At 38.7% G+C, this 41254-nt stretch carries 39 protein-coding genes and 6 pseudogenes; 21 read left to right on the top strand and 24 right to left on the bottom strand.

Translation table 11 applies throughout. The features are described 5' to 3' along the window. Positions 1-70: 70 nt before the first annotated feature. The 4 genes from H1P_RS06800 to H1P_RS06790 form a co-directional block, all read right to left on the bottom strand. Entirely contained in the window at positions 71-850 is a 780-nt protein-coding gene (locus H1P_RS06800; protein ID WP_246141500.1) for an RNA-guided endonuclease InsQ/TnpB family protein, read from the bottom strand. Positions 851-1119: 269 nt separating this feature from the next. Continuing rightward, positions 1120-1734: a hypothetical protein gene (locus tag H1P_RS06795; protein WP_144865411.1), complete on the bottom strand. Its 615-nt coding sequence runs from the start codon at positions 1732-1734 to the stop codon at positions 1120-1122. Between the two features lie 578 nt (positions 1735-2312). Beyond that, positions 2313-2435: a hypothetical protein gene (locus H1P_RS38815; RefSeq protein WP_281291106.1), complete on the bottom strand. Its 123-nt coding sequence runs from the start codon at positions 2433-2435 to the stop codon at positions 2313-2315. A gap of 73 nt (positions 2436-2508) precedes the next feature. Next, positions 2509-2769 carry a hypothetical protein gene (locus H1P_RS06790; protein ID WP_144865409.1) on the bottom strand — a complete coding sequence of 87 codons (261 nt, stop codon included), beginning with the start codon at positions 2767-2769 and terminating at the stop codon, positions 2509-2511. 86 nt (positions 2770-2855) lie between these two features. On the opposite strand from H1P_RS06790, the gene H1P_RS35825 reads away from it, so the two are divergent. Next, positions 2856-2993: a hypothetical protein gene (locus H1P_RS35825; protein WP_186375869.1), complete on the top strand. Its 138-nt coding sequence runs from the start codon at positions 2856-2858 to the stop codon at positions 2991-2993. 272 nt (positions 2994-3265) lie between these two features. Here the strand turns inward: H1P_RS35825 and H1P_RS06785 are convergent, their stop codons facing one another. From H1P_RS06785 to H1P_RS06775, 3 genes are all read right to left on the bottom strand, one after another. Next, positions 3266-5608 carry a tetratricopeptide repeat protein gene (locus tag H1P_RS06785; RefSeq protein ID WP_144865407.1) on the bottom strand — a complete coding sequence of 781 codons (2343 nt, stop codon included), beginning with the start codon at positions 5606-5608 and terminating at the stop codon, positions 3266-3268. 71 nt (positions 5609-5679) lie between these two features. Beyond that, positions 5680-6069, bottom strand: coding sequence for a hypothetical protein (locus H1P_RS06780; RefSeq protein WP_144865405.1), 390 nt, complete (start codon positions 6067-6069; stop codon positions 5680-5682). A 132-nt stretch (positions 6070-6201) separates the two neighbouring features. Further along, on the bottom strand, positions 6202-6459 hold the full coding sequence (locus H1P_RS06775; RefSeq protein WP_144865403.1) for an HU family DNA-binding protein: 258 nt from the start codon (positions 6457-6459) through the stop codon (positions 6202-6204). 118 nt (positions 6460-6577) lie between these two features. Between H1P_RS06775 and H1P_RS06770 the strand changes: the two genes are divergently transcribed. Then, on the top strand, positions 6578-6802 hold the full coding sequence (locus tag H1P_RS06770) for a hypothetical protein (RefSeq protein WP_144865401.1): 225 nt from the start codon (positions 6578-6580) through the stop codon (positions 6800-6802). A gap of 50 nt (positions 6803-6852) precedes the next feature. Here the strand turns inward: H1P_RS06770 and H1P_RS06765 are convergent, their stop codons facing one another. After that, on the bottom strand, positions 6853-8280 hold the full coding sequence (locus H1P_RS06765; protein WP_144865399.1) for a protein adenylyltransferase SelO: 1428 nt from the start codon (positions 8278-8280) through the stop codon (positions 6853-6855). Between the two features lie 25 nt (positions 8281-8305). Here H1P_RS06765 and H1P_RS06760 point away from each other — a divergent pair, with 25 nt between their 5' ends. After that, entirely contained in the window at positions 8306-8827 is a 522-nt protein-coding gene (locus tag H1P_RS06760) for a GNAT family N-acetyltransferase (protein WP_144865397.1), read from the top strand. 48 nt (positions 8828-8875) lie between these two features. On the opposite strand, the gene H1P_RS06755 is transcribed toward H1P_RS06760, so the two are convergent. The 5 genes from H1P_RS06755 to H1P_RS06735 all read right to left on the bottom strand — a co-directional run bounded on the left by H1P_RS06755 (position 8876) and on the right by H1P_RS06735 (position 12156). Continuing rightward, on the bottom strand, positions 8876-9499 hold the full coding sequence (locus H1P_RS06755; RefSeq protein WP_144865395.1) for a cysteine dioxygenase family protein: 624 nt from the start codon (positions 9497-9499) through the stop codon (positions 8876-8878). 84 nt (positions 9500-9583) lie between these two features. After that, entirely contained in the window at positions 9584-9892 is a 309-nt protein-coding gene (locus H1P_RS06750) for a hypothetical protein (RefSeq protein ID WP_144865393.1), read from the bottom strand. A gap of 56 nt (positions 9893-9948) precedes the next feature. After that, on the bottom strand, positions 9949-10281 hold the full coding sequence (locus tag H1P_RS06745; protein WP_144865391.1) for a hypothetical protein: 333 nt from the start codon (positions 10279-10281) through the stop codon (positions 9949-9951). Between the two features lie 169 nt (positions 10282-10450). Next, positions 10451-10669, bottom strand: a complete 219-nt coding sequence (locus H1P_RS06740) for a tautomerase family protein (RefSeq protein ID WP_144865389.1) — start codon at positions 10667-10669, stop codon at positions 10451-10453. A gap of 374 nt (positions 10670-11043) precedes the next feature. Further along, positions 11044-12156, bottom strand: a complete 1113-nt coding sequence (locus tag H1P_RS06735; protein WP_144865387.1) for an AbrB family transcriptional regulator — start codon at positions 12154-12156, stop codon at positions 11044-11046. A 735-nt stretch (positions 12157-12891) separates the two neighbouring features. Between H1P_RS06735 and H1P_RS06730 the strand changes: the two genes are divergently transcribed. The 9 genes from H1P_RS06730 to H1P_RS06690 all read left to right on the top strand — a co-directional run bounded on the left by H1P_RS06730 (position 12892) and on the right by H1P_RS06690 (position 19394). After that, a complete protein-coding gene (locus H1P_RS06730) occupies positions 12892-14064 on the top strand; it encodes a Re/Si-specific NAD(P)(+) transhydrogenase subunit alpha (RefSeq protein WP_144865385.1) in 1173 nt (390 codons plus the stop codon). A 94-nt stretch (positions 14065-14158) separates the two neighbouring features. Further along, the gene (locus H1P_RS06725) at positions 14159-14452 is read left to right on the top strand and encodes an NAD(P) transhydrogenase subunit alpha part 2 (protein ID WP_144865383.1); all 294 of its coding nucleotides are present in this window, start codon (positions 14159-14161) and stop codon (positions 14450-14452) included. After that, positions 14449-15852 (top strand): NAD(P)(+) transhydrogenase (Re/Si-specific) subunit beta, encoded by a 1404-nt coding sequence (locus H1P_RS06720; RefSeq protein ID WP_144865381.1) that lies wholly within the window; start codon positions 14449-14451, stop codon positions 15850-15852. The genes H1P_RS06725 and H1P_RS06720 overlap by 4 nt, the downstream gene beginning before the upstream one ends. Positions 15853-16114: 262 nt before the next feature. Next, positions 16115-16567 carry a hypothetical protein gene (locus H1P_RS06715; RefSeq protein WP_144865379.1) on the top strand — a complete coding sequence of 151 codons (453 nt, stop codon included), beginning with the start codon at positions 16115-16117 and terminating at the stop codon, positions 16565-16567. A gap of 368 nt (positions 16568-16935) precedes the next feature. Beyond that, positions 16936-17211, top strand: coding sequence for a hypothetical protein (locus tag H1P_RS06710; RefSeq protein ID WP_144865377.1), 276 nt, complete (start codon positions 16936-16938; stop codon positions 17209-17211). Further along, on the top strand, positions 17208-17579 hold the full coding sequence (locus H1P_RS06705; protein WP_144865375.1) for a clan AA aspartic protease: 372 nt from the start codon (positions 17208-17210) through the stop codon (positions 17577-17579). The genes H1P_RS06710 and H1P_RS06705 overlap by 4 nt, the downstream gene beginning before the upstream one ends. A 265-nt stretch (positions 17580-17844) precedes the next feature. Next, positions 17845-18486, top strand: a complete 642-nt coding sequence (gene tmpT / locus H1P_RS06700; protein WP_144865373.1) for a thiopurine S-methyltransferase — start codon at positions 17845-17847, stop codon at positions 18484-18486. 329 nt (positions 18487-18815) lie between these two features. Beyond that, complete coding sequence (locus H1P_RS06695) at positions 18816-19031, top strand: DUF433 domain-containing protein (RefSeq protein WP_222426962.1); 216 nt, start codon at positions 18816-18818, stop codon at positions 19029-19031. A gap of 30 nt (positions 19032-19061) precedes the next feature. Then, entirely contained in the window at positions 19062-19394 is a 333-nt protein-coding gene (locus H1P_RS06690) for a DUF5615 family PIN-like protein (protein ID WP_144865371.1), read from the top strand. A 373-nt stretch (positions 19395-19767) separates the two neighbouring features. Here the strand turns inward: H1P_RS06690 and blaOXA are convergent, their stop codons facing one another. Next, positions 19768-20610, bottom strand: a complete 843-nt coding sequence (gene blaOXA / locus H1P_RS06685) for a class D beta-lactamase (protein WP_144865369.1) — start codon at positions 20608-20610, stop codon at positions 19768-19770. Between the two features lie 155 nt (positions 20611-20765). On the opposite strand from blaOXA, the gene H1P_RS06680 reads away from it, so the two are divergent. The 5 genes from H1P_RS06680 (at position 20766) to H1P_RS06665 (ending at position 23594) form a co-directional block, all read left to right on the top strand. Continuing rightward, on the top strand, positions 20766-21503 hold the full coding sequence (locus tag H1P_RS06680) for a dinitrogenase iron-molybdenum cofactor biosynthesis protein (RefSeq protein ID WP_144865368.1): 738 nt from the start codon (positions 20766-20768) through the stop codon (positions 21501-21503). 110 nt (positions 21504-21613) lie between these two features. Then, positions 21614-21958: a hypothetical protein gene (locus tag H1P_RS06675; RefSeq protein WP_144865366.1), complete on the top strand. Its 345-nt coding sequence runs from the start codon at positions 21614-21616 to the stop codon at positions 21956-21958. A gap of 38 nt (positions 21959-21996) precedes the next feature. Then, positions 21997-22158: a hypothetical protein gene (locus H1P_RS35820; protein ID WP_186375868.1), complete on the top strand. Its 162-nt coding sequence runs from the start codon at positions 21997-21999 to the stop codon at positions 22156-22158. 19 nt (positions 22159-22177) lie between these two features. Then, on the top strand, positions 22178-22819 hold the full coding sequence (locus H1P_RS06670) for a hypothetical protein (RefSeq protein ID WP_144865364.1): 642 nt from the start codon (positions 22178-22180) through the stop codon (positions 22817-22819). Positions 22820-23267: 448 nt separating this feature from the next. Then, positions 23268-23594, top strand: coding sequence for a hypothetical protein (locus H1P_RS06665; protein ID WP_144865362.1), 327 nt, complete (start codon positions 23268-23270; stop codon positions 23592-23594). Positions 23595-24542: 948 nt separating this feature from the next. On the opposite strand, the pseudogene H1P_RS06660 reads toward H1P_RS06665, so the two are convergent. Beyond that, positions 24543-25016, bottom strand: a pseudogene (locus H1P_RS06660) (transposase); the annotation flags it as partial. 171 nt (positions 25017-25187) lie between these two features. On the opposite strand from H1P_RS06660, the pseudogene H1P_RS06655 reads away from it, so the two are divergent. Together H1P_RS06655 and H1P_RS39795 are read left to right on the top strand one after the other, a co-directional pair. Continuing rightward, a pseudogene (locus tag H1P_RS06655) lies at positions 25188-25553 on the top strand (DUF4277 domain-containing protein); the annotation flags it as partial. Positions 25554-25575: 22 nt separating this feature from the next. After that, positions 25576-25764 (top strand): annotated as a pseudogene (locus H1P_RS39795) (IS1634 family transposase); the annotation flags it as partial. A gap of 285 nt (positions 25765-26049) precedes the next feature. Here H1P_RS39795 and H1P_RS38120 read toward each other — a convergent pair. The 9 genes and pseudogenes from H1P_RS38120 to rpsT form a co-directional block, all read right to left on the bottom strand. Next, a pseudogene (locus H1P_RS38120) lies at positions 26050-26536 on the bottom strand (transposase); the annotation flags it as partial. A gap of 128 nt (positions 26537-26664) precedes the next feature. Beyond that, positions 26665-26943, bottom strand: a pseudogene (locus H1P_RS06645) (transposase domain-containing protein); the annotation flags it as partial. A gap of 64 nt (positions 26944-27007) precedes the next feature. Further along, a pseudogene (locus H1P_RS06640) lies at positions 27008-27529 on the bottom strand (RNA-guided endonuclease InsQ/TnpB family protein); the annotation flags it as partial. 2 nt (positions 27530-27531) lie between these two features. After that, complete coding sequence (locus H1P_RS06635) at positions 27532-28140, bottom strand: IS607 family transposase (RefSeq protein ID WP_144865356.1); 609 nt, start codon at positions 28138-28140, stop codon at positions 27532-27534. Positions 28141-28414: 274 nt separating this feature from the next. Continuing rightward, complete coding sequence (locus H1P_RS06630) at positions 28415-32395, bottom strand: DNA-directed RNA polymerase subunit beta' (protein WP_144865354.1); 3981 nt, start codon at positions 32393-32395, stop codon at positions 28415-28417. A gap of 49 nt (positions 32396-32444) precedes the next feature. Then, positions 32445-34319, bottom strand: a complete 1875-nt coding sequence (locus tag H1P_RS06625; RefSeq protein WP_144865352.1) for a DNA-directed RNA polymerase subunit gamma — start codon at positions 34317-34319, stop codon at positions 32445-32447. A gap of 263 nt (positions 34320-34582) precedes the next feature. Further along, positions 34583-37900 carry a DNA-directed RNA polymerase subunit beta gene (gene rpoB / locus H1P_RS06620; RefSeq protein WP_144865349.1) on the bottom strand — a complete coding sequence of 1106 codons (3318 nt, stop codon included), beginning with the start codon at positions 37898-37900 and terminating at the stop codon, positions 34583-34585. A 215-nt stretch (positions 37901-38115) separates the two neighbouring features. Beyond that, complete coding sequence (locus H1P_RS06615; protein ID WP_144865347.1) at positions 38116-38907, bottom strand: TatD family hydrolase; 792 nt, start codon at positions 38905-38907, stop codon at positions 38116-38118. 120 nt (positions 38908-39027) lie between these two features. Beyond that, positions 39028-39318 (bottom strand): 30S ribosomal protein S20, encoded by a 291-nt coding sequence (rpsT, locus tag H1P_RS06610; RefSeq protein ID WP_144865345.1) that lies wholly within the window; start codon positions 39316-39318, stop codon positions 39028-39030. A 290-nt stretch (positions 39319-39608) separates the two neighbouring features. On the opposite strand from rpsT, the gene hisD reads away from it, so the two are divergent. Further along, on the top strand, positions 39609-40901 hold the full coding sequence (hisD, locus tag H1P_RS06605; protein WP_144865343.1) for a histidinol dehydrogenase: 1293 nt from the start codon (positions 39609-39611) through the stop codon (positions 40899-40901). A gap of 6 nt (positions 40902-40907) precedes the next feature. Further along, positions 40908-41042 (top strand): hypothetical protein, encoded by a 135-nt coding sequence (locus H1P_RS38810; protein ID WP_281291103.1) that lies wholly within the window; start codon positions 40908-40910, stop codon positions 41040-41042. Positions 41043-41254: the final 212 nt, after the last annotated feature.

Raw genomic sequence — 41254 nt, 5'->3', positions numbered from 1 at the left:
AGAAGAAAACTAGCAAATATCTTAGCTGAATTTACTCAAGCAGATATCGCTTCCATTACGGGATTTGATTTCATTCTCGATGCATTATCTGTAGCTGGACTTTAGGAAATTGGTATAACTTATGCCAGCCTTTTGAACCAATAGTTTTATTTCTAAGTTTTCTTTGCAGTAATTCAATCTTGCGCTGAACTTTGTCTAAAAACTTTGGTCTAGCAATAGTTAACCCATCAGAAGTTGCTAACATACTTTTAATTCCTACATCTATTCCTATAGTATGACCATGAGGCATATCCGTTGGCACGTCAACATCAAGTTCAATCATCAAATTAACATAGTAACCACTAGCTTTTTTAATGATTTGTACTTGGCATATTTTAAACCCATCTGGGATATCTCTAGATTTTCTTAGCTTAATATTTTTAAGCAAAGGCATCTTTAAATAACTACCATTTAACTCAATAGTTTGACTAATTAAGTTAAAAGATTTCATCTTCTTTTTATAACGAGGAAATCCCATGCCTTTAGACTTCATATTATTAAAAGCTCTATCCAACTTACGCAATGTTTGCTGCATAGCTTGAGCATTACCAGACTTGAGAAAAGGATTAGTCTTCTTAGCTTGTGTTAATTCAGAAGATTGAAAATGGTAGTTAGGATAATCAAATGGCTCAACAATGTATTCCTGAAATAGAGAACATTTATTAATCTCACAACTACGAGAGTTATACCAAAGCTTTCTGATATAGAGAGCATAATTCCAAACAGATTTGCATACATTCAGATTATGCTTGATAACCTCTATCTGTTTTGATGTTGGTTGTAACTTGTAATTGTACGTGAGATTAAGCATTACGACCTTTATGCTTGATGTTAATATCTACACTATACTACAACTAAACTAAGCACTTTAGTGTGGAAATGACAGAGATTTATTAGCACTTTGTCGATATTATTTTAATTCTTCTTTTCTCTATACTCTATACTCTGACTCGATTTTAATCATCATAGCCAATATCTATCCGAGGAAAAAAACCGAAGCAAGATCGGCAAGAGAAATACTTGCCGAATTATAAAAAGCGAGATCGCCTGAAAAGATAAATAATTTAAAAATACAAGCGATTAAACTTTAGAGATATTAACATCTGCTTGAGCCACCAACCAGGTATCACGATTTTGGGGACTGATTGCTTCACTTAACACTACTAAATAGCGATCGCCTTTTTCTTCAGAAGAAAGCAAATAATAAGTTTGCTTTTCGTCTACTTGATACCAAGCTGTGCCATTTCCTTCAGGATCTTGTTCTTTTAGAGTAGCTATTTCCTCGTCATTAACCATGAAGATCGCACCATCGGCATTACTAACCTGTAATTTTTCCTTGATATTCCAAAGTTTGGCAAAGTCATCTTTTAGATTTTGAGGAATTGCTTCGTGGATAAAAACTAGAGCATCCTCTTGATGGGAATCTATTGTATTTGAGCCTTTATAGGAATGAGGTAAATTTTTTAATTCAATCGGTGATTCTTGAGAATTTATGCCTGGCTGCCATCCTTTACGCCATTTACCTGTAAACTTTTCCATGATTGCCTTTCCATCATCGAGTTCTGATTCAATCTGGCTTTGCAGCCATTGTAAAGCATACTGTTGGAGTTCCTGTTGTTTCGGAGTATTGTATTTGGAATAAGATGTAAATGCATCTCTTAAAAAGCTCGGATTTAATGCTTTTGAAGTAGCCATAAAAAACTCTCCTCGGATTTATCTTAAAGGTTGACAACTCAAATGCTGCTAATAAAAATTAGCAACAAGTAGATAGCATTTTTACCTTTCTAAATTTGAAGCTAAACTTTATCCAACAATCGAGATTTTTGGCACGATTTGTCAGATAAAAGAAAGAGAAAAGAGCATAAAAAAAGAGCTTAATGTTATTGAAATTAAGCCCTTAATAACCTAAATTTTTTAAGTTATAAAAAACAATCTTTCTATGTTAATCTCAGGTCACAGCTTAAGAGATTTGAAATCCTGCAAGAGATTGCACAAATTAATTATAGAGAAGCTTTTTTTTCTAAAATCTCGTCTAGTCCTTTACACCATAAGCATTACTGCATTGCCTAGGAGTAAGAAATATCAACTTTTTAGCGATGTATTATTGCATTACATATATCACGATACCAATAATCTAGAAATAAAACAGCTAATTACAATACAAAACAAAAACATAGTCAATATTATTTTTTTGCTCGAACAAGTTCAATAAAGATGGTTTGTCCGAAAAAAGCGATCGCACTTTAGCAATATTTATTTTTATTTTTAGATATTTATGTTTCAATTTCTTCCCAGATTATTTCTACAACAGCAAAATTACCATCAATTTTTTTAGTTTCTGCTTCAGGGCGAGTGTAGTACAAAGGAGCGTAATAAACTTGCTGGCGTTTTAACAAATACCTAGGAACAATTGAACTTCATTTTCCCTAAAATCTTAAATTATCTATGGCTTTTACGCAGATGGGGCGATCACGCAGTGCCAGCGAAGCTGATCGCTTTACTAATTATTTCTCTAGTTTGCTCGATAGTTAGTTTTGGTTCAGTCCAAACCACTTCCCATTGACTTCCAGAACCTAGTAACTGAAGATCGTTATCAATTCCTGGCTTTCCTAAAGTATCAATTATAAGTCTTGATAATATACAAGAACTGTTAACTTGATTGAGGGTTACTCTAGTCAAAATCATCTCAGTACCTTCAATCAACTCTTGCTCGATAGATTTGATTTGCATAGATTTAATAACTGATTTCTTAAATCTTAAACTTACTAATTCGATAGAATAGTACCCTTTGTTACTGTTGCTTAATTGAAGCAGTTTTGTTTATTTCTTGGCGCGATCGCTTTATCATATTTTCACGATCGCTATCAACTCCACTGCGAGATTTATTTACTTTTTGGAACTCTTGGGAATGCGATCGCGTACCCGCGCCACTTCGTGATCGCAGATGTGATTAGTGGTTCTTCTCTACTGGCGTTATATTTTATAAAAATGATTATTAATTTCAAACCTTTACTACTAGCGCGTCTAGGTTAAAATGCTGGGTTAGTATTTTCTTGTTCCCCCAAGGTTGGGGGTTAGGGGGCTGAAATCAATTTTCAATACCCAACAAATTAATCTGGATGCACTACTACACAAATAATTGCTTGATGGAAGAAACCTATAACTTCAGAAGCTTGAAAACAATAGTCGATCGCATTTGTAAAATTTTAGATTAACGAATTACCTGCTAATCGAGATCGTTATTGACTAAATCTTGAATTGCCTGGTCGCATTTCTCTACTTTTTTATCTAATCCCATCTCTTGATATAGTTCTCTGGAATTTTCATAAGCTGTTTTAGCTTCAGATTTTTGCTGTAAGTTTTTCCGAGTATCTCCTAAATTAAACCAAGATTTAGCTTCAAGATCGAGAGTGCCTATTTCTTGAAAAATCTCTAAGGACTGTTCAAGGTAATCAATTGCCCGTGGATATTCTTCTTGGGAATAGTAAGTATTGCCTAAATTACATAAAGACTTAGCTTCTCCATGGCGAGCGCCTATTTCTTGAAAAATCTTTAATGACTTTTGATAGTAATCAATTGCCCGTGGATATTCTTCTGGGGAACGGTAAACATTACCTAAATTACATAAAGAATTAGCTTCTTCATGGCGAGCGCCTATTTCTTGAAAAATCTTTAATGACTGTTGGAGGTAATTTTTTGCCCGTGGATATTTTCCTTGGGAATAGTAAGCATTGCCTAAATTATTTAAAGAATTAGCTTCTTCATGGCGAGCGCCTATTTCTTGAAAAATCTTTAATGACTGTTGGAGGTAATTTTTTGCCCGTGGATATTTTCCTTGGGAATAGTAAGCATTGCCTAAATTATTTAAAGAATTAGCTTCTTCATAGCGATTGCCTATTTTTTGTGCAATCTCTAATGACTGTTGATAGATTTCTATTGCCCGTTGATATTTTCCCCAGGAATTGTAAGCATTGCCTAAACCTATTAAAGAAACAGCTACTTGATAGCGATTGCCTATTTTTTGTGCAATCTTTAATGACTGTTGATAGAATTCTATTGCCCGTGGATATTTTCCCTGGGAAGTGCAAGCACTGCCTAAACCTATTAAAGAATTAGCTACTTGATAGCGATTGCCTATTTTTTGTGCAATCTTTAATGACTGTTGATAGAATTCTATTGCCCGTGGATATTTTCCCCAAGAATTGTAAGCACTACCCAAATTATTTAAAGAAACAGCATAATCTGATTTATCTTCTGGTTGCAGTTTTAATCGCCATCCTGGAACTAATTTTTCATATATTTCTACCGAAACCCCATAGTAACCCCGCAGATTCAAAAAACCATAACAGGAATTTAAAAACTTATTAGCTGAAGCATACTGCCCTAATTCACATTGGTGATCGACAATTTCTAAATATTCGCTGACATCTTCTAGCACTTGCCAAGATTTTGGTTCTTTTAAATTAGCTTTATAATATTCAATAGCTTGCTGATGGGCATTAGTTAAAGTATTTGCTTGCTGTAAAACGTATTTCTGTACTAAAGATTCAAACTGATATTTATTATCTTTAGTTTTAGTTAACAAAGAGCGATTACATAATTCTTGTAGAGGTTCTCTAACATCTATTTGGTTATTTATTTCTTGAGTTTCAACTTTTTTTCTTAAAGAAAATAATTTGTTCAATAATTTGTTCAATAAATTTGGTTCAGGAATTTGCTTCCTTGCTGCTTTAAGGTTAAACGGTAGCCGATATACACTCAAATTAGTTATAAATTGTTTTTGTTCTCTACTTAACCTCTTTAAATGCTGTTTAATAATCCAATCTAAACAGGCATCTTGATTATCGCGATGTAAGCCGTCGACTTTTTCGACTTTTTTGTCATCGAAATCGAATTGATTTAACTGACAATCACAATATTCTCTTAAATATCCTGCTACCAATTTTATAGTTAGAGGATGCCCATTTACCTTTTCAACAAAATCTTTCAATTCTGCTTCTGTTCCTTGTATTGCTAACTTATTTAATAAAGCAATTCCTTCCTCAATCTTCATCCCTCCCAAAGTATGCCAATAGTCTAAACCTTGGAATAACTTGGGTTTCTCTTGAGTAGTTATCAATAAAGTACTATTTGTACCTTGTTGTAGCCAACGACGAAAAAATTCTTGATAAGATTCATCTTGACATTTTCTTTCTCGATCGAGCAGAGTTTCTAAGTTATCTACTACCAACAGACAGCGTCGCTGACTAAGTAGCAACAGTAAATTATTAATTAACTCCGTAATATCGATACGTTGAGGAGGCTTTCCACCCAAAGCCAGAATTATTTTTTCCGCAAATACTGTAAAATCAGGTTTTGCACTAACATCTGCCCAGAATTTCTTTTCAAAATTAAGAGATTTAAATTCAGATTCAGGATCATCATAAAAATAAGCAGCTAAAGTAGATTTTCCTACACCGCCCAAGCCTTTAATTCCCAAAGTCTTAGCTTGATTAATCCCTACAGTGCTAACTTGCGGATTATTCAGCCATGCTTCTATAACTTCTATTTCTTCTTTTCTCTTTACCAAGTTTTCGAGCTTTGGCGGTAAGATTTCGAGGTTGGTAGAAGTAGGAACAGCAGCGTATTCAATTGTATTAATTACTTTACCGAGGAATTATTAATGTTAATTCCACCTTCATTTTTACCAACTAAAATCCCACCTTCTTTTGCTACGGGATTATTCATGTTCAAGGCATCTCCACTACTCACATTAGCTACCTCTTTTGCTAACTTAGTGATTTCTTGAGCAAAATCTCTATCTTCTTGCATTTCTTGTTCTAGATAGGGTTGTAGTCGTTTTAATTTTTCCTCAGTGGGATTTTGTTCTAATTCAACTATGATATCTGCTTCAATAACAGGCTGATTTTGTAACAAGCGATTCTTGATTGTCTGCCATAATCTTGTTGTACCTTCAGTAGCAGCATTCCCAACAATTGCACTTAAAGCGATCTCTAGCAGCTTTCCTGCGGTAAATAATTCTATACTCATCTAAAATTCAGGTAATTCCAATTGTGTTTAAGACAATCACTTAAATACTAGCTAATTCTAGTAGTTAATTTGCTATTAAGTAAATATTAATTTTTGTTAGTCATGATGCCAAGCAAAATGTAAATAATTGCCTTAAATATTACCCTTGTAAGTAGATGACCAACCAAACATCATTCGTAGCTTTTGCGAAGGATTGAACTTAAAAGCAACCGAATCTCGATGTTGCTTGACGTAAAAAGTACCAAAGTTACGGATGTTGACGCTTTCCCTTTGCTTTAAAGATTGATAAATCTCCTCCAAAGTAGCATCGATAATTTCTTCAACGTCTTTCTGTTTACTATCTACTTTTTGAGTAACTCGTTTAACTAAGTCTTTTTTACCGATTGACATCTTATTAAACTAGAATTTTGCCGACAAATATTGTTCCTCAAGTTTAGTTTTAATCTGCCAGGGAATATCACTCTGATTAAATTTTAGTAATAAGTCTTGAGGTAATTTGCTATCCAATTTGTTTAAAGAATCTAAAAGACTAACGATTAAATCTAATTCTTCTAGTTTGCTACTTTTAAGGCGATCGCATATTGGTTCTATAGCAGATTTAATTCCTACCTTTGCTAAATGTTGTGCAGCTAAAATTGCAGATTCTCCATCATTTGTAACAGCATTCAGAAGAAAAGGTTTCTGTCCTGTTACTCTAACTCTATTTTTTAAGAAAGCATCTTTTTCAGAATAAAGATTAATCCGAACCGTTACAAAACAGTACTATTTGTTACTGCTGATTGATTAAACCCGAACCAGTTGAATAAAGTCAATAAACGGTTGCCAGTTATCATCTTCTCTAATAGCTTGCCAAATATTCTCGATTGCCGATTTTGACAAGATAACTGTAGGATTTACTCTTTGCAGACATTGAGCAGTTATATCAATTTCTGTTGGCGATCGCATAATTAATAATTGATGATAAAGCCAGCACCAACGTTTTAAAATAGCTACTTCTTCCCCAGATACCAAAAACTCTAAGTCTTGCAAAATAGAGTTAGCATCTTCGCGCCATTGCCGAGAAAATTTTTGTTTCAGTTCGCAGAAAAACTGATGATAGTTGACTTTAGTTAAAAACAACAGTTGTAGAGTCAAATCGATTAATTCTTCAGTTTCCCAAACAGACAAGCGATCGAATCCCAACTTACGAAGCATTTGCTGATGATAATATCGAGTGTAAGACTCAGAGAAAGTATCTAAAGCTGCTGCCATTTCTGAAACAGGGATTACTGCTGATAGCGGACGCTGCAACATTTCTAGATTCCAACGACAAGCACCTGGCTGATTGCGATAACTATATCTTCCCTGGCGATCAAAAGCAGCAGCAGTAAAATATGGATTATAAGTATCGATAAAAGCATAAGGGCCATAGTCAAAGCTTTCTCCCGTAATCGACATATTGTCAGTATTGAGAACACCATGACAAAAACCCACTGCCATCCATTGCCCCACTAATTGAGCGATACGCTCTACCAATTCAGTATAAAAGCGAATGTAGCAGTCTTGTTGCTGCCATAAATGAGGATAATAATATTGAATTACATGATCTAATAGCTGCTGAATTAGATCGGGGCGATCGTAATATTCTAAGCGTTCAAAAGTACCAAAGCGCAGATGAGAACGGCTAAAACGCACCATAACCGCCCCTTTTTCAGTCTCACCATCTCTGGTAAAGGCTTCAGTTTCAACTAAACTCAAACAGCGAGATGTCCTAACCCCCGAATAGTGTAACGCCTCCGCAGCCAGAACTTCTCGCACCCCACCTTTGAGAGTTAAGCGACCATCTCTAGACTGGGAATGGGGAGTTTGTCCCGATCCTTTAGTACCAAAATCGTATAGTTGACCGTCAATTCCTCGAATTTGACCGTAGAGAAACCCCCGCCCATCTCCTAAATAGGGATTGTATTGACCAAACTGATAACCGTGATAGCGTAATGCCAAACAGGATTGTTTTCCCTGAAAATGTCCGCCAAAATCTAGGAAATGCCGATCGGTAACTCTATTAGAATCTAAACCGAGAATAGACAGCAGATTATCATTACGAAAACGCAGAGTATGCTCAGAGAAATTAACAGGTTGTACGCGATCAAAAAAGTCATTACCCAAAGACTCTAAAGCTGATTCGTAATTAAGATCGAAAAAGGGATTGCTGTTTGATTGTCGATCGTTCAATGTAATTTTTATTAATTTAAGACAAATGTTAATTGAAACAGAACGTTTAATTCTACGAATGTTCCGCGAATCAGACTTTGAGGACTACTTGCAAATCTTTTCCGACCCAGAAGTCACGCGCTACATCGGTAATGGAAAAGCTATGGCGCGACCAGAAGCCTGGATGAGTATGGCTGCTATCTTTGGACATTGGCAATTACGGGGCTATGGTATTTTGGCAGTTGAAGAACGCTCTAGTAAAGTAGTTGTGGGTAGAATTGGGTTTCTCAATCCTGAAGGATGGCCTGGATTTGAGCTTTGTTGGATTTTAAATCGTAATTACTGGGGACAAGGTTATGCTACTGAAGGAGCAAAAGCATTACTCGACTATGGTTTTAGAGAGTTGAAACGAGAGCATATAGTAAGTCTAATTCATCCTGGTAATACTAGATCGATTCGAGTAGCCGAAAAATTGGGAGAACAACTTCAAGACAAAACAGAAGTGTATGGTAAAGAAGTTTTAGTTTACGGGATCGATCGATCCGCTTTCGACATGACTAACAATTAACTACTGTAGGGGCGATTCCCTAAAGGACTCGCGACCCATCGCGCGAATCTAAAAATGCTTAGCAGTCTGTTTATCAAAATCGAACTGAAATCTTTTACTACCATGAGTTTCCCCATATAAATTAAAGGTTATTGTTGGTTCATCTCCCACCGCTTCTGTGCTATGAATAGCCTCGGTAGTGAAGCTGATGATATCTCCTGGTTCGATAACTCTCTCGCCAACGCGATCAATTTTGTCAGGAAATTCTGGAGTAGGATTACGTTGCCAAAAAGTATTTTTCTGTTTGCCCTGTAATACTGTTACTATTCCCCAAGTACCGTGATTGTGAATGGATGAAGTTATTCCTGGTAAATTCATTTCTGTTTGGATAGACATGGGAAATCCCAATTCATCGTACAGCATGACCACTGAAACTCCTGTTTTCTGGTTTGGTTCGGGTAAACGAGTTTTAATCGTATAACAGTTAAGAAGTAGTTTTCTGACCAACATTCGCAGTCCCGATAGAGAAGTTTCTTCGTCTCTTTCTTCAACAGCAGCTAATCTAGTAATATCTTCTACTTCCGTTAAAAACCGATACAGTCGATATTCTTCAGCTAATAAATCCCACTCCCGCACTGATTTACATAGACAGCAAATACCATCTTCTTTGACCAACCAATCTGCTGTTTTCATTATCTTTGTCCTTCGTCTTCCGTCATTAATTTTTCCTATAACAACTAACGACTAATAACTGTCAGGGCGGTTTACAAACCACCCCTACCTATGCTTCCTTTCCGCGATTAATACTTGGGCGATCCAATCTGGTAAATCTTCTAGATCGCTGTTGGTTTCAGAATCTCTAATAGGTGAGTTGAATTCATAATAAGGCTCACACTTGCCATTATCATATACTTCTATAATCCAGCGATCGGGAAAACCATCTATCCCAATTTCCACATCATAGCCATCTTCTCCTAGAGTACGAGAAGCCATTACTGTAAACCAATCTCGATCTTCTGATGGTACATTCCATTCATGAGTTAAAAATGTAAAGGCTAATTTTTCAGCTTCAGTTGAATTAATCATTTACTTTATTCTTTGTCTAACAACTAACCACTGTAGGGGCGAACAAAAGTTTGCTCCTACCCATTAACAAACACCTCTTTACTCTTACGTTCCGCTTGCAATATTTTGGCAATACTTTCGGGCATTTCTTCTAATCCTGTCTCACTTTCTGAGGCTTTAATCGGCGAGACAAAGGTAAAACAAGGATCGCAATCTTTGGTTTCGTCGTAAACTTGAATCACCCACTTATCGGGCAATCCTTCTACGCCAATTTCTACTACATACCAGCGATCTTCAACCACGTGAGAATCAAGGGAAACAAAAAAATCGCGATCGTCTTCGGGAATTTCCCAATCCTCTAGAAAAAAATCCAACGCTAATTGTTCGGCATCTGTTGATGTTAATTCCATGATTACTATTCCTTCTTTTTTAACTGAATTTTTGACTCATTTAAATAGTAGAGAGAAATCAAAACAACCAAGGTAAAAAGGTTGAGATCGATTACCACTAATAACTAACAATCTCAACCAATTAACCAATGGTCAGGGATTATCTCTGACTTAATTTGTGTTTTTCTTACTAATTCACAACTTTTTCTCTATGTCTACCAGAGTGCTTGTCAATGTGTAACTCGCCACCAACTGCCCAATTTTCGCGATTAAATTCGTCAATATGAATTGTTACCCATTCTGGTTTTGTTCCCAAACTAGAAACTATAGTATCGGTCACTGCTTTTGCTAGTTCTCGTTTTTTTTCTACGGAGTGTCCTTGGGCAATTTGAATAGTTACAAATGGCATTTGATTTCTCCTTAATTATTGATGCTGTGGATAGGAACGAAATTTTAACCCTTTGCAGTCACCACCTAGAGTTACTAGCTGCATTGGAGTTAAATCTTTAAATTGCCACTAAATTGAAATCTTACTGAAATAGCGATCGCCCGTAAGTTAATTTCATAACTCAAAAATAAAAATCCCTTAAGGCGATCGCTAAAAATATTATTTGCTAAGGAAGTTGATTGCTCTTCATTAAAAACTTAGCTTTTTGCTATCTAGATTTTTAGTAAGATTTGCTACCAATTAGTCAAATTAGTTTCAATATTTAGAATTAATTAATCTTTGAAATATAGCAATATTCAGTAGAGGTCAATTAATGAATGTAGTGTCCTAAGCCATTAATGACTAACTGTCTGCTTTTCCCAATAGCGGAACAAAAATAGCCATAGTGGTAAAGATAAATTAAGAGCCATCAAGCGCACAGAATGAGCCACGGTAACAATTTCTGGATTATGGTCTAGAGTCAGGGCAACTAAAATCATTTCTGTCGAACCTCCTGGTGCTGTTACTAGCATACAGGTTAGCCAATCCCAAGGAGTTAGTTGGCTGGCAATAGTGGCAGCAATAAAGCCACTGGCAATGGTCATTGCCACAGAAATAAAAGCATAAGTGATACTTTTTCCCGTTATATCTACGCGGTTACTCCAAGCTTCACCAACAGTAATTCCTAATAATATTTGACCAATTACACTAACGGATTCAGGCGGTACAAAATCAACATTAGCAACAAAAGGAAGATAGCCAATGGCATTATTAAAAACTATTCCGACAACTAAAGTTCCAAAAAAAGAAGCAGCAGGAATACGTAATTTACTCGCTAGTTTTACTCCTAACCAAGCCGAAATAATTGCTAATATTAACCAGCATAAATAAATAGGATCGCTCTTTACTACATAGTCTCCTAGAGAAAAAGTGGTTTGGCTAACATCACGATCGGATATTCCAGCTATGAGAGGAATAATCAAAACTACGCTAGTGATACGAAGCGTTTGCACCATTGCCACTAAAGAGACATTGCGATTGTATTCCGCAGCAATACTCGACATGGTTGCCACTCCACCAGGTACGGTAGCTAACATGGCGTTGAGTAAGTTGGTGTGGCTGATACGAGAATAAAAATAACCGATACCACTGCCACAAAGCAGCATAAATAAAGTGAGAAAGATAAACAGTGGCAAACGAGAAGAAGCAGCCCACAAGTTACTATCAGCGATCGCAAATCCGATAGATAAACCGACCATTGCCTGTCCGATTTTTCTGCCAGCTTTATTAGGTTTAAGAGTTTTTTGAAAAATAGTTTGATAACTTCTCATAACTATTACTCCTGCACCCATTCCCCCAAAAATCCAGGCGACACCTCCTAAACCGAAATGTGCGATCGCTATACCTAAAAATAAAGCCAGAATTATCTCTAAAAAAGCGATTAAAACTCTAGTATTGGAATTAGTCATTAAATTACGGCAGGGTACTTCAAGAAAGCCATTTTTAGAACCATCACCATCTAAAATAGAGATAGTAATCTCTGACTTAAATTTTTATTGCTTAACATTTCTTTAAGTATAAACTGAAAAGTTAATCTTAGTTAGATTTACTCACAAGTAAAGAATCGAGTACGAGTACAAAATCATCACTTTCAGAATTAGACCAAATCAAACAAACTATTGAACCTCTCATAAGACTAGGTTTGCCTAGCAATTCTCGCTATCACCGTCAACCCACCGAGAGGCACAAGTGCTAGAAGCCTAGCTGAAGCAAGGCGAGGAGGTCAAAAATTGATATTAGTACTGGATAATCACCAATCCCTCATTCTTCATTCTTCATTCTTCATTCTTCATTCCTCATTCCTCATTCCTCATTCCTTTAAAACTCTTGCCCTAATCTAAATTGCTTTGCGTTCACCAAACCTACTCAAAATACCCGTACTTCTGGGTCAAAATACTCGTACCTTACCCCAAGAGAAATTTATTTATCCCACTATAGCTAGGTTTCACCCCCACAAGTACAACCTTAACCAATCTAATCTGAGTTCAAAATTATCTCTTCCAAATAATTAGCTGGTATAAGTTGTTTAAGCTAGGTCGTTTGTCCTTTGTTCTTCATTCTTTGTCCTTGGTATAAAGCCACTAATTAAACCAATGACCGATGACCAATGACCAATAATTATTAATTGAATTTAGGAGAATTATATGAAAATAGCCGTTGCTAGAGAAAACGAGCTAGGAGAACTTCGCGTAGCCCAAGTTCCCGATACCGTATCCCGCTTGGTCAAACAAGGTTTTGAAGTTTGGGTAGAGGCGGGTGCTGGTGTGGGTGCGGGTTATGAAGATTCTGCTTACGAAGCAGTAGGAGCAAAGATAATTGCAGATCCCGCTTTACTCTGGGGAGAAGCAGACATCCTGCTGAAAGTTAATCCTCCAGGATCGCGAGATGGTTGGTCAGAAATTGACTGGCTCAAACCAGAAGCAACTTTGATTAGTTTCCTCAATCCTTTGGGCGATCCCCAAGTTACTCAAGAGCTTGCACAGCGACAAGTTACAGCTTTTAGCATGGAGCTAATTCCCCGCTCTACCCGCGCTCAAAGCATGGATGCATTATCTTCTCAAGCCAACATTGCAGGTTATAAATCAGTGTTGCTAGCAGCAGCTAGTTTACCGCGAATTTTTCCGATGATGACTACCGCAGCAGGAACGATCCCCCCAGCCAAAGTATTGGTTTTGGGTGCAGGCGTGGCAGGATTACAGGCGATCGCTACAGCCCGTAGATTGGGCGCAGTAGTAGATGGGTTTGATATTCGTCCCACTGTTAAAGAACAAGTTCAAAGTGTCGGTGGTAATTTTATTGAAATCGATCTCGAAGAAAAAACCGAAGCCGAGGGAGGCTACGCTAAACAAGTTGGGAGCGATACTCAAGAACTGATTCGTCAGGGTTTAAGTCCCTATGTTGCCAAAGCAGATGTCGTTATTACAACCGCTCAAGTGCCAGGTAAGCCAGCACCACTATTAATTACAGAAGAGACAGTGGCACAAATGAAGCCAGGATCGGTAATTGTCGATCTCGCAGCAGAAAGTGGTGGTAACTGCGCCTGTAGCGAAGCTGGTAAAAATATTAACTCTCATAACGTAACTGTAATTGGTTCGACAAATCTTCCTGCGACTGTACCTGTTAACACTAGCCAGATGTATGCCAAAAATCTCTTAAATCTGGTGAAATATTTAGCCAAGGATGGAAATGTCGAGGCGAATCGCGATTCGCTGCTACTAGATTTTGACGATGAGATTACCAGCAGTGCTTGCGTTACCCATGCTGGAGAAATTCGCAATGAACGTATTAAAGAAGCTTTATTAGTTATTAGTAGGTAACGATATTATCCCGCTTGATATTATCCCATGAAGATGGGACGGGACTAACTACCAAATACCAACTACTAACCCATAAAAAATAGGAGTCGAACTCATGACAGAAGGATTATTAACAGGCTTAGTCGTTTTCGTTCTGGCATCATTTGTCGGATTTGAGGTAATTAATAAAGTTCCCCCAACATTGCACACCCCCTTAATGTCTGGTGCTAATGCCATCTCTGGTATTGCTGTAGTAGGTGCATTATTAATTGCTGGAGCGCAGGAATGGAACGTCACTACCATCTTGGGCTTAATTGCCGTGGTGCTAGCTACCGTTAACGTCGTTGGCGGTTTTTTAGTAACAGACAGAATGCTGCAAATGTTTAAGAAGAAGGAGACAACAACATGAATACATATTTGAATACAGGAATCGAACTAGCTTATTTAACTGCTGCTGCATTGTTTATTTTAGGCTTAAAAAAATTAGGTTCCCCCGCTACAGCCCGTAACGGGAATTTTCTCGCAGCAGTGGGAATGTTAATTGCTATTATTGCAACTTTATTAAATCAGTCCGTACTCGATTATGAGTGGATTTTAGTAGGTATTATTGCTGGTTCTTTGATTGGTGCGATCGCAGCTCAAAAGGTAGCCATGACCGATATGCCTCAAATGGTGGGTATCTTCAACGGTGTTGGTGGTGCTGCTTCGTCTTTAGTGGCAGTGGGTGAATTTTGGCGATTACTTGACGCTAATGGTACTGTTCCCCTTGATGCTACGTTTATTGCCATATTAGGTGTCTTAATTGGTGGTGTAACTCTGACAGGAAGTCTACTAGCCTTTGCCAAACTACAAGGCTTAATTACAGGTTCTCCCGTTACTTTTCCTTTTCAACAACCCTTTAATTTTTTACTGTTAGCTAGCTTTTTAGCTGGTAGCGTTTATTTATTAATTCAGCCAGCAAACCCCGCAATTTTTCTGACTTTAACCACTATCTCTTTACTTTTTGGGGCTTTATTTGTGCTACCTATTGGTGGTGGGGATATGCCCGTAGTAGTTTCTCTATTAAACTCTTTTTCGGGTTTGGCTGCTAGTGCTGTGGGCTTTATTTTATATAACAATATGCTCATTGTCGCAGGGGCGTTAGTTGGAGCTTCAGGGTTAATTTTGACCCAAATTATGTGTAAAGCGATGAATCGACCTCTTACCAACGTGCTATTTGGTGCTTTTGGTGGAGATAGCGTTGCCGTTGGTGGCGCAGGTGGTGCGGAAATTGATAAAACCTACCGTTCCATCGACAGTGAAGAAGGAGCAATGATGTTAGGTTATGCTCGTTCTGTGGTTATAGTTCCTGGATACGGTATGGCAGTAGCCCAAGCGCAACATGGTGTTAGAGAATTGGCTGCTCAACTAGAAAAAATGGGAGTCGATGTTAAGTATGCCATCCATCCCGTTGCAGGTAGAATGCCAGGTCACATGAATGTATTACTGGCTGAGGCAAACGTTGCATACGATCGCCTGTATGATATGGATGATATCAATACTGAATTCGAGCGCGTTGATGTAGCTCTAGTGATCGGTGCAAACGATGTAGTCAATCCCGCAGCCCGTAATGATAATAGCAGCCCTATTTATGGGATGCCCATTATTGATGTGGATAAAGCTCAACACGCCATTGTAATTAAACGCAGCATGAGAACAGGTTTTGCAGGAGTGGATAACGAACTATTTTACAAAGACAAAACCACCATGCTATTCGGTAGCGCACAAGATGTAGTATCCAAGTTAGTAGGGGAAGTAAAACAACTGTAATTGTTGTAGGGGCGAATCGCGATTCGCCCTTTATTGGTTGTTGGTTTTTGGGGTAGAGCGATCGCTTTTAACCTGCTATATAATTTAAAGTATGAGCGATCTTTACTATCAAAAAGATTGTTAGTTAAATACTGATAATTATAGTATTGGATTTAACTAAGGTCTTTTATATAGAGAGTTCAATTGTTTACGGCAGGGATTGGTTGTGAGCATATTTAAATACATAAGGCTGTTTAACTTCAGAGGCAACCACAAAGTAGAGGTGGAAGTTTACAGAGAGATTGAAAAGCTGCACCAGCTAGTTACCAATCATCAGATGCTACTTAATCAGGAAGCTCCCTGGCTATTTCTGGCAATTATTGCCTGCTGGGGAATTCCAATCCCATTTTTAAGCCTGCGACTTCTGGCAGCTGGGTTTGTGCTTAATATATTTTTCTATTGCAAAATAGGACACAGGAAAGACGGTAGAAAAGAAAACTTTCTCAAAACCGCAGATAGAATAGAAGCGACAATAAAGTCGTCAAGCTTCGACAAGAAGACACAGGAGTCAATGTTCTTCAAGCTTCAAAATTTAAGGGAATGTATAAAAGGAATCTCTGCTTATAAAAATACATGGATATTCTCAACCTGCATGTTTTTCTATGGTTTATCCTTTGCAATTTTCGCGGATTCAATTATTGTTTCAATACGTGACAGAATTTTGGCGTTGTTATAGTAAGCGTTGGGTAGAGCATATCTTTGAACTCAATTAACCTGTCTATATTTGAGACGCGATATAAACTCAAAAAAATACTCGCATTTCAATCCAAATCTAATCCTTTGAAGATGGGATTGTTGTAATCAAAGCCTTAAAGTAGAGCAAGACGTTAATAAGTCTATTTAATATTGAGTACAAGCAATAATAAATCAAAAATCATCAAATCAGATCGGCGATAACCTTTAACTTGTCTCTATTTGAAGTGCGATCGCACTTCACTCTAATAACCAGCCAAATAATTCTCCTAAAGTTATAGGTCGTGGTGTCATCTGCTATAAACCTCCAGGTTAAAATGAAAAGATAACCAACGAAACGAGGTCAAGCCTATGACAGTGAGACAACCACGATACAGCAAAGAAGAATTTGCTCGACGTGGTAATGAGATTTATGAATCTCAGGTGCGTCAACAAGTAGAAGAAGGTAATGATGGCAAGATAGTAGCGATTGATATTGAAACAGGTGCTTTTGAAGTAGCCGATACACCAATTGCAGCAGTCGATCGACTCTACGAACGATATCCAGATGCTCAACCTTGGGTAATTCGGATTGGACATCGGGCAGTTTACCGTTTTGGTTCTCGTAGCCTAAAGAATTCACCATGATGCAAGGTTTCGTTAATCAAAATTGCGAAGCCATTATCCAAGTTGCAGTAGGTCATGCTAGTAAACGAAAGCAAATGGTTAAAGCTCTAATTGACACTGGTTTTACAGGTTTTCTTTCCCTACCACAATCCATTATTGCCTCTCTTGGATTACCTTGGCATTTCCGTGATGTTGGCACGTTAGGCGATGGAAGCGAGGTAATCTTTGAAATGTATAAGGCGAGTGTAATTTGGGATGGACAAGATCGGGTTATTGATGTTGCAGCTTCCGAAGCAGATCCGCTAATTGGAATGAGTTTACTGTATGGGTTTAAGGTTGAGATTGAAGCAGTTGAAGGTGGGATTGTTGCAATCAAAGCCTTAAAGTAGAGCAAGACGTTAATGAGTCTATTTAAATTGAGTACAAGCAATAATAAATCAAAAATTATCAACCCAGATCGGCGATAACCTTTAACCTGTCTCTATTTGAAAGGCGATCGCTCTATCTCTGAAAAGATTGTTATCATATCCAAGTTGTAATCTAAACAACATTAATATATGAAAAAATTCTTTAATTTATCCCATGCATGGTGTATATCCAGAAAGTTGACCCATAATAAATAGTTATGTGCCGTAAACTTTGGAAAGAGTAACCATGGATTCAAGTTTTTGGCTTCAGAAGTGGGAAAAAAATGACATTGGTTTCCACAAAAGTGAAGCTAACCCAGTGCTGGCGAAATATTTTGAAGAGCTTTCTCTATCGAAAGGCAGCCGTCTATTTGTGCCATTATGTGGCAAAACTCTCGATATCGCTTGGCTGCTTCTTGAGGGCTATCGTGTTACTGGTGCTGAATTGGTTGAAATGGCAGTCGAGCAGCTATTTGATGAGCTTGGTATGAAGCCCAAAATATCAAGAGTCGGAGAAGCAAGCCTCTATAGTGCAAAAGATATCAACATCTTTGTCGGCAATATCCTTGATGTATCTGGCGAAATCCTCGGCTCAGTAGATGCAATCTATGACAGAGCAGCTTTGGTAGCCCTGCCAGAAGAAATGCGTAATCGATATACAGCGCACCTAGCTGAGATTACGGGTAAAGCACCGCAGTTGCTAGTTACCTATGAGTACGATCAAAACCTGATGGAAGGTCCTCCATTTTCAATTAGTAACGAAGAAGTAGAGCGACACTATAGCGATAGTTATGATTTATCTCTTATTGTAAGCACTGATGTTGCTGGTGGATTGAAAGGAAAATGTGCAGCAAAAGAGAACGTTTGGCTGCTTCAGAAACACCAGTGAATGTTCTCTCAAGTACAAATATCACAGATAATAAATAGTTAGCGGTCTAAGAATGGTACAAAACAGGAAGCAGCAAGACGTTAATGAGTCTATTTAAATTGAGTACAAGGAATAGCCCATCAAGAATCATTAACTCAGATCGGCGTTAACCTTTAACCTGTCTATATTTTAGACGCGATCGCTCTTTACTTCAGTAACCAACTAGCCTAAAGTTAACCCAAAAGCCATAGTAAAATCGGGTACGGGTATAACATCCTTTGCTACTTCTTGCCTCTATTTTTTAGTATTATTAAAGGGTAATCAAAGTTCAGAATAACTCAATAGCGGATATGGATTATCGAGATATAATCACGATTGAGCCTGGAAAGCGGAGTGGTAAACCTTGTATCCGTGGGATGAGGATTACTGTCAGCGATATTCTAGAATATCTTGCAGGTGGCATGACAGAATCAGAAATTCTTGAAGACTTTTCAGAACTAACATCCCAGGATATTAAAGCTTGCCTTGCTTTTGCAGCTGATCAGGCGAAGCCTGGCACTGCGTGATCGCGAGAAAAAGTTATTTATCGTGTCCCTGTGAAACTGCTCTTAGATGAAAACCTATCAGATCGAATTATCCACAGAATTGTCGATTTGTATCCCAATTCCGAGCATGTTAAGACTCTAGGGCTGATAAATACGGATGACGCAATTATCTGGGAATATGCAAAAACCAATGGTTTTGCGATCGTTTCTAAAGATTCTGATTTTTATCAGCGCAGTTTGCTTTATGGTCATCCGCCCAAATTTATTTACCTTCGTATTGGTAACAGTCCAACCTCAAAAATTGTTCAAATTTTGAGAGATAATTTCGATACGATCTCTGAGTTTGAAGTTCGAGAATCGGAAAGTATTTTAGTGTTGGCATAGTGTGAAATCATAGCCTAATCATCTGGTTACTTTTTAAATTAATGCGAGCACTGTTCACTCTAAATTGAGTACAAGCAATAACAAATCGAAAATTATCAACTCAGATCGGCGATAACCTTTAACCTGTCTATATTTGAGGCGCGATCGCCTTTAGGGTTAAATAGCTACTTAAATATATCCGTACTAACTCAAAAAAATACTCGTATCTCGATCCCAATCCAATCGTTCAAGACTTTCAAATACAGGGCTGAGGATTTTGAGTACACGTTTAATTATATTAATGCAAACGCCTCAAATCCTTATTTTTCAAGCAGTCTGATATAAATTGAGTTTAAGGTGAACAATAGCAAATGACAAATGACAAATGACAAAACTATAACAATCCCAAATCCTGTAAACATAGTCTAGTAACTTCTAATCTTGCTGGGAGAGCGTTTTCCGAATCCATATCTAGATTGGTAGCAAAGAAATAAACATTGTCGTTTTGCTCTAGGTAACCCACATACCAACCGATGCTAGGTGTGGTAGAAGCAGCCCATCCCGTTTTTGCCCGAAGCACATAATCAGGTGTTTGTTCGGCGATCATAATGTCTTTCACCAGATCCATAGTTCGTTGGTCAAAAGGTAAGTCATTTTGATAAAAACGGCGTAGAAAATCAATTTGCTCTTGAGGTGTAATTCTTAATTCTCCTGAGAGCCAAAACTTGTCAATATCTTCTTTTGCACCAATATTTTGATTGCCATATTGAATTTTATTCACGAAATCCTGCATCCTTTGATGACCAATTCTACGAGCCAACACCTGATAAAACCAAACGGCGGAATACTTGAAAGCAAGACTAATGTTTAAATCTTGATTCCATTCTTTGATGGGAGAATCAGGCAAACCTCTTTCAATTCCATCCCAAGTAAGAACAGCGACATCATCTTTAATTACTTCAGTTTCTAAAGCAATTAAAGAATTAGGAATTTTATAGGTTGAAGCAGGGAGAAAAGCAGTGCTATTACGACTGGGATTATGTTCATAGAAGCTATCTCGATCGCGATCGTAAATGATAATCGAGCCATTAACCCCTAAATCATCAAAATGCTGCTTAAAATCAACTGTTTGCTCTATTTCTGGTGTATTTTGTGAATAAACTCGATGTTCTTGAACAAACCAACTACCAACTACAGCCAAAACCAATAGCAATAACAGATTGAGCAGTTTTTTCATAATTACACTTGTAACAAAAGCGATTTTAAATTTACCAGGTTATCTGTTTTTTACCAACAACTAATAACTATTCCCACTCGCGATGCTAATAACTGTAAGGGCGAACTACGGTTCGCCCCTACCAACCCCAACAAATCAAATTCAGAAATAAAACAATGACGACTCAACCCATTTCCAACGAAGTAGCCCTCAGAATTGCCTTAGCAGCCAAGGTATTACCTAACGTATCTGTCGGAGATTTAATTGAGGCTTTGCAAACCAATCTCGACGATGAAGAAATTACCGAGAAATCCCTCAGTAAACTTACAGTCACCCAATTTAAAAAATCCTTTGGCAAGATGTACGAAATTGACGGTGAAGAAGAAGGAGAAAATGTTGATAACAGTGACATGGAAGCTTTTAAAGAAGCGGTACGAATCCTCTGGGGTGAAACAGGTTATTTCGAGCAATCTTCACCCATCGAACCATATGAAGAGGGTGATATGCCCAACTCCATTAGAATTGCCGTCGCTTCCAACACCGCAGAACAATTAGACGGACACTTTGGTTCTTGCCATCGTTACTTAATCTATCAGCTATCGGCAGACGAACTTAAATTAATCGATGTTCGCTCAGCAATAGAAGCCGATCTTGCGGAAGAAAAAAATACTTACCGAGTCAATTTAATTAGAGATTGTCCCGTACTCTATATTATGTCCATCGGTGGTCCTGCTGCTGCTAAAGTTATTCAAGCTTATATTTATCCCATGAAAGTATCTCAGGGTGGTTCGGCAAGAGAAATCTTAGCAGACTTACAAAAAGCGATCGCAACTTCTCCTCCACCTTGGTTAGCCAAAATTTTAGGCATTGGGACAGGTGAAAGGGTGAAAAATTATAAAGCTGTTAGTGGATAGGGGCAAACCAACCTTCGCCTGTACAGTAGTTAGTCATCGATCATTGGTCATTAATGTTTACATGAATAACGAAGAACAAAAGATAAAAGACAAACTCAGAAGGATAAATTATGAACATACAAAAAAATAAACAGCGTATTCGAGAAATTCAACAGATAACGGGATTAAGACCAACCCACTTTGCCGATTTGATTCGAGTGGCTCAATTAATTTACGATCCCAGTGGCGGTGTATCGGGTAAAATCGTCGAGGTTGACTGGTTAACTTTTGGTATTCCTAGAGGAGTTGCTGGCAATTTGCGATCGCTAGGACAACAATATCAATACGAATCTCCCCATGTTTCTCCTGACTTAGTTTGGGATGAATTGACTCCAGAAACTCGCAGTTGGTTTATCGCTCACAAGAGTATTTTATGGGAAATTGAAGAGTCGTTTCCCGCTTTGGATGAAGACTAGAACGATTAACCATATTATCCCGCTTGACGAGCGCGGGGATGGGGGGACTTCAACAAACCACAGTTAACTGTGAGAGACAAAACAGAAAACCAGAAAAGTCCCCCCTATCCACCCCTGCCGAGGCTTCCTCGGCAAAGGAACGCCCTAAAGGACTTCCTTCGGTCGCGCGAGTGTTGACGGGACTAACCACTAACAATTAACCACTAACCACTAACCATTATGCAAGTTTTAGGAGCATTTAATAAATTCGAGCAGTGCGTTCTCAATATGGCTCTGATTAATATCTGCGATAGCGAGAGTTATGTTGGTCAAGAAATGCGGGGACAATATAATGCTTGGAAACGAACGACTGATGAAACAGTATACAATCCCTGGCTAGATATCCATAAGTTTACGATTTATCTACCCCATCCCGATCAAGAGTACGAAGATGTCACCTTAGAAGAAGGACTGACCAAAGGGTATAACATTGAAGTTGAACCAGTTAAAGACCCCAGTAAGCTGGTTTATAACATCCCCGAAGGAGGACATTTTGTAGTCGTTCTCAAACAGAGACTAGTTAATGGGAATTTTGAGATCGCTGCTACTGGTATTTTTGTTCGCTCATTGGGCATTCTCAGTCTTGATGTTATTGTCGATCCCGACGAAGGGGAATATCAATCGCTGATGGTTAAACATCCCATAATTAGAGACTATCCCCAAGACTGGGAAACCAAATTGAAAATGTTTTTACAAGGTGAAATCAGAGGAGAAGAATTGTCTCGCGTGGTGGGATATGTAGATCGCGGTTTGAATCGAGATTTTAGACCCCCTTCTTGGAATGAGGTTTACTTAGGAGCAAGTGGCTTTGCAGGGTTTTAAAATCGCGCTAGCGATTAGCTGTAAGCTTTCTTGCTATTAGCTATTAGCAAGACTTGCATAGTGGGGGAATCAAACCTGGCTTATAAGTAGGTCGGGGGAATTAAACTCAACTATATTTAGTTTTGTAAAGTAAGTCTAATCGTTTAATTAATATCAAGCCGAAGGAATTTTACATTTTGTTACATAGTTTAGATTATTTATGTCTGCCTACTTAGCTGGTTAAATTGACTAAAAATAATACCAATTCCTCTTCACTAAAATTATCCCCTTGTACTAATTCTTAAATTAGGTAGCGAATCGCAAATAACTCCCATGGAGAGAGTCCTGAGAGGGTGTTTCCTCTCGCGCAATTTTAGGTGAAAACCTGCTTTCTCAGACTATTTTCAGAAACTACTTTCATAATGATATCTATCACAAGAATCACAAGAATAGATATCACGATACCATTATGAAATTTTCTCTCTGGGCGACTGCTACTTTTATGGCATTAGGACTCTTTATTCCTTCTAAGGTTCATAGTTTTGAAAGGACGACCCTTATGGAGGAGCAAGCATCAACTAGTTCTCTTGTCAGTCACCATCAAGCATCAACTGGTTTTCTTGTTAGTCACCATCATCATCGACGGGGTTCTTTCAGACATAGAAGACATAGAAGACATCGTTTTCACCGAGGAAGCTCATTTCGAGGATACTCTCCACGTCACCGAAATTTTAGGCGATCTTCTCGCCGTCGTTTTCGTAGAAGACCATCTTTAGGTGTTTTTATTCGCATTTAGCTCTCGAAAAAACTGTTACTTGAGTCTTGAATTCTAAAAAGCTGCAATCTAGGGGTTAGAGCTAGCTCCTATTTTTCAATGAGGTATTGTTTGCCATCATGTAAAACTGATACCAGTTCTCAAAAATAGCTAGATAGATAGAAAATTATTTCTAATTGACGAAAAAACACTCAAACTACTGTTTACACTAACTCCTGACTCGGTGACGGGCGTGACTCCTAGCTTTAAACCTTCATCTGAATCGATAAATAATAGAATCGGTAGAAGAACTAAAGTTGCTGATGAAGCAACAAAAGACTGGATTAGGGTGTGCCAAGGTACAAAGTCTTTATCTGCTGAAAATTAAAGTAGTAGAAAATATTAACTATTGCGATCGCTCTGGTTCATCAATCTAGATGATGTTAGAGAAAAAGTTGCTAATACCTTAAATTCCTTAGAGCAGGAAGTTATTATTTCTTTAGCGAACTGGAAATTTTTGGCTGATGCCTTATCTCTCTAGGGGGCTTTCCTCTTGGTTTGTCTTCGGTTCAAGACTATTTGCTTGTTGATTCGACCCACCACTTCCCGATTCAACCTTTTGCGGAAATGTACCAACATTGAGGCTTCAATTGACATACTCACACGACCAAGCTGACGCTATGGTCGCAGAATCTCTAAGGTAGAGAAATCTACGAACACACCAATTACGGTGTCATGCTGGCACTGTCAAGGCGACCCCAATACTTCTCGGTTAAGCATTAAGCGGAATTAAAAATCGCAAAAGTAAGTTGTTTTGGTGGAATGGATTTCTCTTGATGAAGAGGTTTTTTGGAAGGGAATTTGGAACGAGTTTTCTTGCTCCGTCCTATACGCGCTCGGAGACCTCAGCGCGGGCGGTGCGCTTTTTGACTACTCTGGTATTCTGCCTGCCTTGTCTTGGAGGAATTTGTTCGGCTAGGATGTCTTGGATTAACCGTGAGAAAAAAAGGGCAGTTGCTCATCTTTCAAGTCTTGAAAATTAGGAATGGCTCGACGAATAACCTTGAGAGTACCAGTAAAACCGAGACGCAAAGGAGAAATATTAGCTTGTTGGGAAGCTTGAAACATCAAAGAACGAATTGCATAGTGACCTAAGAGCCAACCATAAATTTCTTGAACAACTTCACGAGGTTTGAGGGAACGAATGGGAGTTTTACGTCCCAAAAGGTGAGTTTTGAGTTCATCAATGGTATTTTCGCACCTCCCATCGCTGATGATATTGTTGCGCCAAAACAGGGCAGGAAACAGAGTCAAATTCATTAAGCTAGTAATTAAACGATAAGTTTTAAGATCTCCATTAGTTTCAATAGTATATTCAATAACTCGAACTTGTATTTTGCTTAAACCCTTTTTTTTCGACTTGCGATCGGGATTAATCCAACTCAAATAAGAACCATCATCTAATTCTCATTACGCACGTCTAGACGTAATACATAGAGCTATAAGATTATAGCGATCGCATATCTCAGAGAGATGACCAAAGCCGAGATTTTTTAAGTATTTTAAATAGTTTCCAGGGAGCTAAAACTCAGATAAAATAACTCTAATAAAAGTAATTGTTAAAGTTTGATTTTAATGAGTCAATTAGCCAATATTGAAGTTCAAACAATTAATCATTTAGGAATAATAGCTGGTCTAATAGATGAAATAGGGATAGTAGAAATAATCAATGAACAGTTAGGGATTAAAGCTCAAGAAAAGTTAAATAGTGGAATAATTGTTAAAAGTATAATTTTAAATGCTATGGGGTTTGTCTCAAGACCCTTATCTTTATTCCCTCAGTTTTTTAATGATAAGGCGACAGAACATCTCTTCGGAGCGGGAATATGTCCCGAATATTTTAATGATGATAAAATTGGTAGAGTTATGGATAAACTCTACAAAATTGGCTTGAATAAAATATTTTTGGCAATTGCTTTGAGAGCTTGTAAAAGAATAGGTCGTCAATCATCAATATTCCCCTTTATTAGTTTATACTATCGGGCAAAGACAACTTAGAGCCAACCTAAAACAGAACAATACAGGGGTTAAAAATCAATTAGGTTCATTAACAGATAAACCCACTCTACGTTGGATATTTCAAGGCTTTCAGGGCATTCATTTAGTTGTTTTCAATGGAGTAAAACAAATTGTAAATCTGACTGATTCTTGAATTAAAACTATTAATTATTTTTCCAAGCATTGTCAAAAATATGATATTTTATCTGGCTAGTAATCAGATTTTTATTTAATATTTTAAACCTAAAAAGAGTGAAAAATAATATTCTCTTGCACAGTTATTCTCAATAACTATCGATTAATGATAATAAGTTGAAATCAAAGTATTTTGTCGCGCTTCGATCGCCTGTTCCTGGTTGCCGAGCCAGCATTAAAAGTATTAAAAGTGCATTCAGACTCATACTTTTTACCAACTACAAACTGAAGTGCGTAATGAGAAATCTAAAACTTGATGAGCAGGGAATTTAACGTTAGCTGGTACTCTTCCTAAATACTGACATTTTTGGGTTAATGTACAACTAACCATTTGATAAGAATGAAATCCTCTGTCCCACATTAACAGCATGGATTCACTCACCGAACGTAGTAATTTTATAGCTCTGACTCTTTCTCCAATTCGATAAGGACATAAAAGTGCATCTGTAATTAAATGTGTTCGGAGCTTCAATAAGTAAAACTACGCGAACTTTTGGAAAAGCTGCCCTTGTTCCTTTTCGACTCCCAGGATAACCAAACACTTTGGCATTAGCTTTACTATCAGGGACATCTAATACCGTTCCATCTATCGCCATTACTCTTAGTTCCCCCAGAAATGCACCAATCGTTGTCGGATTTGCCAAGGGTCGCACCATTGAGTTAAATAACTGACTCATTACCTGACAACCTAATCTTTGCCTCGTCTCACTTATTGAAGAACTAGTCGCAATACCGTTCGGTTAAGCCCCCCAGCCCCCAACTTTGAGGGAGTTATATTTGTGAAAGTCCCCCAGGATTGGGGGATTTAGGGGGCGGACAAAATAACTTGAGATACTAACCGAACAGTATTGGAACTAGTCGGAGTTTTCCAAGATTGTCCCAATTTTGTCCATTGTCTACTCAATCCGTTGACTAAATTTTTTAGAACTGTCGTCATTGAATCAGATGACCAGTAGCTCATCGCAATGACTAAGCACACTACCAAGCTTGAGGTTAGCTTTCTTTTTCGTGATTCAAAGCTATTGCTTCTCTCTAAGGCTTGCTCAATCATTTTTGGTGTAATGACTGTTTCTATCGCTTGAAATACTTCTGAAGCTTTTAGCTTAGGATTAATCAAAGAAAATTCTTTAAGTTGCAAATTTTATCCTCAAATTCTATTAGTGCTTAATCTCGATTAGTTTAAACGATTTTTGGCTTAACCGAGAAGTATTGGGAGTTGATTCTATTTTAAAACTAATAAACCATTTGTTGGCTCTTTTACTAATAGTTACAGATTTTGGGTTAGTGCCTTGAGGTAATCTTTCATAAGTCTTTAACCATCCAATTCTAGGGACTTTAATTCTGTTAGGTTCTACATTGATTGAGCCATCTAACGTAAAACTATCCGACTTACCTTTTTTCTTGAAGCGTGGTGGTAATTTAGTTTTCTTAAAACAATCATCCCAAGCTCTTCTTAAATGCCTTAAAGCATATTGTGGCGCACATTTTGAGACTTCATAATACCAAGAATATTCTGGTTTTACTAGAGCTACTAACCATTTGTGTAAATCAATAGAGGTCGGAAATTTAATTTTTGCTTCTGGATTATTTTTATTATTATCTAGAATATTCTTGGTTAAACTTAATCCCCAATTCCACGCGTGTCTGGCTACTCCTGCGTGTTTAGCTAAGAGAATTTTTTGTGTATTATTCACTTTTAATTCTGTCTTAAACCCTAACAGCATTTTTAAAAGATCTTATCAGCTACTTCTCTTAACTCTTTAACTAATGCCTTGTTTTTATAACTTCTGCTTCCATATAATCTAGCACTAAATACGGTAATTATTTCTAGTACGTCTTGAGCTAAATCTTCCTCAAATGTTGAATCTTCTGAACGATTAATAATTACTACCTCCGTGCCATATATTTCACAAAGCATAAATATTAGTTCGCTACCAAATCTTAAGAGACGGTCTTTATGACTTAAAACTAATCTTTCCACTTGATATGTGCAGATTAATTTGATCAATCTAATCAAACCTTTTTTCTTGTAGTTCATTCCCGAACCCAAGTCTTTAATTAGTTCAAATGACCAACCTTGTTTGGCACAGTAAGCTTCAAGTACCATTGCTTGACGCTCCAAATCTTTTTTTTGGTCTATTGAACTGACTCTAGCATAAACTACAGTAAGACTTGCATCGGATTTGTTACCTAATAATTGACTAACATCGAATCTTCTATGACCTCCTTCTGTTCTAGTCGAACGGATTTTGCCCGACTCTTCCCATCTACGAATGGTTTTAGTCGATACACCTAGTAACTCTGCTGCTTCTTTTACTCCAATCAAGTTAGACATGAACATATAATATCAAAATATTTGTCTAACTATGTTAATTATTGTCTAATTATTTGAGTTCAGTTTTTAACCCTAAAAAGTATTGTAGATCTGGGGCTGTCTCCTGAATCGCATTCAAGAGACAGCCCCGTTCGTTTTACAATAGAGTTCCGTTCCATCTTCGGATAATATCAAGCGGAATCGAGATAATTGCTGACTTCGATCTCCACTCTCTACTTTATCTACTTTAATTTTCCCCACCCACTTTAAGCGGGCGTTTCTCACCCGAAATGAGCTATTCCTCTATATCATTATCATTCTTTTTGCCAGACTTACGACCAGATTTTTTCTTATTGGACTTATCTTCGTTAGTCAAGCCAGTATACACTCTTGCAGTTTGGTCGTCCACAATCATGTTGGCATCATCACTCAAGTTTTGGTAAGAACGCAATGCAGCATCAGGACTACCAACATTATCTTCGCTTCCCATACGGAAATTGTCAAAATCTCCATTGTAACTACCATATAAGGAATTATTACGGAATCCTGAACCATCAAGATCGTTTCTCATAGTACCAGGCTCTTCATGGGTATTAAAGCCAGTTCCCGCAGGGATTAAACGACCAATAATGACGTTTTCTTTAAGTCCTCTAAGCCAATCAGATTTACCCTCAATAGCAGCCTCAGTCAAAACACGGGTTGTTTCTTGGAAAGAAGCAGCAGAGATAAAGCTATCAGTATTTAAAGATGCTTTAGTAATACCTAGTAGTACTGGAGTATATTGTGCTGGCGCACCTCCTGTAATAGACATCGCATCGTTAACCTGCTCAATTTCCCGTAGTGCTACCAACTCTCCAGGTAACATTACGGTATCTCCTCCATCATCAACTTTAACCTTAGAAGTCATTTGACGGACGATAACCTCAATATGTTTATCAGAAATATCAATTCCCTGACTTTGGTATACAGATTGCACCTGGTCTACTAAAAACGTTTGGGCTTTTTGTAAACCAATCAAAGAAGCTTCATAGCAACCTTTTTCTTCCAGATAGTAGTTAAAGAAGACCTCTAAAATTTCGTGAGGATTGGCAATACCATCAGTAATTCTTTCTCCGACACCCACTTTTTGTCCATCAGAAACCATCGAGTTTTGGTTGGGAGCGACAGGGTAATCGCTGATAGTCCCATCATCTTCAATAATCTTGATATCTACGGTTTCTCCTTCTTCATAAACTACTTGGCAAACCCCAGGACGACGACTTAAGATACAACCCTCTTTAGGTTTTCTTGCTTCTAGTAGTTCTTCAATTCGGGGTAAACCTTGAATAATATCCCCAGTTTTAGAGCGTTCAAAGACTAGTAGTACCAAGTTATCTCCCCTTTGAACCAAATCACCATCATCAATGTGTAAAACTGCACCAGAAGATACCCGATAAGGACGAGCATTCCTCATCACGATACTGGTTTTACCTTTTTCCCTCTCCACTAATTCCACAATCTGTCCAGATTCAGTAAGCTTGAATCCTGGTGCAATTTCTGCTTCTGAAACCATCAGGTCTTCTTCTTTACATTTCAGTTCACTCTTAGCAATATCTATTTCGTGAGTTACAAGATCGGACTCTCGCATAATTAGGATACGACGAATTGCTTCTCCTCCCTGACGAATACCTCGTACTTCTCCTGCTGATTTACATTGAATTTCAGTTTGAGCAATAGTTTCTCCAGGAAGGATTTCTTGACCATCTTCTACTAGCACTCTAGTTTCAATACCACCACTGTAGGGGTCAGCATCAGTATCACGTCGTAGTACTAATGGCTCAACGATCACCATCTGGAATCTTTGAACTTCGGGGTTTTCAGGGTCTGGTTGGAGTTCAATATCTGCACTCAAAGTACCCAGAATATCGATGTTATCAAGATTTTCAATTTCAGCAATCAATTGAGTAGTCAATAAAGATAGCCCATCAACAGATTTAACTCGCTCTCCATCTTTAAAATAAAGCTTTTGAACTGCTTTTAATTCAATTTGGCGACCATCTGCTTTGTTAATAGATACTTGAGAAGGAACATAAGGTTGATCTGTAACTTGAAACTCTTTCACAGGACGCAATAAAAGTGCTGCTCCTTCTGTAGTCTCAACAATCTCTCCATACTTTAATTCTTCAACTGTTACCCCTGGTAAAACCTCTGTTCCTGGCTGGACTAACTGTCCGTCTAATGAGGGGTCTACTTCATCAAGAAGATGTATTTCTCCTGGTTTAATGATGATTTCTCGTAAAATGTCATTTTTCTGGATTACTTCGGCTACCCCTGAAGATTGAGCAAAAACTTCTTTTACTACTTCAGTTCCCGCTTCAACATATTCTCCATCTTTGACAATCAATAGTGAAATATCTTTGTTGACTTCATGACTTTCTTCGGGAATCCAGAGAATCGTACCGCCTTTGGTAACTTCGTAACCCTGCTTACGTCCACCTTTACCAATTTCAATCCCAGCATACTTTATAATACCACCAGTTTCCGTTGTATAGCGATCGTCAATCATTTCTGCAATGACTTGAGCATTTTGAACTTTAGTACCTGGAGTTGTTTTCAGGGAGAATTTTTGATTATCCGCAGTATGGATAACGTACTGTTCTCGACCGCTATCGCTTTCAATATTAACTTCTGCTTGATCTAATACTACTGATGCGGTGACAATTTCAATTTCCCGACTATTGGGCTTCATTCTCACCACACCACCATTAGCAGAAGTCAGTCTAGTTCGAGCTAATACTTCTCCTGGTTGAACTAGATCCCCATTTTTCACAGACGGTTCTGCACCAGGTAACAAGTTATACACTTCTCCTGAGAGAATCCACAACAATCCCGCTCGCTGGGCTATATTAGTTGTGTTTCCTTGGCGGTCGGATTTTTCTCCTGGGTTGAGATTATCAAATAAAACTTCTCCTGCTAGATTAGAGGTTACGTCTTTAGTAGCTCTTTCTGTGGATTTTTTGGCAGATACTTTGGCTACTTCAACTAAGAGTTGTCCTGCTGTTACTTCTTCTCCATCAGTGACATAAATTATAGAACCACCAGTCAGAGGATAAGTAATTTTCTTACCTTTTTTGGGTACGAGAACCAAATTACCTGCTGTTTCTACCTGTTGCCTTTCATCCCCATGACGAGTTCTTACCTGACGAGTAGTAAGACCCTTGGCATATTCGATGGTCGCATCTTTATCAGCCTTAATCAGACGGGCTACTTCTGCTGTAAAAACACCTCCAGTGTGGAAGGTACGCATGGTTAGCTGTGTGCCAGGCTCCCCAATAGATTGGGCTGCAATAATCCCTACCGCTTCACCCATATCTACCATTTTGCCGTGTGCCAGACTCCAACCATAACATTGCTGACACACAGAACGAGCAGCTTCACAAACCAACGGCGATCGCACTATAACAGATTCACAACGACGACCAATTTCTAGAGATAAGTCGGCATCCATGTTTTGATTGCGTTTAGCGACCACTTCTCCAGTTTCAGAATCAAGGGCATCTTCTCCCAAAACTCTACCAAATAAGCGATCGGATAAGGGAATTAGGGTGCGTTCCCCATCTTTCATGGCTTCGATCCTAATTCCTCTTTTCGTTCCGCAATCTACCTCGCGGACAATTACATCTTGAGAAACGTCTACCAAACGACGGGTTAAATATCCAGAGTCAGCCGTTCTTAATGCAGTATCAACTAGACCCTTTCTTGCGCCGTAAGAAGAGATAATGTACTCGGTTACAGTTAAACCTTCACGAAAATTAGTTTTAATTGGCTGGTCAATGATTTCCCCTTGAGGATTTGCCATCAAACCGCGCATTCCTACAAGCTGACGCACCTGAGAAAGATTACCCCGCGCCCCACTAAAAGCCATCATATAGACAGAGTTAAGTGGATCAGTAGCTTTAAAGTTCACAACAACTTCATCTTTAAGACTTTCAGAAGTGCCATTCCAAGTATCAATAACTTTTTGGAATCGCTCTACTTCTGTAATTTCTCCTTTGGCATAACGTTCTTCTGTTTTCCTGATTTCTACTTCCGCAGCATCCAGCATCTGTTGCTTAATCGGCGGAACTTTGAGATCGTCAACACTAATGGAAACCCCTGCTTTTGTAGCATAGCGAAAGCCCATTTCTTTCAGTTTGTCCGCCATAGTAGCAGACTTAGCCGAACCATGATTAGTGTAAGCCCAAGCCATTAATTTTTTAAGACGACCTTTATCCACGATGCGGTTGTAAAATTTCATGCTCTATCCTTAGCTTTATTTTTTCAGTCTTGATAATATTTTTTAGGTGTTATTCAATCGCTTCTTGAATGGTCTGGTTATAGATGATCCTACCTATTGTGGTATTTACATACTGAGTAAGTTGTTCTCCACTAGCTGATTCTCGTACAAATCTTTGACGATAGTATTTAATGACACTGCCATCAGATAACTGTTCTTCATTCTCTACTTCATTATCGGGTTCTGTAGTGTCTACTTCTCCCTCATAACGCAACCAGACATAGGTATGTAAATCTACTAATCCTTGTTCAAAGGCTTTAATCGCATCATCCATACTGCCGAAACGTTGACCTTCTCCTTTTGTCGCTTGGGGATTCTCCGCAGTCAGATAATAGCAACCCAAAACCATATCTTGAGAAGGTGCGACAATGGGTCTACCTGTTGCTGGAGAAAGAATGTTATGACAAGCGAGCATTAACAATCGAGCTTCTGCTTGAGCCTCTAAAGATAAAGGTACGTGAACTGCCATTTGATCTCCGTCAAAATCCGCGTTAAAAGCAGGACAGACCAAAGGATGCAACTGAATTGCACGACCTTCGACAATAATCGGTTCAAAGGCTTGAATACCCAGGCGGTGTAGAGTAGGCGCACGGTTTAACATGACAGGATGCCCTGTAATGACTTCTTTGAGGACTTCAAATACTTGTGGCTCTCCTCTTTGAATCAGTTTTTTAGCTGCTTTGATATTGTTCACCATGCCATTTTGAATCAAGCGGTGAATTACAAAGGGCTGGAATAACTCAATTGCCATTTCTCTTGGCAAACCACACTGATATATTTTCAGGTTAGGCCCGACTACAATTACAGAACGACCAGAATAGTCAACCCTTTTACCCAGTAAGTTTTGACGGAAACGTCCCTGTTTCCCTTCAATAATGTCAGATAAAGATTTTAGAGGTCGATTATTTGCTCCCACAACCGTCCGACCACGACGACCGTTATCGATTAAAGCGTCTACCGCTTCTTGCAGCATTCGTTTTTCATTTCGCACAATAATCTCTGGAGCGAGAATTTCTTGTAAACGAGCCAAACGATTATTACGGTTAATTACTCGACGATAGAGGTCGTTAAGGTCAGAAGTAGCAAATCTACCCCCATCTAATTGCACCATCGGGCGTAAATCAGGAGGAATTACAGGAATTGCCGTTACTACCATCCATTCTGGACGCGCCCCCGTAGCGATAAAGTTATCAATAACTCGTAATCGCTTAATTAATTTGGCTCTTTTTTGCCCTTTAGAGTCATTAATTTCTTCTCTAAGTCTTTCGGCTTCTGAGTCTAATTCAACTTCTTCTAGTAGCCTTTGTACGGCTTCTGCACCAATTCCAACTTCAACCCCAATAAGTTCTGAATCTTCACTGTAGAGTTGTTCTTCAATCTCAATCCACTGGTCTTCTGTCAGTAGTTGCTTGCAAGAAAGATTTTGAGCATTGCCAGGGTCGAGAACGACATAAGCATTAAAATAAACAATCTGCTCCACATCTCGCAGAGGCATATCCAGAATGATGCTGAGATAACTAGGTATGCCCTTGAGGTACCAAACGTGAGTTACGGGGGCTGCTAGTTTAATATAGCCCATGCGGTGACGGCGCACTCTAGATTCTGTAACTTCTACCCCGCAGCGTTCACAGACAATACCTCTGTGGCGAACTCTTTTGTATTTACCACAATGACATTCCCAGTCTTTTGCAGGACCAAAGATCCGCTCACAAAATAAGCCATCCATTTCTGGCTTCAAAGTACGATAGTTAATCGTTTCTGGCTTGGTAACTTCCCCTACCAATTGCCCATTGGGTAAAGTTCTTTCTCCCCATTGTCGAATTCTTTCTGGAGAAGCAATCCCGATTTTAACGTAATCAAAGCGTTGTTCTTGTTGGTTTCTCATCTCTTAGCAAAATTATAATTAGCAATCAGTTAAAGGAAATTAAACCTTAAATATGTTCTTAATTCCCTAAAAATATAAATTATTGAATTCATGGGGAGACTGCGAAAGATGCTGCTTCAAACTATTAACTACTGATTTCAAAAACATCCCCACAGACTGCCAGAATCATTAGCCAGGACGAAGCACTTAATGAAGGAGAAGGAAGATTGATTGCTAGTCTCTTTACTCTTAGTTCCTCCAATCCCCTTTCTTTAGTGAGCATTTTAGGCTTCTTCTTCCTTTAAATTCTCTCGATTCATAGATTCGTAAGTAGGTCGATTGGGAGTACGACGGGAACTATCTGCCATCAAATTAACCTCCACATCTTTACTTTCTCCCGTTTCTCGATCTATATCCAGCTTGTGAACCGCAATATCCAGACCTAAAGACTGTAATTCTCTCATCAGTACCTTGAAAGATTCTGGGGTACCAGGACGGGGAATGGGTTTACCTTTAACAATGGCATTGAGAGCTTCATTACGACCCTGCATATCATCAGATTTCACGGTCAATAATTCTTGTAAAGTGTAGGCTGCGCCGTATGCTTCCAATGCCCATACTTCCATCTCTCCAAAACGCTGACCACCTTGTTGGGCTTTACCACCAAGAGGTTGCTGTGTAACCAGAGAGTAAGGACCAGTAGAACGAGCGTGAATCTTATCGTCTACTAAGTGAACCAGTTTCAGCATATAAGCCCTACCTACTGTTATAGGACGATCGAAAGGTTCTCCTGTTCTGCCATCAAAGACTTGAATCTTACCAGGATTGTTTTCATCAAAAACCCAATCTTTGCCTGGCTTCCGAGATGCGTCTCTAATTTTGCCGTGAACAGTTTCGCGGGAGGCTTCTTTGCCATACATCTCATCAAAGGGAGTAATCTTAAATCTCATACCCAAGTTATCCCCTGCCCAACCCAGAAGACATTCAAATATTTGCCCTACATTCATGCGAGAAGGTACACCAAGAGGGTTTAAAACAATATCAATGGGTGAGCCATCTGGTAAGTAGGGCATATCTTCAATAGGCAGAATACGCGAAATGATTCCTTTGTTTCCATGACGACCTGCCATTTTGTCGCCTACTTGAATTTTCCTTTTTTGCGCAACATAAATACGGACTACCATGTTAGCTCCAGGAGGCAGTTCATCTCCTTGTTCTCTGGTAAATACCCGCACATCAACAACTCTTCCTTTTTCCCCGTTGGGAACACGCAACGAGTTATCGCGAACATCTCTAGCTTTTTCCCCAAAAATTGCTCGCAAGAGTTTTTCTTCTGGTGGTTGGTCAGATTCTCCTTTGGGAGTTACTTTACCCACAAGAATGTCACCTGCTTCTACCCAAGCACCAACGTGAATGATGCCTCGCTCATCTAAGTTACGCAGCGTATCTTCACTTACATTAGGGATTTCTCTGGTAATTTCTTCTGGACCTAATTTTGTTTGACGAGCTTCAATTTCAAATTTTTCGACGTGAATACTGGTGTATACATCGTCATAAACTAATCTCTCGCTCAGCAAAATCGCATCTTCGTAGTTATAACCTTCCCAGGGCATATAAGATACCAAGACATTTTGCCCTAGAGCTAGTTCCCCTCCTTCTGTAGAAGAGCCATCAGCCAAAACTTGTCCAGGGACAACATCTTCGCCAACATAAACTAAAGGACGCTGGTTGAGACAGGTATCTTGGTTAGAGCGTTGATATTTCTGTAAACGATACTCAATTTCTCTTCCAGGGGCAGGAGTGTGTTTTTCATTTTCTCCTTCTGTAACTTTTATCCTGACAACCATGGCATCCACAAAAGAGACAATGCCGTGAGTGCGTGAGACTACTACCATCCCTGAGTCTCTGGCTGCTTGAGCTTCTAAACCTGTACCCACTAGAGGGCGTTCGGGGCGTAATAGGGGAACGGCTTGGCGCTGCATATTAGAACCCATTAAGGCTCTATTGGCATCATCGTGCTCTAAAAAGGGAATCATGCTTGTGGCAACCGAGACAATTTGAATCGGGGACACCGCCACATAATCAACTTCTTCTGCGCTACAGGTATCGAATTCTTGACGATAACGAATGGGAATAGTTTCTGCTACGATGTAACCATTTTCATCTGTGGAAACGTCTCCAGGAGCAACCCTCAAATCATCTTCTTCATCCGCAGTTAAGTAAACGGGTTTATCATCTCTAATGACTTTCCCCTCTTGAACAGGATAGTAAGGAGTTGCAATAAACCCGTAAGGATTGACGCGAGCATAGGTAGCTAATGAGCCAATTAATCCAGCGTTAGGGCCTTCTGGGGTTTCTACGGGACAAATACGTCCGTAATGAGAAGGATGAATGTCTCTGACTGCAAACCCTGCTCTTTCTCTAGTTAAACCTCCAGGCCCTAAAGCAGAAAGACGACGTTTGTGAGTTAATTCAGCTAAAGGATTGGTTTGATCCATAAACTGAGATAGTTGTGATGACCCAAAAAACTCTTTAATTGCTGCGACTAAAGGTTTGGGGTTAACTAAAGCAGCAGGAGTTAAGCTATCGCTTTCACTCACTGTCATCCTTTCACGAATGATTCTCTCAAGACGATTTAAACCTACTCTGACTTGATTTTGCAATAACTCCCCTACAGAGCGCACGCGACGATTTCCTAAATGGTCAATATCATCAGTACTACCACCATCGAATTCTAGGTTAATTAAATAGTCGATCGCAGCTAAAATATCTCCAGGGGTTAAAACTCTAAAAGTATCCGCTACGGTGAGCCGTAATTTTTTATTGAGTTTATAGCGACCCACTCTACCTAAGTCATACCGTTTAGGATCGAAGAAACGGGATTCTAAAAGTTGTTTTCCGCCATTGACTGTAGGAGGCTCACCAGGACGTAACTTGCGATATAATTCTAGTAAAGCCTCTTCTTCTGAGGGATTACCTTCTTTCTCTAAAGTCTTCTCAAAAAAGTCAGGATGGCGTAATCCATCCATTATCTCATTATCTGTCAGTCCGATCGCTTTGAGTAATACTTGAGCGGATAATTTGCGAGTCTTATCAATTCTGACCCAGACTAAGCCATTTTTATCAGTTTCAAATTTCAACCAAGCTCCTCGGTTGGGGATTAAAGAAGCAGAATAGGTTCTACGACCATTTTTATCGGTTTCTGCTTTGTAATAAACCCCAGGGGAACGTACAATTTGGTTAACAATTACCCTTTCTGCACCGTTAATGATGAAAGTTCCACGTTCTGTCATTAATGGCAAATCACCAATGAAAACTTTCATCTCATTGATTTCACCAGTTTCTTTATTAATCAGACGAGTAGGGACATACATCTGTACGTTGTAAGTACTGTCTCTGCGTTTTGCCTCATTAACGTTATATTTTGGTTCTTTAAGCTGGTAATTTTCCCCTATAAAATGTAACTCAAATTTACCCGTATAATCAGCGATGGGGGAAAAACTATTGAGTTCTTCGATTAAACCTTCTTCAAGAAACCAACGAAAACTAGAGCGTTGAATTTCAATCAGGTCTGGTAGCAGACTGTGGGATATATTGGTCATAAGAAGTGATAGCTGGTAGATGTTTCTGAATCTTGTTCTGGAATCTTGCGTTCGAGAACCTGGGTCAACTTAAGTGAGAGAATTACTCCCAATTTTCACTGCTGGTATTTTTCAAATTAGTAATTTGTAAGTTTAATGGTTTATTCTGTAAAAATCTTTTATTATAATGTCTGATTGCCAGAACATTTGTCATTAGTTATCTAGTCTAAGATACCCTAACTTGCTTCAGTCAGCTCGATCTTAAAAAGGCGACAAGCATTGCTGGTTGTTTGTTGAGCTAACTCTTCCAGGGAAATTCCTCGTAAATCAGCCAGTTGTTGGGCAACATACTTGACAAAGGAAGGTTCATTGGTTTTACCTCTTTTGGGAACTGGAGCAAGAAAAGGACAATCGGTTTCTATTAGTAGGCGATCTTGAGGTACTATGGTTGCTGATTCTTTGATTTGTTTTGCCTTTTTGAAGGTAACAGTGCCACTAAAGCTAATATAAAAACCTAAATCTAAAAACCATGCTGTCTCTTCAGGAGTTCCTCCCCAACAATGCATCACCCCTCTGACTACTCCTCTTTCTCTTTGGAAGTTTTCGATAATTTCTTTAAGTTGAGGAGCAGCTTCGCGACAATGGATAATTACTGGCTTGTTTAATTCCCGAGCAACTGCTAACTGAGATTCTAAAGCCAACTTTTGTTTTTGATAATTATTTGCTTTGTAGAAATCTAAGCCTGTTTCTCCAATAGCAACCACACGACTGTCAGAACTTGCCAGTGTCTTAATTTGTGAGGCTGTTTTTTCCGTCCACCGATCTACGTCTAGAGGATGCAAACCCACTGCAAACGACAATTCAGGGAACTTGTCTGCTAGAGACTGAATTCCCTGAAACTCTTTGGGTTCTACACAAGAATGTACTAAATGGACTACACCTGCCTCTCGCCAACGTTGTTCTAGCGAACTAAGATTTCCCTGAAAGACATCAAAATTGATGTGAACATGGGTATCGATCAATTGCATAAGTTTAGCGTACTGCTGGCTAGTAATTAGTAACTTTGTATGATGTATGTCAACTACTTTATCTGTTCAGTTATTTTAGAGATATTCTCTAAATTCCGCTTAAGAATCAAAGTCTTTTGCTCAAGATGCAGTTGCTTGTGCCATAGCTTTAGCTAGCCGAGACTTTTTCCTCGCGCCATTGTTACGGTGCAAGACATTTCGCTTAACTGCTTTGTCTATCTTGCTATAGGCTTCTGACATTGCCTTGTTAGCAGCTTCCATATTTTCTGCTGTTGGTTCTACCTTGTAACTATCTACTGCGTTAAAATAAGTCTTCATTAAAGTTCTTAGAGCAGATTTATAAGTTTTGTTTCTTAAGCGATTACGCTCTGCTATAGCGATTCTTTTGATTGCCGATTTCGAGTTAGCCACAATATTTAATTTATTTATTTCGAGAAAATGCTTTCTGTAAGGTTAATCAGAGGATTATTAATATAGATCAGAACTCTTAATATAGCAGATTATGCTCGATAATGTCAAAAAGAAAACAGAAAGTAGTTAATGGGCATTAAGTATTAGAAGCATCAGGGGATTAATTAAGCTTTTTTTCTGAGTAAAAATACGGGGATTTTGCGATTTATTATGGTTAATCTTACGGTCAAACTACGATTCTTGCTAAGCTAGAGGTATTACAAAGTAGCTAGAACGGATATAGGGACTCAATGCTGCGCATAATCAATCGGCAACTTGATGCAGAAAGAGAACTCAAGCGTATTGGGGATCGCACTTTTAGCGGTGAGATCGAACCCCAAGAAAAGGCTGTCAAAGAAATTGTCACTACGGTGAAAAATAAAGGAGATGAAGCCCTACTTGACTACACAGCCAAATTTGACCGACAAGTCTTAGAAGTAGTAAATTTGCGGGTAAGTGGTTCTGAGTTAGATGCTGCTTATCAACAGATATCTCAAGATTTGCTCCATGCAATTCAACTGGCCTGTCAAAAGATTGAAGCTTTTCATCGTCAGAGAGTGCCTAGATCTTGGGTGCAATTCAACGAAGATGATATAGTACTGGGTAAGCGTTATACACCAGTGGACAGGGCAGGATTGTATGTTCCAGGCGGAAGAGCTTCCTATCCTAGTACAGTACTGATGAATGCGATTCCTGCAAAGGTGGCTAAAGTACCGCGAATTGTGATGGTAACGCCTCCTGGGGAAGAAGGCAAGATTAATCCTGCGGTATTAGTAGCAGCCCAAGAAGCCGGTATTGAAGAAATTTATCGCGTGGGAGGAGCACAAGCGATCGCAGCTCTAGCCTATGGTACAGATACAATACCCAAAGTAGATGTGATTACTGGGCCTGGTAATATCTATGTCACCTTGGCGAAAAAGATGGTTTACGGTACGGTAGGGATCGACTCTTTGGCAGGACCGTCTGAGGTTTTAGTCATTGCCGATGAAACTGCTAATCCTACCCATGTGGCAGTAGATTTACTCGCTCAAGCAGAACACGATCCGATGGCTGCTGCAATTTTGATTACTACTGATGAGAAACTGGCGTATCAGGTACAGAAGGAAGTAACAAGAATGTTAGAAGGGCATCCTCGGAAAACTCTTACGGAAAAGGCGATCGCTAATTATGGTTTAGCTGTGGTCGTAGAGTCTTTGGAAGTTGCAGCTTATTTATCTAATTTATTTGCTCCAGAACATTTAGAGTTAGAAGTTAGTGACCCTTGGGGTTTAATAGAGAAAATTCGTCATGCAGGGGCGATTTTCCTGGGTCACTCCACTCCAGAAGCGGTAGGAGACTACTTAGCAGGTCCCAATCACACCTTGCCCACCTCTGGTGCAGCCCGCTATGCTTCTGCGTTGGGAGTAGAAACGTTTATGAAGCACTCTAGTTTGATTCAGTATTCTGATACTGCTTTAAAACAGATGTCTAGCACCATTCAAATTTTAGCTCAAGCAGAAGGTTTACCTTCCCATGGTGATTCTGTCAGATTGAGAACAGAATAAATCATTATGGAGACAACGCACGAACAACATCAATTAATTATTTTTACGGCTTTTGATAGCTCTTTATTTTCTCAAGAAGATAAGGGTTATCAATCTGCAATCTTAATATTAAAAAGTTGCAAAATGCGAATATCCCTTTGATATCTGTTAGTAGAAAAACCCATGCTAAGATAGCGAATTTACAAAAAGCTCTTAACTTGTACAATCTCGTGAGTAATCGTTCATTCCCCCCCCTAAAAAACCAGAAATCGAAGTCAAATAATTCTCAGAACAGCGAATTGATGTATGCTATGAATTATGGCTGGATTAGATAAAGATGACTTGGCACAGATGAATGAAGACTACTTCAAGTC

It is taken from the genome of Hyella patelloides LEGE 07179 (assembly GCF_900659865.1).
Lineage (GTDB): Bacteria > Cyanobacteriota > Cyanobacteriia > Cyanobacteriales > Xenococcaceae > Hyella > Hyella patelloides.
The sequence above is the reverse complement of the archived record's forward strand: the minus strand, read 5'-3'. Positions and strand labels throughout refer to the sequence as shown.

Excerpts from the sequence above, each read along its gene's own strand:
- H1P_RS06800 (WP_246141500.1), bottom strand. The coding sequence starts at position 850 with ATGCTTAATCTCACGTACAATTACAAGTTACAACCAACATCAAAACAG.
- H1P_RS06795 (WP_144865411.1), bottom strand. The coding sequence starts at position 1,734 with ATGGCTACTTCAAAAGCATTAAATCCGAGCTTTTTAAGAGATGCATTT.
- H1P_RS06790 (WP_144865409.1), bottom strand. The coding sequence starts at position 2,769 with ATGCAAATCAAATCTATCGAGCAAGAGTTGATTGAAGGTACTGAGATG.
- H1P_RS06780 (WP_144865405.1), bottom strand. The coding sequence starts at position 6,069 with ATGAGTATAGAATTATTTACCGCAGGAAAGCTGCTAGAGATCGCTTTA.
- H1P_RS06775 (WP_144865403.1), bottom strand. The coding sequence starts at position 6,459 with ATGTCAATCGGTAAAAAAGACTTAGTTAAACGAGTTACTCAAAAAGTA.
- H1P_RS06760 (WP_144865397.1), top strand. The coding sequence starts at position 8,306 with ATGTTAATTGAAACAGAACGTTTAATTCTACGAATGTTCCGCGAATCA.
- H1P_RS06755 (WP_144865395.1), bottom strand. The coding sequence starts at position 9,499 with ATGAAAACAGCAGATTGGTTGGTCAAAGAAGATGGTATTTGCTGTCTA.
- H1P_RS06750 (WP_144865393.1), bottom strand. The coding sequence starts at position 9,892 with ATGATTAATTCAACTGAAGCTGAAAAATTAGCCTTTACATTTTTAACT.
- H1P_RS06745 (WP_144865391.1), bottom strand. The coding sequence starts at position 10,281 with ATGGAATTAACATCAACAGATGCCGAACAATTAGCGTTGGATTTTTTT.
- H1P_RS06740 (WP_144865389.1), bottom strand. The coding sequence starts at position 10,669 with ATGCCATTTGTAACTATTCAAATTGCCCAAGGACACTCCGTAGAAAAA.
- H1P_RS06735 (WP_144865387.1), bottom strand. The coding sequence starts at position 12,156 with ATGACTAATTCCAATACTAGAGTTTTAATCGCTTTTTTAGAGATAATT.
- H1P_RS06730 (WP_144865385.1), top strand. The coding sequence starts at position 12,892 with ATGAAAATAGCCGTTGCTAGAGAAAACGAGCTAGGAGAACTTCGCGTA.
- H1P_RS06725 (WP_144865383.1), top strand. The coding sequence starts at position 14,159 with ATGACAGAAGGATTATTAACAGGCTTAGTCGTTTTCGTTCTGGCATCA.
- H1P_RS06720 (WP_144865381.1), top strand. The coding sequence starts at position 14,449 with ATGAATACATATTTGAATACAGGAATCGAACTAGCTTATTTAACTGCT.
- H1P_RS06710 (WP_144865377.1), top strand. The coding sequence starts at position 16,936 with ATGACAGTGAGACAACCACGATACAGCAAAGAAGAATTTGCTCGACGT.
- H1P_RS06705 (WP_144865375.1), top strand. The coding sequence starts at position 17,208 with ATGATGCAAGGTTTCGTTAATCAAAATTGCGAAGCCATTATCCAAGTT.
- tmpT (WP_144865373.1), top strand. The coding sequence starts at position 17,845 with ATGGATTCAAGTTTTTGGCTTCAGAAGTGGGAAAAAAATGACATTGGT.
- H1P_RS06695 (WP_222426962.1), top strand. The coding sequence starts at position 18,816 with ATGGATTATCGAGATATAATCACGATTGAGCCTGGAAAGCGGAGTGGT.
- blaOXA (WP_144865369.1), bottom strand. The coding sequence starts at position 20,610 with ATGAAAAAACTGCTCAATCTGTTATTGCTATTGGTTTTGGCTGTAGTT.
- H1P_RS06680 (WP_144865368.1), top strand. The coding sequence starts at position 20,766 with ATGACGACTCAACCCATTTCCAACGAAGTAGCCCTCAGAATTGCCTTA.
- H1P_RS06675 (WP_144865366.1), top strand. The coding sequence starts at position 21,614 with ATGAACATACAAAAAAATAAACAGCGTATTCGAGAAATTCAACAGATA.
- H1P_RS35820 (WP_186375868.1), top strand. The coding sequence starts at position 21,997 with ATGGGGGGACTTCAACAAACCACAGTTAACTGTGAGAGACAAAACAGA.
- H1P_RS06670 (WP_144865364.1), top strand. The coding sequence starts at position 22,178 with ATGCAAGTTTTAGGAGCATTTAATAAATTCGAGCAGTGCGTTCTCAAT.
- H1P_RS06665 (WP_144865362.1), top strand. The coding sequence starts at position 23,268 with ATGAAATTTTCTCTCTGGGCGACTGCTACTTTTATGGCATTAGGACTC.
- H1P_RS06635 (WP_144865356.1), bottom strand. The coding sequence starts at position 28,140 with ATGTCTAACTTGATTGGAGTAAAAGAAGCAGCAGAGTTACTAGGTGTA.
- H1P_RS06630 (WP_144865354.1), bottom strand. The coding sequence starts at position 32,395 with ATGAAATTTTACAACCGCATCGTGGATAAAGGTCGTCTTAAAAAATTA.
- H1P_RS06625 (WP_144865352.1), bottom strand. The coding sequence starts at position 34,319 with ATGAGAAACCAACAAGAACAACGCTTTGATTACGTTAAAATCGGGATT.
- rpoB (WP_144865349.1), bottom strand. The coding sequence starts at position 37,900 with ATGACCAATATATCCCACAGTCTGCTACCAGACCTGATTGAAATTCAA.
- H1P_RS06615 (WP_144865347.1), bottom strand. The coding sequence starts at position 38,907 with ATGCAATTGATCGATACCCATGTTCACATCAATTTTGATGTCTTTCAG.
- hisD (WP_144865343.1), top strand. The coding sequence starts at position 39,609 with ATGCTGCGCATAATCAATCGGCAACTTGATGCAGAAAGAGAACTCAAG.
- H1P_RS38810 (WP_281291103.1), top strand. The coding sequence starts at position 40,908 with ATGGAGACAACGCACGAACAACATCAATTAATTATTTTTACGGCTTTT.